The following is a 57,671-nucleotide window of genomic DNA, read 5'->3' as shown; positions in this document are numbered from 1 at the left end:
CTCTAAACTTTGTCTTGCTTCATCATATTCTCTAATTTGCTCTTGTATTTGCTCTTTTCTTGCTTCAAAATACTGCTCGCAATTTTGCTGTGCATTTACAAAATTTAAGAAAATCAATAAAAATATTATTTTTTTCATCATTTATCCTTATTAAAATGTCTTGTTATAGCAAGTTCATCTATAAATTTTTCTTCTTCTTTTTGTAAGGCTTTTTGGATTTTTTTTAATTCTTCATTTTCTAAAACCTTAATTTTTTCAAATTCCAAATGAGCCTTTTTGTATAAATGTTGATGATGTGCAAGTTCTTTTTTAGTTAGGTCTAATTTTTGTTTAATTCTTTGCTTACCCTCTCTTGCAATCTCTTGCATTTTTAAAGACGATCTTAACAAAGCCACCGAACCTTTATCAGCCAAAGTCAAGCTTTCGCATGTTTTTAAAGCTTCTTTAAATTCTTCTTCACACAACAAAAGCTTTTGTCTTGTTCTAGTCAAATTTGCCTCTGCTTTATCAAGCTGTTGTTTTCTAAGCTTAATCACAGAAGAATATTTGCTTTTCATAAAATGATAGTATCTTCTCTTTCAGGACTTGTGGAGATATAACCTACTCTAACGCCACTTAATTCTTCTAAACGTTTAATGTATTTTTTAGCATTTTCAGGTAGCAAATCATAATCTCTAATCCCTGCAACTTTATCCCAACCTTCCATTACTTCATAAATAGGCTTAGCGTTTTCTAAATCACAAGGTACATAGTCTATTTCTTGTCCTTTATATTCATATGCTTTACAGATTTTAACACTTTCAAAACCATCTAATACATCAAGTTTCATTAATGATAAAGTATCTAAGCCATTTAATCTTGCAGTATATCTTACCGCAACTGCATCAAACCAACCACATCTTCTTTTTCTACCTGTACTTACACCGATTTCTTTACCAATAAGTCCTATTTTTTCACCATCTTCGCCTAAATCTTCACTTGGAAAAGCTCCATTTCCCACTCTTGTTGTGTAAGCTTTTACTATGCCTATAACTTTTCCAATTTCTTTTGGATTTAATCCCAAACCACTTAAAGCTCCAGCTGAAATAGTCGTTGAACTAGTTACATAAGGATAAGTTCCATGATCAATATCAAGCATAGAACCTTGCGCACCTTCTAACAATACTTTTTTATCCTCATCTAAAGCTTTCCAAAGCATTCTTGTAGTATCTGTAATATATGGTGCTAGCACTTCTTTAAAGCGTTTTAAATCTTTTAAAATTTCATCATAACTAGGCATTGCAATACCTAAAACATCAAAATAAGTTTTTTTAAGTTCAAAATCTTTCATTAAATTTTCACAAAGTTTTTCAGGCTCTAGCAATTCCCCTACTCTATGTCCATTACGACTTATTTTATCTTCATAGCTTGGCCCTATACCCTTGCCTGTTGTTCCTATAGCTTTATCGCCTTTAAGTCTTTCTCTTGCTTGATCAATCAAAGCATGATGATTTAAATTTAAATGGGCTCTATCGCTTATAAATAATCTTCCTTCTAAATTTTCAAATTGAGCCATTTCACTAATTAATACATCAGGATTAACTACAACTCCATTACCTATAACATTAATACATTGCTTATTTAAAACACCTGATGGCATTAAATGTAAAGCATATCTTATACCATCAACCCATATAGTGTGACCTGCATTATGTCCACCTGCACTTCTGCAAACATAATCATAATTTTCACATAGTTTATCAACTATCTTACCCTTACCCTCATCACCCCATTGGATACCAACGACAATATCTGCTTTACTCATAAAAAAACTCCATTTTGACTTAAATTTGGCGAGAAGGTGAGAGAATCGAACTCCCCAAAAAGTAGTCAACTACCCTTTCATCTGATTTGAAGTCAGTGGCCATCACCAGATAAGCTAACCTTCCAAAAATGATATTATATCTTAATATTTTTAATTGAAACAAAAATTAAACATATGAAATTATAAGCGTGTAAAAATACTTTGAAATATTATATTTTTTAGTTATAATGTTTGTTTTTCAGTGTCAAGTTTTGACAATTACAATTTTTGGATATATCAATGCATTCTTTCAAACAATCTTTTTTTATAAATTTTTGGCATAATTCCAAAGGCATGATTATACTTGGAATTTTAAGTGCTATTTATTTTGGAATTTTTGGTAGTGTTTGGGCTGTTACAGGTGAAATGACACGCTGGGGTGGAGAAATTTTAGAATTTTTTGGTATGGATTTAAGCTCCTACACTTACTACCAAAAGCAAAATTTAAGCGGCAGTCCCTTAACAAGAATTGATGGTATCATGCTCATAGGTATGTTTATAGGATGCTTAATAGCTGCATTTTTAGCAAATAAATTTAAATGGCGTTTACCTGCTAGCAAAATTCGAATTTTTCAAGCTATTATAGGAGGAATTTTATCAGGCTTTGGTGCAAGACTTGCTTTTGGTTGTAATTTAGCAAATTTCTTTACAGGTTTACCTTATTTTTCTTTACATACTTGGGTTTTTACTTTATTTATGATTTTAGGAATTTATCTAGGTGTTAAGGTTTGTAATCTTGCCTTATTTAAGCCAAAAGCAAAGTTACAACGCGTTTGCAAAGAAAATCAAAAATTAAAAACACAAAATAAAATTTCAAAAATATATTTTTACATAGGACTTGGTGTATTTATAATTTTTATAACTTATGTTGTATTTATACTACAAAAACAAAATATTGATATTAAAAACAAAGAAAGTTTTTTTCCTTTAGCGTTAATATTTGGTTTTGTTTTTGGTTTTATCATTTCTAGGGCTCAAATTTGCTTCACTTCTTGCTTTAGAGATTTATTTTTATTTGGTAGAGACAATGCTATAAAAGGCGCTTTAATAGGTATGATCATAGCTTGTTTAATAGCTTTTGCTTTTATATTACAAGGGCATACTAGCAAAGTAATAGAAATATCACCAAACCTTGCTATAGGTGCTTTTTTATTTGGATTTGGAATAGTTTTTGCCGGAGGATGCGAGTGTGGTTGGATGTATAGAGCTTGCGAGGGACAAAGTCATTTTATTATAGTGGGTATTGCCAATATCATCGGTACTATGATCTTAGCTTTAAATTATGATCATTTCCCAAAAATACTAACAAATGGTATAAAAATTCATCTTTTAAATGATTTTGGTTATTTTAATGGCTTATTAATCAATTTAGCTTTGTTTGCTATTTTATTTTTGTTTGTTTTAAAATTTAAAAAATTATTCTTCCAACACAACAAAGGAAAATTATGATTATTCATTATAGTTTAAATTTAGAAGGTGAGGCATGCCCATATCCTGCTATAGCTACCATTGATGCATTAAAAGAATTAAAATCAGGTGAGGTCTTAGAAATTTTATGTGATTGCCCACAAAGTATTAATTCTATACCTCAAGATGCGAAAAATCGCGGATTTGAAATTTTAGAGATAGATCAAGATGGACCAACGCTTAGATTTTTAATTCAAAAACCTTAAAAATTAGATTTGAGTATTTACTCAAATCTTTATATTTATACGATATTTTTCTATTAAATTTTCATCCAATATCACTCCTATACCCACAGCATCATTGACTTCAACTATACCATCTTTGCAAGGGATTAAATTTTTCACCAAATGAGTAAAAAGCACACTTGTTGATTGAGAATACTCTATCAAATTACAATATTTAGTACTTGCTAGAAACTGCACCGTAGCAGCAAGTAAAATTCCTGTAGAAAAACCATGCGGGACTAAATCACAACCATATTTTAAAGATATTTTTTCAATTTCTAACATAGTGTCAAAACCACCGCATCTAGTAATATCAGGTTGCACAATAGAAACTTTTGACTTTTTAATAAAATTTTCAAACTCATTTAGCGTGTAAAAACTCTCTCCACCCGTAATCTTACAAGGTAAGTGTTCGCTAAGTCTTGCATAATCATAAAAATTATTTGCACTAACTGGTTCTTCTATCCACTCTAAGTTATATTCTTCAATTTCCAAAAATCTTTCTCTTGCATAAGAAAAATTTTTCCAAAGCCCTACTAAGTCAATACTAAGTTTAATATCATCACCCACTGCACCTCTAATATTCTTGATAATCTCTTTATCAGCTAATGCATTATTACCAAAGCCTGCACCACCAAATTTTAATAGTTTAAAACCTTCTTCTTTTAAGTATTTTACTCTAGAAATATTTTCTTCCATATTTTCACTCGGAATAAAAGTAGCGTATGCATTTAAAAAGTCTTTTCTTTTTCCACCAAGTATGGTAGCTACACTTACACCATAAATTTTTCCAAGTAAATCATATAAAGCAATATTTATTGCACTTAAAGCACAAATTAATGCTCCGCTAAGTCCATAATACGCACTTCCCTCAATCAAATCATCCATAATCTTCTTAATATTTCTTGGATCTTGTCCTATTAAAATTTCACTTAAATTTCTACAAGATCCATGAGTACTAGGCTGCTCAAACATTATCTTTAAAACTGCTGCAGCACTATCACTTTCCCCTATTCCATAAAGATTATTATCTGTATAAATTCTTAATATAAAGGCATCTTCACCCCACTCACAAGACTCATCAAAAGTTTTTGTCCTTAACCATATAGGTTCAACCTTAGTAATTTTCATTATCCATCCTTTTTATCCATTTAATAAGCCCATAAAAGCTAATAGCAAGTATTACCAAAAAAGGAGCAGCACTCAAAACAACTGCAACTTTTAAGGTATTTAAATCTGCATTTATATAAAGCATTGCTAGAGGAATTAATCCAAGCATAATACACCAAAAAACTTTTAAATATTTACTAGGATTTTCACTATCTATTTTTGTGCTTACACAAGAAATAGTAAATGCAGTAGCATCCATATGAGAAGCCAAAAATACCATCATAAGCAGGAAATAAAAAAGAGCAAAAATAGTACCAAATGGTAGTGTTTTTACCAATGCTACCACTCCAGCTTCTCCAGCATTTGAACTAATAAAATTTGGAACATCTAAGATTCCACTTTGAAAAATATCTATTGCATATGAACTCAAAACTCCAAAGAAAAACCAAGTCCCAATACATCCACCCACAATAAGACCAAAAATTACTTGACGAATGGTCCTTCCTTTAGAAATTTTTGTCACAAAAATACTAACAGCAGGAGTGTAAGTAATCCAATAAAGCCAATAAAAAACTGTCCAATCAGAATTAAAGCTACTTACACCAGCAATATCATTATATAAGCTCATTGAAACATAATTACTAAAAAATACCCCTATACTATTTATTATATTATTTAATATAAATACACTATCTCCTAAAATAAATACCAATATTGCAAACACAAAACACAAGATACAAGATATTTTAGCAAGTTTTGCCATACCACTTGATAATCCAACAAAACTAGAAAAGGTAAAAACAGCTGTAACAATAGCTAAAAGAATAAATTTTAAATAAAAACCATCATTAATATCAAAAATTCCAGAAAGTCCAGCACTAATTGTAATTATAGAAAGGGTTGTAGTAAGCACAAGTCCACCAAAAGTACTAAATAAAAACACAACATCGATGATTTTATCAAGCACTATATTTTGATTAATATGCAAGATATTTGCTATTAAACTTGAAATTTTTAAATTTTTATTTTTAAAAATATAAAAATGAAAACACATTGCAATAGAACTTAAAGCATATACAGCCCAAGGCGTAATACCCCAATGCAAATACACAAAAGAAGTTGCACTTCTTAAAGCTTCTGTAGATTTTGGAGTAATATTTAACCCAGGTGCTAAATAATAATATGCCCATTCCATAAATGCCCAATACATAGTAGCAGATCCAAGTCCTGCACAAATAAACATAAAAATCCAAGCAGTATTTGAATAAGGATTTATCCCATCGCCTAATTTAATATTACCTATTTTAGAAAAAGCCAAGTAGAAAATAAAAACTACACAAATAAACTCAAAAAGTTGAACAAATGAGCCAAATATGTGTAAGCTTACTAAAAAGAAAATTTGCTACTTCTAAAGCTTTACTAGGATTTATAAGTAAAATTACAATCACCATAAAAACCGCCAAGATAGATGTCACTATCAAAAATAAATCATAAGTTTTTTGATTATTTTTTTGCATAAATCTCCTTTTTGTTTCAAGTAGTAAATATATAGTATTTTCTTATTTTAAAATAAAACTTAAAGAAACTTTTATCATAAATGCATTAAAAGCCATACCTCAGTATTTTCAAATATTTTTTACTATAATAAAAAATTATTTAATCAATAAATTATTGCTACTAAAATACACAAATAAATAATGTTATTTCTCAAAATATAAAAATATTTAAAAAAATATCTTACATTGAAATTAAACACAAAAAAGGAGGAATACATGTGGCAAGGGAGAAATGATGGTGATGAAATTATCCATAAACGATTATTTAAATGTTTAAATCACTCTTCAAATAATAAATTATTAGGCTTTTGTTCATCATTGGGTGTGCAGAGAAATAATGGTAGAATTGGAAGTGAATTAGCACCAAAAATTATAAGAAAGAATATGGCAAATTTTGCTATACATGATGATTTTGATTTTGATGATTTAGGAGATATTGAAAATTTTGATACCCTAGAATTAGGCGATGAACTACTTTATCACAAGTGCTTAGAAATTTTACATAATAATCATTATGGTGTAATTTTAGGAGGTGGACACGAAACATCTTTAGCTTGTATCAAAGCGCTTTTAGATTACAAAAAAAGTGTAGGAGTTATAAATTTTGATGCACATTTTGATGTAAGAATTCAGGAGTTACATACTTCTGGAAATTCTTTTTACAAAGCTTATGAATATGCAAAAGAAAATAATTATAATTTTTCTTATCTTTGCTTGGGTGCAAGTAAATTATCTAACACAAAAGCACTTTTTCAAACTATGGATAATATGAAAGCAAGTTATGTTTTAGATACTGAATTTGAAAAATGTATAGAAGTCATTAAAAACTTCTTAAAACAAAATGAAGTTGTTTATTTAAGTATTGATATGGATGTATTTTCACAAAGCATAGCTCCTGCTGTAAGCGCCCCTGCTGTTTTTGGTATCAATTTAAAAGAAATTTTAACTCCGATAAAAATTATTTTTGAAAGCAAAAAAGTTGCTTTAGCAGATATTTGTGAATTTAATCCTAAATTTGATATAGACAATCACACTGCAAAAATCGCTGCTTATCTAGCATATTTTTTATTAAGTAAAGGAATGATATGAAATTTGATAGTTTAAGTGTATTAGCTATTAGTATCGGGGTTTTATTGTTTGGTATGTTTTTGAAAAAACGTTTTTTAATCTTAGAAAAATTTTGCATTCCCGCACCAGTTATAGGTGGATTTTTAATCAGTATAATCATTTGGATTTTAAGTTTTATTGAGATTAAAGTTGATTTTGATACAAGTTTACAAACTCCTTTAATGGTGGCTTTTTTTACCGTAATAGGATTAAGTGGAAGTTTTAAACTCTTAAAAGTAGGAGGAAAAGTACTTTTAATCTATCTAGGTTGTTGCTGGTTTATGGCTTTAATGCAAAATTTTATCGGCATTTCCATGATGAGTTTATTCGATTTAAATAAACTATATGGAATTTTATGTGGTGCTGTTTCTTTGGAAGGAGGACATGGAAATGCTATAGCTTTTGGAGGTATGGTTGAAGAATTAAGTGGCTTAAATAACGCTAAAGTTTTAGCAGTGGCAGCGGCAACCTTTGGACTGATTTCAGGGTCTTTGCTCGGAGGTCCTGTAGCAAAATATCTTATAAATAAACACAAATTAAAAATCACAACTAATCAAGATATTAAAGATATAGATCCTCTAAAGCATGAAATTCACAATGCAAATTATAAAGATTTTTTAAAATCTTTATTTTTAATATTATGTATTATGTGTATTGGATTTTTTTTAAGTTCCAAATTTACACAATATAGCGGCTATTCTTTGCCTAGTTATGTTGGTGCCATGCTTGTTGCTATTGTTGTAAGAAATATTAATGATTCTTTTAATATTTTCAAGCTAAATCAATATACAATAGATACTATAAGTGAATTAAGCCTTGGTATTTTTTTAACTATGGCTATGATAAATTTAAAAATAAACGAACTAAGTGCTGTTGCTACACCTCTTTTTATTACTTTGATTGTGCAAGTTTTAGCTTTACTATTCTTTACAATTTTTATAGTTTTTAGATTATGCGGAAAAAATTATGATAGTGCGATTATGTGTGCCGGACTTATGGGACATGGTCTAGGTGCAACACCAAATGCAGTAGCAAATATGAATGCAGTTTGTTCTAGATATAATTTAACTTCAAGACAAGCTTTTTTAATAGTACCTTTATGCGGTGCTGTTTTAATTGATATTGTTGCAATACCTTTAAATACTTATTTGATTAATATTTTTTCATAGTTACTCTCGCATATTGCGAGAGTATTAGAGATGTTTTAGCATTGTTTCATAAGCTGCTTTAGTTCCTGGGCGAACTTTAGTTACCATGCTCACTAAAATAATCACAACAGAAGCAGCTAAAAATCCTGGAATGATTTCATAAATAGGAAAATCAAGCCACTCTGCTAAGAAATTTTTATATACTACAACTACAACTGCACCGGTAATCATACCTGCAATAGCAGCATATCTAGTCATTTTTGACCAAAATAACGAAAAGAGCATTACAGAACCAAAACTTGCTCCAAACCCTGCCCAAGCATAAGCTACTATACTTAATACGCTTGAGTTTTTATCAGTAGAAATAATAAAAGCTATCACAGCTACTGCTAAAACACCAAATCTACCCAAAGTCATCACTGTTTTATTGGACGCTTCTTTGTTAAAAATTCTTTTATAAAAATCCTCTGCTATAGTTGAACTTGAAACAAGCAATTGCGAACTTGCTGTGCTCATAATGGCTGCCAAAATAGCACTTAATAAAACACCTGCTATCCAAGGATTGAAAAGCAATTGCGACATTACGATAAAAATCTTTTCAGGATCTTGCAAACTAAGCTCAAATTTACTCACATAAGCTATACCTAAAATACCTATCAAACAAGCTCCAATTAAAGATATAACCATCCAAGAAATTCCTACAAAAGTAGCAGTTGGAATATCTTTAGTTGATCTTATAGACATAAAACGCACCAAAATATGTGGCTGACCAAAATACCCAAGCCCCCAAGAAAGCGCTGAAACTATACCCAAAAAGCTTAATCCTTCCCCCATAGAAAAAGTATTTGGCTTAATTTCTTTGACTATATTAACAGCTTCACTAAAGCCACCCAAATGATAAATCATCACTATAGGTACGATAATCAAGGCACTCATCATTAATAAACCCTGAATCAAATCCGTCCAACAAACTGCCTTATATCCACCCAAAAATGTATAAGCAACTATAATCACAGTTCCTGTAGTAAGTGCATAATCATATTGGATTCCAAAAGTTGCTTCAAAAAGCTTTGCTCCACCTACAAGTCCTGAAGAAACATAAAAAGTAAAGAATATCAAAATAACAATAGCACAAACTATTCTTAATATATGCTTATCATCATCAAATCTTGTTTCAAAATAATCTGGAATTGTAATAGAATTTGCAATCACACTAGTATAAATTCTAAGTCTTTTTGCTACAAAAGCCCAGTTTAAAAATGCTCCTATACTAAGACCTATTGCAATATAGCTTTCAGCTAAACCACTTACATATAAAGCTCCTGGTAAACCCATTAAAAGCCAACCACTCATATCAGAAGCTCCAGCGCTAAGTGCTGAAACTACCGGTCCCATAGAACGACCACCTAAAAAATAATCCTCTGAGTTTTTATTTTGTTTATAAAAATAAAATCCGATAAAAAGCATTAATGCTGAATATGCGACAAACATTATCGCAATTTGAGTATTAATGTGTACAACCTCCATTTTTTCTCCTTTTTATTTTAAAGCACGAATGCCTAAATTTCCATAACGATGGAAAGATATACTTAAAGCTTTTTCATTATGATATAAAAGCAACTCGAAACGTCCGTTCATTAAAGGCTTAGTATTGGCAATGATTTTTGCGCAACTTGCTGCTTTTATGAAAATTTCATCATTAACATCTAATGGAGCAAAATAACGAATTCTTTCATAATCAGCTATTTTGCTAATGAAATTTTCTTTACTTTCTTTAAGGAATAAAGTTTTTGAACTAATTTTTTGATTAATCTTTTGCACAAGATCTATTTTTTCATGCTCATCATAACTTAAAATAAGATCAATATTTAACACACTAGCTGCTAAAATAACTCCTAAAATATCTTTTAAACTATCATCTTTATGTACTCTATAAGCGATATTTTTAACCTTTGTATAAGAGAAAATATTATCCTCGCCTCTTATATTGACATAATCTTTTGCACTTGCAAATTCATGTTTTGCATGATAAGCATAGCTTCTTGCCATAGCTTTAATGACTTCAAAATCAGCTTTATCTTTTTCATTTAAATCCAAGCTTAAAGCATTTAAATTTGATACTAATTCATTATCTAAAACATTTTGATCAGCTTGACTTTGCTCTATATCTAAAAATTGAGTGATGTAATTATAAATTCCAACTTTTCTACCAAAACCAATGGCTGATTTTTTAATACCACCAAAAGGTTGTCTAAGAACTATAGCTCCTGTTGTTGGTTTATTGATGTAAATATTTCCTGCCTCTATGTGAGTGTGGAAGTATTCCCATTCTCTCTCATCTAAACTTTCAAATCCTGCTGTAAGTCCATAACCTGTAGAATTTACTATATCAATAGCTTTTTTTAAATCTTTTGCTTTCATTACAGTTAAAATTGGCGCAAAAAGCTCATTCATGTGTGTAAAATCACCTTTTTTTGTACCATATTTAATCCCTGGAGTTAAAAGATAAGGATTATCATCTACAAATTTAGGCTTTAAAGCCCAACTTTCATATGGAGCTAGCTCATCTAATGCTTTTTGCAGTTTTACATCTGGTTTATCTGCTAAAGCTCCAAGTTTATTTTTAAATACAAATGGATTTCCAACCGCCATAGAACTAGCAGCATCTACTAAGGTCTTTTTAAATTCCTCATCTTCATAAACTTCTTCTTCCAAAACAAGTAAAGAAGTAGCAGAGCATTTTTGACCTGAATTTGAAAATGCTGAATGAATGATATTTTTAATCGCACTATCACGATCAGCAAATTTAGAAACAATAGTTGCATTTTTACCGCCTGTTTCAGCACTTAAAAGTAAGGTTGGATTAGCTTTGAGCATTGCATAAGCAGTTTCTTCTCCACCGGTTAATACTGAAAATTTCACACTTTGATCAACAAGCAAGTATTTTGATATATCACTACCTTTAGCAGGTAAGAAAATCAAAGCATCTTTTGGAATTCCCGCATCCCAAAAGCATTTACAAAGCATATAACCTGTTAGCATGGATAAAGATGATGGCTTATATATTACTTTATTACCTGCAGCCAAAGGTGCTGCTATGGTTCCTACTGAAATACCTACTGGAAAATTCCATGGTGCAATTACCACACCTATGCCTTTTGCTTTAAAAGTAGTATTTGGATTTTGCTCTTTTAGTTTTTCCAAAGAATGTGGGTAAAATTCTAAAAAGTCTATAGCCTCACTAACTTCAGGATCAATCTCTAAGAAAGTTTTTCCTACTTCTAAAGCTGCTATACCTATTAAATCTCCTCTACGATCTCTAACAAGTTGAGCAGTTTTTGCTAAAATTTTATAAATTTCATCATGACTTAAATCACTAAAATTTGAGCTCTTAGCTACATCTAAAGCATATTTAATCTCTTTTTGGCCTGCTAAATGTGCTTTACCTATAGTGCGATTTTTGATTTTATCTTTAACTTCTATTACTTGTAAATTTTCATTTTTAATTTCTTCTTTTGCAACCGGATACACATCATAATTTTCTAAATTTTCATATTTAGTTCTTATATTTTTAGCCCATTCTCTATTTGCTTTTAAGATAAAATCTGTATCAGGTTCGTTTTTAAATTCTTTACTCTCATAAGAACTAATAGCCTTTGTTTCATTATTTCTATCTTGAGTTCTATGGGTAGAATTATCCAAACTAGCAACGCCTTCTAAAGATTTTATAAATAATTCTTTTTGCATTTGCCAATTTTTATCATTAATTTTAAGGTTGAAAAAATATCTCATGAAATTATCTTCACTAGTATTTTCATCAAGTCTTCTTACTAAGTAAGCAATGGCATTATTAAAATGTGCTTCATCACACACCGGTGCATAAAGTATAAGATCATGCATTTTAGAAAGCTCATAAGAGCATTGCAAGCTCATACCTTCAAGCATTTCAAAAGTAAAAGATGATAAAGCTCCTGCTTGTGAAATTCTAGTATAAGCATAAGCAATTTCAAATAAATTGTGACTCGCAATACCTACATTAATATATTTATAATTATCACCCTCTAAGACAAAATCAAGCATTTTCTTATAATTACTATCTGTGTCAATTTTTTTATAAAAAGTAGGTAGAGCCCAACCTCTTTGCGAAGCTATAGTTTCTTCACTTTCCATATTCGCTCCTTTAACAAAGCGAATTTTTATAGGCTTCATACCTTTTAAAACTCTTTCTTTTGAAAAAGCAAAAAGTTTTTTCAAATATTCATAAGAATCAGGAAGATAAGCTTGTAAAACGATACCTGCTTTAATATTATACTTTGCAATACTTTCCATAAAAGCTTCAACGGTTAATTCTAAATCTCTAAATTCCTCCATATCAAGATTGATAAATTTAGACACACCTTGCTTTTTTTCTTCTTCTAAAGCAAGAGCATATAATTTATCCAATCTTTTTACCACTTCATCTTTAGAGTATTCAAAATCAATGATATTAATTTGAGAAAAAATGGTAGTGATTTTAATTGAAATATAAGTAATATAGCTTGTTTTTAATGCTTCTTCATATTTTTTTACTCTATAAGCACTCTCAGCCTCACCCAAAACCTCTTCACCAATTAAATTTACATTTAAGGTAATTTTATCTTCATCTTTTCTTTTACGCATATGAGGCTCTAAAACACTAGGGTTTGCATCTAAAACCATAGCTTTAGTATCTTCTCTTAAATGCTTAATGAAAAATGGCACACTAAGAGTTGGTGCAAATTTTCCAAAATTTAAAAATGAAAAAAGCAAAAATTTTTCAAAAGCACTGAAAAAATCTGCTATACCATATTTGTTTAAAGTATGCTCTATAAGCTCAAAACTCGCACTTTTATCTTTACATCTAAAAGAGCGATCTAAAAGTTCAATCAACATCACTTTATTTTTAGGATTGTTTAAAAGTTTTTGCATTTTGGCATGAAATTCTTTTTCGCTTTGAGAGATATTACTTTCTATTTTTCTTTGTAATTCTTCAGCTAATTGCAAAGCTTTTTGTATCATTTCTTCCTCCATTTAGTAATTAATATCTTTTATGATACAAAAATAGCCACAAAAATCAACATATATTTATTTATAATTTATTTTTTTATGTAAAAAAGTAACAAATATAAACATATATTTTTAATTGTAAATAAAATATTAGCGTAATAATAAATAATTATGAGTATTTCTTACACATCTAGCAATAATCTTTGCCTCTATATTGTAATCTTTCAAAATTTTCAAAGCCTCATTTGCATCTTTTTCACTCATTGCAGCTAAAAGTCCACCTGAAGTTTGAGGATCAAAATACACTATATCTTCATCTTTTTCATTTAAATTATCAACCCAAATTTTTAGGCTATCTTTATTTTTATAAGCTCCTGCTGGGATTATCCCCATATTAGCCATTGATAAAACTCCATCCATTAAAGGAATTTCATTTTTATACACTTCTATCATAAGCTCTTTATTTAACATTTCTTTTAAATGTCCCAAAAGACCAAAACCGGTAACATCACTTAAAGCACTAAGACTTTTAAACCTCTTTAAAATACGACTTGCATAAAGATTTAAAAAACCCATTTGTTCTACTGCTTTTAAAATCTTTGCTTTTTCTAGCAAACCAGCCTTGATAGCAGTACTAATAATACCACTACCTATAGGCTTAGTAAGTAAAATCACATCGCCATCTTTTGCGCTATTATTAGCTATAAATTTCTTAGGATGAACTACACCTGTTACACTAAGACCAAAAATAAATTCATCATTTTCTATAGTATGTCCACCTACTAGCACAGCGCCAGCTTCTTCAACCTTAACTCTAGCACCTTCTAACACTTCAAGTAAAATTTCATTGTTAAAATGACAAGTATCAAAGCCTACAATATTTAAAGCATTAATCGCCTCAGCGCCCATAGCAAATACATCACTTAAAGCATTTGCAGCAGCTATAGCGCCAAAATGATACGCACTATCAACCACGGGTGTAATAAAATCAAGAGTTTGCACCAAAGCTAAATCTTCATTTAGCTTATAAACACTTGCATCTTCATTATTATTAATACCACTTAAAATGTTTTCATGCGGTTTTAAAATGCCAAGAATTTTGTCAAGACCCACCGAGTCTAATTTGGCAGCTCAACCCGCAGCTTTTACATATTGGGTTAGTTTTTGATCTTTATATATCATAAAGAAATAATCTTTGCCTTTCCAAAAAGTTCATTTAAAATTTCATAAGCATTACCTATTTTACCTATTTTAAGCTCTTTGCTTTTGCCAAAAAATTCCAAACATGCCCCGCAACTATAAATTTCAACTCCTAAATTTTCAAGTTCTTTCATAGCTTCAAAAGCAATATGAGAGCAATCAGTATTCATCAAAACACTATCATTAACACAAAGGATTTTTGCAGGTTTATTAGATAAATCTTTTAGGGTTTTTAAAAAACCTAGCATTAGATTTTTTCCAAGTTCTCCCTCGCCCACTCTATCGCTTTTTAAAAATAACACATTGTATTCTTGTAAATTTTGTTCTTGAATTTGAACTATATCACCATCTTTTATAATACTAATAATACTTTCATCATTTACATCTTTCACACTAAAGTTCAAATTTAAAGATTTTAAAAACCTCATTACATTTTCTTTAGAAGCTTGAGAATTTAAAAGAATTTCTAAATTTTCATTTTCTTTTAACTCTTCTAAAGCCTTTTTTGTCTCTATCACAGGACGCGGACAAGCTAAATCTCTACAATCAATTTTCATTTTTTACCTTTTTTACTTAATGATATATTTTTATAACTTGTATTCAAATTAAGTTTTATCTTTTTCTTGATTTTTCTTGAAAAATAATTCTTTAAAGCGCTTATTAGTGTATTCTTCTACATCTTGTTGTAAAATTTTAAAATTTTGAATTAGCTCATAAGCTCTAGGAGTAAGCTTACTACCTGATTGACTTCCTCTTCCTTTTTTAGCAATGAGCAATTCTTCTTTCATATTTTTTTCTAAATCCTGTATATAAAGCCAAGCTTTTTTATAATTCATCCCTAGTTGTTTAGCCGCTTGGGAAATACTTCCGCATTCTCCAACTAATTCTAAAATATCTGTTTTCCCTTTACCAAAAAGTAATTCTCCATCAGGATTTTCTACCCAAATTTTGCTTTTTATATGAAATTTTTTACCTTTTTTTTCTTCAAAACAACCAAGTTCGCAGTATTTAACATCAATTTTATAAGTTTTAAGCGTAGCTCTCATATCAGCCATATTAAAGTTTTTAGCACATTCTAAAGCATCTTTACATGATATGCGACGCTTAGAATCTAGTTTTGTTTCTAATTTTTCTAAAATTTCACTTTTTGCTATATTTTTATTTAACTTTCCAAATTGACCTAACTCGCAATCTGAAATTTTTACATCCATTTTTTTTATACTAGCTTGAAAATCTTCTTTGGAGTATTGTTTTAAAAGCTCTAGTGCTTTTTTACAAGTAAGTTTATTATTTTCATCAAGATTTTTTTGAATTTGCAAATTTAATTCTTCCATGAATTAACCTTGGATTATAAGTAGTAAAAAAGGGTGCCTGTAAACACCCTTTGGGTTATTTTGCATCAAGTCCTAAATTTTGGCCCTTAAGCAAAACTCTTTTTCTATACATTGCACTAACTTCAGCTGCATCACCAACCAAAAGTGCATTTGTAGAACAAACCGCAGCACACATAGGCACTTTACCTTCTGCAATACGATTTTGTCCATAAAGTTCTCTTTCTTCATGAGAGTTAGTAGGTTCAGGACCACCTGCACACATAGTACATTTATCCATTTGACCTTTAATACCAAAAGTACCATCTCTTGGAAATTGTGGAGCACCAAAAGGACATGCATAAAGACAATACCCACAACCTATACAAGTTTTTTTATCATGTAAAACAATACCATCAGCTCTAATATAAAAGCATTTTACAGGACAAACTTGCTCACATGGAGCATCTGTGCAGTGTTGGCAGGCAAGAGTTGTTGAAAACTCTTTTCCTTCTATGCCTTCATTTAAAGTGATTACCTTTCTTCTATTAATCCCCACTGGCACTTCGTGCGCACTTGAACAAGCCACTTGACAAGCAAAGCAAGAAATACAGCGATTATTATCTACATAAAATTTCATTCTAGCCATAACTTACCCCTTAAGCCTTTTCAAGTCTGCAAAGTCCTGCATTAAATTCAGAAATTTGCGTATTTATATCAAAACCATAGTTAGTAACCGTGTTAGAACTTTCACCTATAGTATAAGGTCTAGTGCCTTCAGGATAATTATAACTTAAATCCACTCCTTGCATAATACCCGCAAAGTTATAAGGCAAGCAAATTCTATCCGGTGTAACAGAATGATTATGCACACATTTTACTTTAATCTTAGTACCTTGCGGTGAATGAATCCACATCATATCTCCATCATTTATACCATATTTTAAGGCAAGTTCAGGGTGAACATTAGCAAACATTTCAGGTGTGATTGCAGCAAGATATTTACTAGTTCTCTCAAGCATACCTGCACCACTTAAATTTACTAAACGCATACTTGAAATGATAGTTGGAAACTCTTTGCTCCAATCTTTCTTTTGTTGCTCGCTGATAAATTTACTCTCAACTCTGAAGTTTTTCTCTTGATCGCCCCAAGTAGGATATTTTTTAACCAAATCCCAACGAGGTGAGTGAATAGGCTCTCTATGTAACGGAATAGGATCTGCAAATTCCCAAACTTTCATTCTAGCTCTTGCATTACCTAAACAGCAAGCACTCTTTTCTCTACATTTTTCTAAAATAATACCTGAAATATCTGTACTCCAGCTAGCGCCCATTAATTCTTTTTCGCTATCACTTAGTTTGATATTAAATACTTTTTCAATATTTGCCTTAGTGATTTGTGGGTAACCACCTTTAACTTTACATCCTTTTGGAGTAAAGGCATCATCTGCTAATTGAGAATGTCCTTCATGCTCTAAACCAAAGCGGTTTCTAAAGCCCATACCGCCTTCTTCATAAGGCACATCAGTATTCCATAATATAGAAGTTCCCGGATGTTGTTCATCCCAACAAGGCCAAGGTAAACCATAGTATTCGCCTTTAACTTTACCACCAATACCTCTTTGAGTATCAGGATCAAAATGTTCCCAATTTTGTTGGTGTTTTCTTAAGCGTTCAGCTGAAATACCTCTTAAGCCTATACTTAAAAGACCATTACTCATTTCTCTTGTAGCATCATCAGGCCATATAAAATTATCATCATTATCATCTCTTGTTTGTACAAGCTTATGATCTTTCAATTCCATTTTCATACCGCGAGTGTATTCTTTATAAAAGCCGAATTTTTTAGCAAAAGCAAACATAATCTCTTGATCTTCTTTGCTTTCATAAATTGGTTTTACTACTTGAGAACGCCATTGCATAGCACGATTAGTCGCAGTGACATAACCTTCTGTTTCAAATTGAGTACAAGCAGGGATAATATAAATACCATCAGAACGATCTGCTAAAACTGCTACTTCATTTACAAAAGGTTCAGCGATTACAATCATATCAAGTTTTTTAAGTGCTTCTTGAATTTTTACCGTATGCGCCATAGAAGTAATACCCGTTCCTTGCACCCAAAGCACACGGATAGGTGAGTTAGAATAAGTTTTTTCTTCATGTAAAACGCCTTGCCACCATTTTGCTAGTGAAAAACCTTTTTCATGCATCCATTCTTTAGAATAAAATCTTGAATTTAAATATTCTCTATCTACATTCCAAAAATTAGCAAAATGATTCCACGCATTATCATCAAGCCCATAATAAGCTGGTAAAGTATCAGCCAAACAGCCCATATCAGTAGCACCTTGAACATTATCATGACCTCTAATGATGTTTGTTCCTGCACCTGGTTTGCCTATATTACCAAGAACGAGTTGTAAGATAGCTAGAATTCTTGTGTTGGAGCTACCTACCGAGTGTTGAGTAATACCTAAAGCCCAAAATAGCGTAGCAGGTTTGATTGTAGCTAACATTCTTGTGATTTTTTCAAGTTGAGCAGCTGGAACACCTGTTACATCTTCTACAACTTCAGGAGTCCATTTAACAGCCTCCGCTTTTATTTCTTCAACCCCATAAGTTCTAGTTTTGATTAATTCTTTATCTTCCCAACCGTTTTTGAAGATCAAATGAAGCATACCATAAACTAAAGCTATATCTGTACCTGGACGAATTCTTACATATTCATCAGCATGTACTGCAGTTTTTGTAAATACAGGATCTACAACTACCAATTTAGCATTATTACGATCTTTTGCTTGTAATAAGTGTTTAAATCCGATAGGATTTGCCACAGCAGTATTTGCACCAAAAATAATCATCATTTTTGAGTGTTTAGTCACATCACCAAAATGATTTGTCATAGCGCCATAACCCCATGTATTCGCCACACCGGCGACTGTTGCGCTGTGTCAAATTCTAGCAACGTGGTCTATATTGTTAGTACCCCAAAATGCTGCAAATTTTCTAAAATAATAAGCTTGTTGGTTATTAAATTTAGCCGAACCTAAAAACATAACACTATCAGGTCCATTTTCTTTACGGATTTCAAGCATTTTATCGCCAATTTCATTGATAGCTTGCTCCCAAGTTAAACGTACCCATTTGCCATTTTCTTTTTTCATAGGATATTTAATACGCTGCTTTGATTTAGTAAGATCGATTTGATCTATCCCTTTACAGCAGTGTGATCCTTGAGAAATAGGATGTTCTATAGCGTTTTCTTGACGCACCCAAACTCCATCTTGCACTTCTGCTTTAATTCCACAGCCTGCACTACAGATACTACAGATTGTTCTAACAATCTTAGAATCTGGATAAGGATTTGCTACTTCTTGTTCACTTGCAGCTCTAATAGCTTTGTTTTCACTACCAAAAGCCGCACTTCCAAGACCAGCAATACCAGCAAGCTTAAGAAAATTTCTTCTTGCTAATGCCATCTTCTTCCTTTCTTAATTAATAAGCTATTTTGTAGTATTTTTCCCAATGCATAGTTTTTTTATAAAGCACTTCTTTTTTAGTACTTTTTCCTAAAACTACGGTATTTTGCTCTTGGTAATCATCTTTAGCTAAAGCATTCACGCTTGCCCCAGCTACTACCCCTAAAGCACCAATTTTCAAAGATTTTTTTAAAAAATCCCTTCTTTGATTGGCCTCCATGTTCTCTCCTTTGAAATAAAAGTAAAGAATAACTATAAATACTTATTTTCAAAGTATTTATACACTTAACAAAATAAATTTTGCATATTTTCACTTAAGATTTTATTTAATTTCTATTTTCATAAAAAGATGATTTTGATAATATGTATTTTGGTAACAAAATACATATTAATTTTTATAATTTACTAAGTTCTTCTATATTTGTTTTGCTAAATTTAGTAGGAAGTCTTGGCTCATAAGGAAGTCTTTGTAAAGCCTCATCTGCTACACTTTTACCTTCTTTTTTTATAGGTGCTTGTACTTCCAAATAAGCTCTTTCATTTGCAAAAAAGACTTTCATAATATTGGCAATAGCAATGTAAAAATTTGAGTTTTTGTGGATTTGTAATTTTTCTATAAACTCATCTATTACAGGGTTTATCACAAAACGAAATAATTGCTGTGCAACTTTTAAATCATGCTCAATAATACTTGCCATAAAAGCAAACAAAAAGCCAAATTCATCTTCACTTTGCCTGCAATCTTCTTTTTTTCTAAATTTGGTTTTTCTAATAATTTCACAGGCTTGAAGCTTCATTTTACCATCATCCCTACCCTCATCATAAAAAGAAGCACTAATAGGCACATTCACATAAGAAAAATCAAAAAACACTCCATTTTGTTCTTCTTTAAAACTTGCAAAATCACATACACTAAGTTTTTCAAAATCAAATTTTAAACTATCATCTAAAGGACTTTGAGCTAAAACTAAAACCTGCTCATGCCAAATTTTAAACTCATTTTCATCGATAAAATTAAAAGCTTTTGAAAAAAATTCATAAAAATATTTACGCGAAAGATCAATATCTTGTATCATTAATTTTCCTTGTTATTTTTATTTGATTATAACAAGGAAAATTTAAAAAAATCAAGTGAGATTTTAAAATTTTGTTTTAGAATCGTAAGTAAACGATGGATTGATTTGTTTTTTATCGCTTAATTCTTTATACCAATAAGAATGTAAAATATAAACTTCTTCTTCTTCTTTATAACCACTAATCATAGAATGGATACTTCCTTTAATAGCAAATACGGCCATATAAATATGAATAGCAAAAAATACTGCACATAAAATACCCAAAATATTATGGATGATAGCTGAAGCTCTTAAAATATCTATATGAGAAATTCCAAAAATAGATTGCAAAGAAGTAGAATTAAAATCAAGGAAAAACATAAACGCACCAGTGATTATCATCAAAAAGCCACCAAAAACAGCTATATAATACCAAGATTTTTGACCAAAGTTAAACTTACCCGCAGGCACAGGTTTTTTCTCTTTGCTTAAATATCCACCTACTATCATCATCCATCTTAAATCATAACTCGCAGGAAGCATTCTTTTAATCCAACACAAAAGCATAGGAATGATGGAAATGATAAATAAAATAGTAGCAATACCATGTAAGTTTTTACACATTCTTACAAAAAATCCACCGCCAAAATACGATCCAAAAATCATAATAAGTCCGGTTGGCACAAGGATAATCCAAGAGATTGCTGCTACAAAATGAAACAATCTTTCAAATACTGAAAAAGCGTAAATTTTCTTACCATCATGAGAAAATTTCTTTGGACCTATGACCATATAATGCAAAGCAAAAGCTGAAATTACGACTATAAGTATAATCAAAACAGCACTTGCAATATACTCACCTTGCAGTTTAGTCCACAAAGCACCAAAATTTTGATAACTTTCTATATTCATCACTCTTTGCACATCCCAAATTTGAGTATTTTTAACTTCAAAATTTTCTTGAGCAAATAGAAAGTTAAAACAGGCTAAAAGAGCTAGTATAACTCTATGCATAAATTACTCCTAAACATTACACGCTAGAAAAAGCTTAGCATTGTAGTTTTGTTAATTTTCAGTTTCCATTTTTATTTTAAAAAAAGTTTTATTTAAAAAACATAAATTTGCAAAAAACTACAAAAAAACTCAATTTTTAGTTTCTTTTTGAATAATTTTCATAACAAAACTCTCTTATCATAGATAAATTTTCATTCTTATCTAAGAACATTAAATTTGGAAGTCTTACTCCATTAAAAGTAGTGTTTTTAACTATGGAATAATGAATTTGATCTAAAAATACTATTTTTTGTCCTATTTTTAACTCTTGATTAAAAGCATACTCACCCATGATATCCCCTGCTAAGCAAGTATTGCCACCAAGTAAATAAGCAAATTCATTTTCTTTTAACTCGCTGTAATTTTGTCCATCACGACTTGATAAAATTCTAGCATTTAAAACCTCGCTTGTATAAGGCATAATGATAGTATCTGGCATATGAGCTTCGCTTGAAGTATCTAAAATAGCTATTTTTTTCTCATTTTCTACTATATCTATTACACTTGCAACTAAAGTCCCGCACTGCCAACCCACAGCCTCACCTGGCTCAAGATACACTTGTACTCCATATTTATCGCTAAATTTTTTACAAAGATCAATTAGTTTTTGCGTGTCATAACCTTCTTTAGTAATATGATGACCTCCACCAAAATTAACCCATTTTATATTTTTAATAAATTTTGAAAATTTAGCTTCAAAAGCATTTAACACAAGCTCTAAAGAATACGCACTTTCTTCACATAAAGCATGAAAATGAAGCCCACTTAAAGCACTTAAATCTTCATTTTCAAAATCAATCGCACGAATTCCTAATCTTGAAAATCTACCACAAGGATTATAAAGTTCTTTTGGAGCCACTGAAAGCTCTGGATTACAACGCAAACCAAGAGACTTGTGGCTTGCTTTATCTTTAAATTTTTTAAACTGATTAAAAGAATTAAATACTATATGGTGTGAAAGATCTATGATTTCATCTATTTCATCATCTTTAAAAGCAGGTGAAAAAGTATGAATTTCTTTGTTCATATATTCTTTTGCAAATTTAGCTTCCCAAAGCCCACTGCAAGTACAACCTGATAGATACTCACCCACTATATCCATAGCACCTGAAAAAGCAAAACCCTTTAGAGCAAGCAAGACTTTTGCTCCACTTTGCTCACTCACTTTAGCCAAAAGCTCACAATTTTTTCTAAGCTTGTCTTCTTCTAAAATATAAGCAGGAGTTTGAAAGTCTTTATCTAAATGATTTTTAATTAGCATTATTTGTCCTTAATTTTTTAATTTAAAACCACTTGTATAACAAATCATATTAAAATTATATCTTGTTTTTATAATTTACAATCATTAATCAAACAATAGCTATAATCAAAATCCAAATCAAAATTAATTTAGGAGTAAAAATTTAATGGATAGAAGGTTATTTTTAAAATTTAATGCTTTAGGTTTAGCAAGTATTAGCAGTGCTTATGCAATGGGGGATCATTCTCATCATAATATGCACTCAAAACATACACAAAAAGATACAAAAGAAATCGATACTTCTTTTATCAAACTAGAAAATCCAAACATTAAACTACTCGATGAAAAAGACTTTCCTAGCGGACAAACATTAGCAAATTTAAAACTTCTAAAAAACACAAGCACAAAGAAAAATTTCTTTAGATCAAGTATAGAAATCAAAGAAAGTCAAATAGAGCTTGTTAAAGGTAAAAAAACAAAATGCTTTACTTACAATGGCTCTATACCTGGACCTAAAATAGAAGTTTATGAAGGTGATACGGTTGAAATTTTGGTAAAAAATAGTTTAAAAGAACCAACTACAATCCACTGGCATGGACTTGACATACCACCTGAGCAAGATGGCAACCCACACGATCCTATCATGCCTGGTAGAGAAAGAATTTATCGCTTTAAACTTGGAGAAAATTCAGCAGGAACTTACTGGTATCATCCACACCCACACTACACCACAGCAAAGCAAGTTTATAAAGGCTTAGCAGGGGTATTTGTAGTAAAAGCTAGAAAAGATGCGTTGTCGCATTTACAAGAACAAGATTGGGTGATTAGTGATTTGCGTTTAGATGAAAACGCACAAATTCCTGATAATAATTTATTTGATTGGCTAAATGGTAGAGAAGGAAATTTAGTTCTTATCAATGGACAATTAAAACCAAAAATAACACTTGACAAAGCTCAAAGAATTCGTATTTATAATTTTTGTGCGGCAAGATATTTAATTTTACGCATTAAAGGTGCTAAATTTATTTTAGTAGGAACTGATGGAGGGCTTATAGAAAAAGGTGTTGAATTAGATGAGTTATTTTTAAGTCCTGCTTCAAGAGTAGAAGTGCTAATCAAAGCAAGCAAGGGTGAATTTAAACTTGAAAGTACTTATTATGACCGCGATAAAATGCTTGTTAAAGAAGAACCTTACACTCTTATGTTAGCTGATCTTAAAGTAGAAAAAACTATAGAAAACATACCTGAAAAATTACGCGATTTTCCACCTTTAAAAGAAGCTACAAGCTTTAAAGAAGTGATTATGAGTGAAGATCATATGCAAATGCATGGTATTAGTAAAAAAAGTGAAGAAGAAATCAAAAAAAGCCTTGCCTCTATGTTTTTAATCAATGGTAAAACATTTGATATGAATAGAACGGATTTAACCTCAAAATTAAATGAAGTAGAAGAATGGGTAGTAAAAAACAAATCGCATATGGATCATCCTTTCCATATACATGGAACACAATTTGAACTCATATCTTCTAAATTTAAGGGTAAAATAACAAAAGCAAAATTCAGAGCATTGCAAGATACGATTAATGTAAGACCTGGAGAAGAATTAAGACTTAGAATGAGTCAAAAATTTACCGGTATTAGAATGTTTCACTGCCATATTTTAGAGCATGAAGATCTTGGAATGATGGGAATTTTAGAAATAAAAGAATAAAGGTAAAAAATGGTAAAAGTTGAATTTCTAGGGCCAATTAACAAAGAAAGCTTAGAACTAAATGTAAGCAATCTTAAAGAATTAAAAGCAATTTTAGGACAAGATGAAAGCTTAAAAGAATGGCTTGAACTTTGTGCAGTTGCTTTAAATGATGAAATGGTTTTTGATGATGAAACTACCTTAAAAGATGGGGATAAAATTTATTTATTACCACCGGTTTGTGGAGGATGAGTTATGTTTGAATTACACCAAGGAGCCTTAGAAATTCCTAGCATTTATGCTAGATGGTATGAATATGCTAAAGATAAAAACTGCGGAGCTTTGATCACATTTTGCGGTATAGTGAGGGCTGAAGATGAGATTGAGGCTTTGAGTTTTGATATATATGAGCCTTTATTAAAAACTTGGTTTGAAAAATGGTGCCAAAAACTTGCAAATGAAAATGTAAGCTTGATGTTTGCTCACTCTATCGGCGAGGTTAAGGTGCATGAGAGTTCTTATTTTGCTGGGGTTTTAAGCAAGCAAAGAAAATTAGGACTTAAGTTAATTAATGATTTTGTAGAAGATTTTAAAGCAAGCGCACCTATATGGAAATATGATATCATTAATGGCGAAAAAATTTATGCCAAAGAACGCTCTTTGAAACTTCAAGGAGCAGGAATTTTAAGCACTAAGGACTAAAATGCTAACTTCTTATAGCCAAAGTTTAGACATACTTCATTCACACATACAAGCGTATGAAAAGATAGAAAACATCGCTTTAACACAGTGCTTAGATAGAATTTTAGCCATAGATATCAAAGCTTCCACTAACAACCCTCAATTTCCTACTGCTTCTATGGATGGCTATGCGATTAAATTTAGCGAACAAGATGAGCCTTTGTCTATCATAGGCGAAGTACCTGCTGGAATTTTCCCAAGCTTTAAAATACAAAATAAAGAATGTGTTAAAACCTTTACAGGCTCTTTGATGAGTGAAGGTTGTGATACCTTAGTACCTGTGGAAAAAGTTGAAGTTAAAAATGGTGTGATTTATATAAAAGAAAAAGTTCCACAAGGCTTTGCTGTGAGAAAGGTGGGCGAGAGCTACACTAAAGGTGAAATTTTACTCACAAAAGGCACAAAGCTAAGCTATAGCGAGATAGCACTTTTAGCTGAGCTTGGATATTTTCACATTAGTGTTTTTGCCAAACCTATCATAGGCGTGCTAAGTAGTGGAAGTGAGATCAAAGACTTGGGCGAAAGCTTAGAGCACCCTGCACAAATTCGCTCATCAAACCATATAGCCATAGCTAATATGGCGAAAAAACTTGGTGCTGAAGCTAGAATTTTTCCACTTTTAAAAGATGATATGCAAAAAACCCCAAGTGTTTTAAAACAAGCACTTAATGCATGTGATATTTTAGTTACCACTGGTGGAGTTTCCATGGGGGATTTTGACTTTTTAAAACAAGCTGTTAAAGAGTATGAAATCATCTTAGACAAAGTCGATGTAAAACCTGGAAAACATATCAAAATAGCCAAATTTGAAGATAAATTCATCTTTGCCCTGCCGGGTTTTCCATACTCGGCTATGGTAATGTTTAATTTATATGTAAGAGAACTTTTAAATATTTGGCTTTTACAAGAAAAAGACTATATATTTAAAGCATTTGCAAATACTGACTATAAGAAAAAAAGTTCGCATTTAGAATTTGTAGCTTGTAATATAGAATTTAAAGATGGAAAAATTTATGCCAATTTAAAAGGTAAAAAACAAGGCTCAAGTGCTATCATCAACAACCTTAACCACAAGGCTGCACTTATGATAGCAAATGATGATATAAAAGAAAATGATTTGGTTGATATAATTTTTATGCCTTGATTTACGCTGGATGAGAGCTTATGCGTTGTCCTTTTTCATCATAAGTTACAATCCAACTACCTTCTTTTATACTAACACTAGAACCTGTAAATCCTATCAAAGTATCACCTTTGTTTGTATTTACTGGCTTACTATAAAGCCTCCTATTTCCATCATAAACTTCTACCCATGAACCACTAACTTTAGCCAAAGTAATAGCCATTTTTTCTCCTTTAATTAAAATCGAAGGACGATAATATCAAAAAAAAAAAAAAAAAACGCAAGAGCCGATTAGTCATTTTTAAAAATTGATGATTTAAGGCAAAATTTAACAAGGATATAAAATAGATAAAAAATTAAATGATTTTTTTAAATTAAGAAAAGAATTTTATACTTTCTTTGATGAACACATACCAAAAATGGAAAAAGTTGATATTTTTGATTTTTCTAAAGCAAAAACTATGGGATGTAAAGGAAGTTTATAATCATTTTATAAATCGACTATGCTATAAAAAAATGCTCGCTTGATATTTATAGAGCTTTTGATATTAGCTATAACAAAGATATAAAAAAGATTTTTAATGACAAGGTATAAATTTTTAACTTTTATTAAATTTTAAAAAAGATTTTTTAATCTTGATTTTTAATAAATTCGCTTTTATTAAATTCTTTAAAATTATACCAAGCTAAGACATTATAAACAAATCCTATAACAAAAAATACAAATCCTATTAAAATAGGCAATGTTAAAAAACCATAAAAATACATTTTACAAACTTTTATAAAATAAAACTGATTAGCTACTCTAGCTATCTCATAAAAAATTCTTTTTAAGAATTTAAAATATAGCAAACAAAATAAAATATGTATAGCCAACAAAAACGGAGTAAAAAACATTAATAAAAAATATTCTTCATTTAAAAAAACATAATAAAAAAATAAAATCATAAAATAAAGTAAAATAAAATAAAAAAATAAAATAAAAAGTGTTATAAAATAATTCTTGAACAAATTCTTAGCACTAGTATAAGTTTTTAATGATATAAAACTATCATATATAATGTCGCGCTAATTACACTTAAAAAACCCATATAAGGCATAAAAGAACATAAATAAAAAGTTAAAGAAAAAAGGGCTATAACCCTCACATTTTTAGATTTCTTTTTTATATCTATCATTTATTACCTCTTAAACTAGCTTGAATTTTTTCAAAAAGCATTTTTGCTTGTTTTTGATTTTGCTCTAACTCGCTTAAAATTTCCTCTATTTCACGCAAAGTTTTTTCTTCTTTTGTATTTGGATTTTTAGCACTTAAATCATAATTTCTTTCTTCAAGTTCTTTTTTACTTACCAAATAAGAATTAGCCGTGATTTTTCTTTCTTTATAACATTTTAAAAATTCTTGCAAATGCGTGTATTCTAAAGGTTTATTTTTAGTCAATTTAAAAGGTGGTACAAGCTCATAGTAATACACACTTTCATCATTTTCACCACAAATGCTTCTTTGCCCTTTAGAGAAAAAAAGCACATTAGTTTTTACCGCACTATAAGGTAAAAATATCCCACTTGGCAAGCTTAAAACACATTCAAGATTAAAATTTTCTAGCAAGTCTTTTTTTACACTCACAAAGGCATTTGAATTTTGAAAAAGCACTCCTTCAGGCACTACTATGGCACATCTTCCATTGTTTTTCAAAGACTTTAAAATATGTTGTAAAAACAAAAGCTCAGTAGCGTTTGATTTTACAGGAAAGTTATTTTGAATTTGATCTTTTTCTTTGCCGCCAAAAGGAGGATTTGCCAAAATCACTTCGTATTTTTCATTTTCAGTTATGTCTGTGATTTTTTTATTTAGAGTATTGGTTTTGATGATATTTAGGGACTTAACCTCATGTAAGATCATATTCATCACACCCATTGCATAACTAAGTGGAGTTTTTTCTTTACCGAACAAGGCATCATTTTGTAAAAATTCAAGTTCTTCCACACTCAAATTTGCTTTTTTCTTTTTTGCCCTATCTTCATAGAGAATATGCAAAAAACTCTCTACTAAAAATCCACAACTCCCACACGCAGGATCGTAAATTCTCTCTTTTGCTTTAGGGTCTAGCACCTCCACCATAGCTCTAACCAAAGGTCTTGGGGTATAAAACTCCCCGCTATTTCCCCCATCACTTCCCATGTCTTTTAAAAGCTTCTCATAAACCTCACCCAAAGCAAATACATCACTTTCTTTGCTAAAACTTAGCTCATCAACTAAATTTATAACCTCTCTTAAAGTATGGCCATTAGCTATGCGGTTGTCTATAAATTCAAAAATTCCGCCTATCTTATACTCTATACTTTTGAAATTTTCATTATCTTTGAAACTTTTTAGGTATGGAAAAAGCTCATCATTCACAAAGCTTAGCAAATCACTTCCACTTAAAGCGTTTTTTACATCAAGCTTTCCTTCACTTGTTTTAGGTGCTGCCCAAGCCCTCCAACTAAATTTTTCTTGCAAAATAGCCCTATAAGGCTTTTCATCTAGCTCAGCTTCTAGCTTTAACTCTTCTTCATAATCATCTAAAAATTTCAAAAAAAGCACCCAGCTAATCTGCTCACTATAATGCATAGCACCACTTATGCCATCATCTCTTCTTAGAATATCTGTGATTTTATCGATTTTACTTTGCATTTTTATCCTTTAAAGCTTTTAAAATAACCTTATCAAAATCTGACTTATAGTTTTTATCTTGAATAACTCTAAATTTATAAAATTCTTCCTTAGCAAAATCATCTGCTAATTTCTTACTTATTTTGCCATTATCTTTTAAAATTTCTCTTTCATTGAATTCTAAAAAAATATCTAATCTATCTTTCCAATCTTGCATAGTCATAGCTATGTTTTTCTTTGCTCTATCTTCAGCATAGTCAAGATACATACCAACTATACGATTTAACTCCAAAAGTTCATCTTGACTAAGATAATTTTTAGCAATCACCACATCGCTTTGCAAAATTTTTCCTTCAGGAGCATTTTTCCATGAATAAAGTCCCATATTTTCTTTTTTATGATCTGCTCTTTGTTTTATAAGCTCTGCTGCAGTGTGTCCATGTGTAGCAAAATGGAGTTTATTTTGCACACTAGCAAAAAATTCTTTAGTCAATTCATCATTTTTGTCATAATCAATCGCTGTTGTATAAATATCAGTTATCTTTTGATAAAACAACCTCTCACTAGCTCTTATTTCTCTGATTTCTTCTAAAAGCTCATCAAAATAGTTTTTATTTATCACACTACCATTTTTCAGACGCTCTTTATCTAATACATATCCTTTAATGCTAAATTGTTTTAAGATTGTTGTAGCCCATTGTCTAAACTTTGTGGCTTTATAAGAATTTATTCTATACCCTACACTTATAATAACATCAAGATTATAAAATGCTATCTTCCTTTTAACTTCTCTTTTTCCTTCTTTTTGAACTACCGAGAATTCCTCGGAAGTTGAATTTTTATCAAGTTCATTTTCTTTATAGATATTACTAAGGTGTAGATAAATATTATCACTAGAACATTCAAATAACTTAGCCATTAAAGCTACGCTAAGCCATATATCATCATCTTTATAAATCACTTCTAAAAAATCTTCTTGATTTTCTAAACTAAAACTTAAAAAATCCATAGAAAGATTTCGTTTTATATTTTTTTGCATTTTTATCCTTCAAAAAATATGCTAAAAAAATCAAAATTTTTTAGCATATTTAGTCCATATGTTAAAATTTGATAAAAATTTTAACATTTACAATCTTCCTTGAAAAGCTTTATCTAGCAAGGACTTTTTAAGCTCTTGTAGATTTTTTATCTGCATTTGATAGTTTTGTTTTAAATTTTTTACATTAGAAGAAAGCTCATCTAAATAAGAAGCGATTTTCTTTTGCTCTTTGAATGGGGGAAGTGCAATAGGACATTTTTCTAAAATATTTAAATTTAATTTTGCAGTATGCGTTCCACCACCAACTTTATTATTATCAATCCATCCTTCAATAAAACAAGAATTTAAAAAATAAACCAAATAGTCACTTATAATTTTAACTTTTGGTTTTAAAAGCCCTAAGCTAACGAAAATACTAAATTCAAATTCTAAAGAAATTTTTATAGCTTTTCCCAAAGTTCCAATACGACAAATTAAAATATCTCCAAATTCAGGCTCAGCTCTTTTTATAAGCTTGTTATGCTCTTCTAGTGAAATGTATTTGACATCGCTTAAATCAAAAAAACCTTTAGAGATATTTTTAACAGATAAAAAAGGAATCCCTGTTTTTATATAATTAGGTGTTTTGTGTGTTCCATCTGTAATAAAACATATTTCCCCTAAACTTTTCCATTCCCAACCTTGTGGGAGTTTGTAGTTTTCCTTAGCATTATCTTTTAAGGGGTTAAAAGCTTTTTGCAAGGCACTTTGCATTAACTCATCTAAATTTAGCAAATCTTGCTCTAAAATTTTAATACTCTCATCTATCTTTGCAAAACTCTCATCTAAAATCCCCACTATCCTTTCTTGCTCTTGTAAAGGTGGTAAGGGAATTTTAGTTTCTTTAATTGTTTTAGTACTAATAGCTTTAAAAGTCGAACCTGTTGAATTATCATTAAAATATTTTTTTAAAGTTAACAAATAAAAAAACAAAAATTCATTATTTATCTTAATGCCATTTAAAGAACACAATCCGCGTCCTATTGCTATATCTTCAGAAGCAATATTCACTTCACCAACAGGTGCTCTCACAGACAATACAACAAAATTCTTTTTTGCAATTTTTCTGATGTCTGAAGTAACAAAATCGGATTTATTTATATATTTATCAGAAAAAGCTATTTTTCCTTGATGAAATTCAATTAAATCTTTATTTTTATCTTTATTGAAAATACAATTTCCGCTTGGAGATTGTCCCATAACTACTTCACAAATTTCACCTAAGCTTTTCCATTCCCAACCCTGCGGTAAATTTGTCATTTTATTTTGCATTATCATTTTCTTCTATATCAAGGCTTTTTAATAGTGCCTCAAATTGTTCTTTGTCTTTATTTTTAATATTTTCAATAATAATATTAATAACTTTATGTATTTCTAATAAATCTAAAGGCATTTTAGCTCTTTCAATATTTTCTAAATGAGAAAATTCGTTAATTACTCTATTAATTAAAATAGCGTTCTCTTCTCCAAAAAAAATATAATATTTTGTCATTAGATTATCATTATTTGGATATTTAAAATACATATAAGTATCTAAAAATTTTCTAATATTATTTGCCAGACTATAATATGAATCTATAGTAATATTTGTGTTGTTATAGTTTTTAAAAATTTGCTCAAATAGATAATTAAATTCAGTTACATACTTACGAATATAATCAGGTAAAATTTTAATATCACTATTGTTTGTTTTTTCTATCAAATACATAAAACTTTTTTTATCATTTTTATCGTATCCTGTTAAACTTTTTAGGTATCTTAGAAAATCTAAATTATGCGTTGATATAAAAAGTTGAGAATATTTGTTACCTTTAATCTTTTTTGCGATTTTAGTTTCTATTAAAGAGAAGATAAAAAATATATGATTGTTATCTAGGCTAGATATAGGGTCGTCTATCCATATTATAGGATTTTTATCTTTAGTTTTTGCATCTTCCAAACTTGCCACAAAATAGCAAAAGGCTACCAAACTACACTCACCCTCACTTAAATTCTTAGCTTGTTTGCCATTTCTTAAAATCTCAAATTCTCCATTTAATTGTCCTTTGTCATCTTTTTTTGCTTTTAACTCTAGCATATTATGTCCAAAATATGATTTTAAATATTTGTTTATATTGCTTGTAGAGGTTTCTAGATTACTAAGTTTTTCTTTATATTTTTCTATTCTACTTTCTAAAAGATCTATTTTGTTATTTTGTGTTGCAATACTTTTCTCCAAAGTATTTATATTTTGTTTTAAATTTTGAATTTCATCTTGTATAGCAAAACAATCACTATCTTTAGCAAATTTTGCTACTTCATTCAGTCTTAATTTTTCTCTTGCTTCATCTTGATTTGTTGATAATTTATTTATGTATTTATCATTTTCTTTACATAAATTTTCAATTTTGTTTAATATTAAAAATATCTCATCTGAAAAATCATTTATGTTTTCTAATTTTATAGGAGTAAAAACATCTTTTTGTTTTTGCTTTAATTTTTCTTCTATTTTTAATAACTCTTCGTTGTATTTTTCAATACTTACTCCTAGCTGTTCTCTCAAGTCAATAAAACTATCTTTATAGTTAGAATAAAAATTTTCATATTCAATACCTAGCAATAAATTTTTTGATTCTAGTTTATAACTTTCAAAATTATCTAGTAAATCTTTTAATTCTTCTTCAATTTGTTCTTTTTCTCCACTATCATCTTTTATGTTATTTTCAATCCAAGCTATTCTTTCTAGTGTTAAAGGGTTATTACAAAATTTACATTGCCGTGTAGATGAATGCTCTTTGTGAAATTCCAAACCCTCTTCTAGCCATTTTCTCAATTCGCTTGTTAAATTTTCTTTAATGATAACTTCTTTTTCAAGAATCCCTAATGAGCGTTTTAAAATACCTTGAAAATTATCTTTATTAAAAGTATTGTTGAAATTTATATTTTGTTTTTCTTTATCTTCTAAGATTTTGATAAATTGATTTTGTTCTTCATTGTTAAGAATATAATCGTCTTCATTATTTTTAATTATATTTAAATCTTTTTTTAATGCTGTCTTGTTGTATCTATATCCTTTCAAATAATTTGGATTTGTCGCTATCAAGCTAGCTTTTTCTGTAAATTTTTGTTCTAATTTTGTTTCTCTATCATCATTCAAAAACTCTTTTTTATCATTCTCTAATTTTTGCAATTTTTCATTTCTTGTTTTTAAAATTTTCTCTCTTTTTTCAATTATTTCTTTTATATTTTTTTGCTCTACACCTATACTTTTAAAACCTTTTATATTCCCTTTTTTATCATATAAATAATTTAAGTTTTCCTTTGCAAAATCGCTATTATAAACCCTAATGTCTAAATTAGAATTTATTACATCATCTTGATTTAGAAAGCTACCATTTTCTAACTCTATTTTAAATTTTCCTTCTAAAAAATCTTCATTCTTTTTTTTAAGCTCAAAACTTCTAGCTATCCTTGAAAGTGTAGTTTTACCTGAATAATTTCTACCATAAAAAATATTAATTGTTTTAAATTCTTCAAGATTATTACCCCATTTAAAATTTTTATAAGAGCCAAAATTTATTTCATCAAATTTTAAAATTTTCATTTTTTACCTCGCATAAATCTCCCTTTGTAAATCATCAATACATTGTTTTAAATTTTCCATACCTTCAAATTCACCCACTAGCTCTTTTACACTACCTAAAGAGCTAAGATCTATAAGTGTTTTTAACCCGCTATCAAAGTCTTTTATGCCATACTCTTGATACCTATTTAGTAAAAATTCCACAAGCTTTAAGGCTTTTTCTTTTTGGAAGCGTTTTAAAAATGCACTATTTTTTACATTTAGCACGCGTTCATGGCGTGTTTTTATCTCGCTGTTAAAACTTAAGTGTGCTAGCACATCATACACATCGCAGTCTTTTTGCTCAAAAATAGCTGTCAATTCTTCCAAAACCTGCTCGCTTATGCGGTCTTTTTCAAGTTTTTGTAAAAATTCTTTCCTGCTTGCTTGGTTACTCCAAATCTCGCGTAATTTTGTCTCATCGTTATAAAATTCTGCTAGCTTTCCTACTAAAAATTCCAAAAATTCTTTTGTACTAAGTGGCTTGTCGCTATCTCCTATGTAGCTTGTCGTTATATCAAGCACTTTTAGCTTTGTGCCTTTTAAATGCACGGTGACTTCTTTTTGCTTGGTTGCTTCTTTAGGGTTGCTTTGCTCTCTTTTGTTTTGTATAATTTTTACTTCGGTTTTTTCTTCATCTTTGATCTGCTCGCCATCCCATTTAGGATCATAAAAAAGTCTTGTTACTCCGGTAAAATCTAGTATAGTAAAAAAGTCTTTTCCCTCATACACCCTAGTGCCTCTTCCGATGATTTGCTTAAATTCTATGATAGAACCTATATTTGCCAAAAGCACTATGTTGCGGACATTTCTAGCATCTACTCCTGTGGTTAGCATTTTAGAACTAGTGAGTATCACAGGATAGCTTTTGTCATTATCTTGAAACTGCTTTAAGTACTCAAGCCCTATTTTGCCCTCATCGCTTGTAACCCTCACGCAGTAGTCATCTCTTTTTGCACTTTTAAATTTATCAATGGCTCTTTTTACTTCACTTGCATGAGCTTGGTTAGCACAAAAGATGATGGTTTTATCCATAGGGTTGATGAGCTTTAAAATTTCTTTAGCTAGAAAGTCGTTGTATTGAGGTAAGTGAATATTTCTTTCAAATTCATTGATCTTATAAAAGCCTTTTTCTAACTCACCTTCTATGATATCATCAGGGTTATACACATAGCCTTCACTAAGCGTAGTCGTAACACGCTTAACTTTATAAGGAGTTAAAAAGCCATCTTCTATGCCATCTTTAAGACTATACTCATATATACTCTCACCAAAATATCTATAAGTATCTACATTATCGCTTTTTTTAGGCGTAGCAGTAAGTCCTAAATGCGTAGCCGATGAAAAGTACTCTAGCACCCCTGCCCAACTACCTTCTTCATTCGCTCCACCTCTGTGGCATTCATCGATGATGATAAGATCAAAAAAGTCTTTGGGGTATTGTAAGTAGAATTTGCTTTCTTGTTCTTCATTAACATTTTCTTGTTCTTTTGAATTTGAAGCTAGACTTTGATAAATTCCAAAAAACACATTTGCACTTGTAGGCACTCTGCCATTATTTTTTCTCAACTCTTGCGCACTCACTGCCACGCAATCTCCCTCTATAGGATTAAACTCTCCTAAAGCTTGATCTCTTAAACTCACCCTATCACATAAAAATAATATCTTAGGTTTTTTGTCTTGATTTGTTTTATTCCACCTAGCTTCAAGCAAACGATAACACAAAGCAAAGGCTATAGTGGTTTTACCTGTGCCTGTAGCAAGAGTGAGTAAAATTCTATTTTTACCGTTAATCAAAGCTTCTATGACTTTATCAACTGCGATCTTTTGATAATATCTTAATTCTTTTTGGGGTATGTATAATTCTCGCTGTGATAAAAGCTTGTATTGCCATTCTTTTAAATTTCCATAAATCCTAGCAAAAAGCTCATTTGGGGTTGGAAATTTTTCTATATACTCACCGCTTGAAGTTTTTAGGTTGTATTCATAAATTTTATCGCCATTAGTGCTATATACAAATGCTACATTTAAAATTTTAGCATATTCTATGCCTTGAGACAAGCCATCTAAAGGATCTTTGCTTTGTTTTTTAGCTTCTATGATAGCAAGATTATTGTTTTGAAATTTCAACAAATAATCTGCAAATTTTCTTTCGCCTCTTTTATTTCCTATAAGCTTACGCCCATCGGTAAAATAATAATTTCTTATGATATTTTCTTCACTCCAAGAGCTAGCGTGAAGTTTTACATCTATGAGTTTAACTCTAGTATCATCTTCTGAAAAATGCTTAAGTTCCATGGCTTCCTTATGGATAAAAAATTTAAATAATTATACCATAAAAATCAAACCAAAACCCACAAACGCACCTTTAGTATAGTATCTTACTTTATTTTCCCTATTGCAATAAAAACCTAGCTTTATTATAATTTCAAAAACCACAAAGGAGAGAAAATGGACTCAAAAATCTTTTTAGAAAATGGTCGTGTTAAGAGCAAAGGTTATGCTATGCTTAGCAAGGATTCTAAATTTACACCTTTTGAATTTACACGCCATAAAGTAGGCAAAAACGACATCTTAATCGCTATCAAGTACGCAGGAATTTGCCATAGCGACATACACACTGCAAGAAGCGAATGGGGCGAAGCAACCTATCCTTGCATACCTGGCCATGAAATAGCAGGAGAAGTTATCGCGGTGGGTGAAAATGTGAGTAAATTTAAAGTAGGTGATTTTGCTGGGGTTGGGTGCATGGTAAACTCATGCGGAGAGTGCGAAGCATGCAAAAAATCTCAAGAGCAATTTTGCGAAAATGGTAAAACCATCTACACTTATAACTGCAAAGATGTATTTCATGATAATGAAAACACCTATGGAGGCTACTCAAATAACATCGTAGTAAGTGAAAAATTTGCTATCAATGTACCAAAAAATGCACCACTTGAAAAGATAGCACCTTTACTTTGTGCGGGTATTACTACCTATTCACCGCTTAAATTTTCAAACATCAAAGAAGGCTCAAGTGTAGCCGTAGCAGGATTTGGTGGACTTGGTATGATGGCAGTAAAATATGCTGTGAAAATGGGTGCAAAAGTAAGTGTTTTTGCAAGAAATGAAAACAAAAAAGCACAAGCTCTAGCTATGGGTGTGAGTAATTTTTATACTAGTACAGATAAAAGTGCGGTAAAAGAAAGATTTGACCTCATCATTTCCACCATACCAACCCCTTATGATCCGCTAGCTTATATGGATTTATTAAAATTTGGTGGTGAGATGGCTATAGTAGGATTACCTCCACATGAAGTAAGTCCTAGCATTAACATCATTCATTTTGTACATAAAGCCGGTAAAAAAGTATATGGCTCGCTTATTGGGGGCATTAAAGAAACTCAAGAAATGCTTGATTTTTCTTTAGAACATGGAATTTATCCTGAAATTGAACTCATCAAACCAAGCGAGATTGACAAAGCTTATGAAAACCTCACTTCAGGAAAAGCCAAATTCCGCTATGTAATCGATATGAGTGCAGAAAATTAATACTCATCAAAAATCACATCGCTAGTATCAAAACCTCTTTGCTTGGCTATTTCAAGCAAAGAGTTTATTTGCTCTTTTACTAAAATCTCTCTTGATAAAATCCATAAATATTTTTTATCAGGACTACCTACGATAGAAACTTGATAATTTGTATCAATGTAAATAATCTCATAATTTGGTTTGTTAAAAACATTCATAAAAATACTAAATTTAACCGCTAAAGATCTTGGTGATTTTACCCTAGCTTTGCCATTTGCTTGAGAGATTTCTCCATTTTCTTTAGTGCATATATTTTTGACTTTGATTATAGGCGTAGAGCCTTCATACTCTAGCTCATATTCTGCCTTAGCACTTTTGCAAGTTTTTTGAAAAAACGCAGGTTTTCTAGCCATTTCTAACCATGTACCCATGTATTTTTCTAAATTTATACCATCTAATAATTCTATCATTTTTCTTCCTTTTGATTTGCCTCGCCCCAATCACACATCGCTTGTAAAATAGGAATTAAACTTTGACCTTTTTTAGCAAGGCGGTATTCTACTTTTGGAGGGATTTGTGGGTATTCTTTACGCGTGATTAAATCATCATTTTCAAGCTCTCTTAAAGTATGTGTTAAAGTCTTAAAAGAAATATTACCAAGATATCTTTTAAGTTCATTATATCTTACTACTTCATAACGAAATAAACAATATAAAACACTCATCTTATACTTTCCCGAAATCAAAGATAAAGTATAATTAAATCCGCATTCCGTAAAATCGCACTTTTCTTCCATATACTTTCCTTTTATATAGCATCTTACATAAATTTCAGTATTGAAATAAAATTATAGTTAAATTATAATTTTAAAAAACATAAAAAGGAAAAATATGCAAAAAGTATTATTATTAAATGGTGCAAAAGAATTTGGACACTCCAAAGGAAGATTAAACACAAGCTTGCATGAGCTTGCACTTAAGACTTTACAAGAGCTTGATTTACAAACTCAACAAACACACATAGATCAAGGCTATAACACAAACGATGAGGTAGAAAAAATTCTAAATGCTGATGTTTTGATTTGGCAAATGCCTGGTTGGTGGATGGGAGAGCCTTGGATAGTGAAAAAATACATTGACGATGTTTTCACAGCAGGGCATGGAGTGTTTTATAAAAACGATGGTAGAAGTCATAATGAACCTACTAAAAATTATGGCACAGGTGGGCTTTTAAAAAATAAAAAATACATGCTTTCGCTAACTTGGAACGCTCCAATACAAGCTTTTGATGATGAGAATGAATTCTTTAATGGAGCCGGAGTTGATGGAGTGTATTTACACTTTCACAAAGCACATGAGTTTTTAGGGATGAGCGCTTTGCCTACTTTTATAGCCAATGATGTAATCAAAAATCCTCAAGTGCAAGAATATTTCACAAACTATAAAGCACACTTAGAAAAAATTTTTAAAGCTTAGAAATTTGGGATTTGATGCTAGAAATCATTGATTTTTTAGCCTCAAATTCACTTTTTAAATTCAAAATAATCTGTCTTTTAGCCTCAATAAAATCAACAAAACTTTGCATATAATTTTTATAAATTTTTAAAACCACAGGCTTATTTAAAAACAAATCTTCAAATTCATATACATTAAGCTCGGTTAATACTCTTTGATGTACTTCACTTGCTTTTGGATGATACAAGCTAAACTCGGTACTATCAAGCTCGTAAAATTCTTTACTTGCATTCATTTTAGTGCTAAAAAATCCTAAAGTAAGCTTAGTAGCACTCTCATAATTTGCCAAAGCTTTTAGATTAAGCTTTTCTAAAAATAGATCAAGTTCAAGTTGGCTTTTAAACAATAATTGTTTAAAATCTTTTAAAAAAAGTTCTTCACTAGCACTAGCAAAGCTTCTAAAACTAGCAAATTCTTTTTCACTTTCTAAGGCATTTTCTTTTTGTAAATTTGAAAATTGAGCCTTAAAAAGCAAAATTTGCTCTTCTAAATGAGTAAAAAATAAGGAAAAATCATCTTTAATTTGACTAAATTCTAAAGCGATTTCATTTTTTAATCTTTTAAATTCCTTATTCATTGCTTCAGAATTATAAAACATAGCCAAAAACGCATCATCACTTGAAAGATATGGTGCTTTATAAGCAACTTTTTCATAAAGATTTTTCTTAAATAAACCCTTAGCTTCTTTATAATAACTACTATCTTTTTCTTTGATAAATTTTAAAATTTCTTGAGCAATTTTTTCTCCAACAAGTTTTAATTTATCCAAACAATTATGATTTAGAATTTTGATTTTTTGCTCTAGCTTGCTTGCTTTGAAAATTTGCAAAATAGCATTAAATTTAAGCTCTAATTGCTCTAGTGCATTTTGAAACAAATCATATTGATTTAACAAAAGCTCGCATAAATTACTAAGTTTTTCTTTAATAAAATCTTTTTTAATGCACTCATAATCAAGTTCTTTTAAATACTCATAAAGTAAAGGTAAATTTGACTTTTGCAAATCAAATTTTGCTTCTTTGCATGAAATTGCGATGATTTTTTCAAAATACTTATCAAAAACTAAATGTGCATAATTTAAAACATTTTCTAACTCATCTTGACTTAACTTATCTTTTTGATTAAGTACACAAATTCCACCACGCTCTAAAAGCTTAGCATTTGCCTTTATAGCATCTTCTTCACTTTTTTTGCCTGCATTATCAATCAAACTAAGCCAAATAGCACTATGCATAAAAGAAAGCTCTTTAAAAGTAGTTAGCGTATCGGTGATATTTGCATTTAAACCTGGGGTATCTATAAGTGTGATATCTTTTAAAAGCTCAATAGGTGCAAAAAGGTGCAAACTTTTAGTTTCTTTTAGCTCATTTCTTTGATCGCTAAATTTAGCAAGCTCGTCTATATCTACAATCTCATCACTGCCATCTTCATATTCAACTCTTAAAAAATACTCCTTAGCATAGCGTAAAAAAGTGGGCTTAAAAGTCACTGGCACCACGCCTGTTGGCAGGCATTCTTTTTGTAAAATCAAATTTAAAAGCGTGGATTTACCGCTGGAAAATTGCCCTATAATGGCCACATTAATGGCTCTTTTATAGCTAGCTATAATCATTTCAAGATCTTTTAAAAACACATCATTTAAATGCAAACTCGGTTCTAAAAATGTATTTTTGATTGCTAAGATTTTTCCTTCAAAACTATCATCAAAGCTTTTACAATAAGCATTTTCATAAGCTTTTAAAAAATCATTAATCAAATCATTTTGCATTTAAAAGCTCCATTTTTAAAGTCTTTAAACTTTGTAATTTTGTATTGTTTTTTTCTAAAAACTCTTTGGAATTTTGCTCGTTTTGTTCTATTTGTAAAATCAAGTCTTTTAAGTCTTTGATTTGCTCTTCTTGTTCTTTTTCGTATAAATTTAAACTAAGCTCTAAATTAGTAAAAAATTCTTGATTATTTTTTAAATCTAGGGCGATTTTTTCTATATTGAATGTTTGTAATTTTTCTAAAATTTGATTTTCTAAAGAGCTTTCTAGTTTATAAATATCTTGCGTGGATTCTAAATTTTTTAAAAGCTCCGCTTTTAATGTCATAAAAAGATCATTGGTAAAAATGCTTTCTATTTTTGCTTCAACCTTGCTTTTAAAATCATCACAATTTTGCTCTAAAATAGCTTTTAAAAAATCATATTTCACACTTAGAGTGTTTTTAAGCTCATTAATTTTATACTCACTTTGCTGTTTTAGCTCTCTTAAAAGATCAAAAATTCCATCTTTTAAAGTCGTATCAATGATAATATTTAATCTTTGAGTGTTGTTTTTGATTTTATTATTTTGATTATATTTTAACTCATCTATAAGTTTTTCTTTTAATTTTTTAGCTAGTAAATGCAAAAGTGTTAAAATTTCTTGAGTATTTTCATCTTTTGTGTTAAAAATAGCACTTAGTTCTGCTTTTACTTGCATTAATTTTTCTTTTTTTGCTTTAAAATCGTTGATAATAGTTTGATTTTGCTTATCAAGCTCAAAGCTTTCATAATTTAGCATTTTATTAGAAAATTTAATTTTTTCTTCTATTTTTTCTAAATGTAATAATAATTCTTTTTTATAAGCACTTAGAGCAATTTTGTTTTTATCATATAAGCTTTTAGCTATAAGTTCTTCTAGTGTTAAAATATTACTTTGTTCTAAATTCCCACCTTTTTTTTGATAAAAATCATTAGCTAATTTTGAAGAAATACACACAAAATCTAAATTATCTAATAATTCTTGGCTAAGCTGCTTTTGTGCTAAATTTTCTTTGAGTTTATTTTTAGTATAGCTAATTACTTCTTGCAAGTCTTTTTGACTAAGCAAGTCAGCCTTAGTAAGCACAATCAAAAGCTTACTTACCCTTGAAGTTAGCAAACATTCTATAATAAAATCACAATCTTTTTGACTAAGACTTTGAGAAGCATTCATAAGGTGGATTAAAAAGTCGGCCTTGCTTATATACGCTTTTGTTAAAAGCTCTCTTTGGATAATAACATCATCAAGTCCTGGAGTATCAACTATACAAACATTATCTTTTAAAAAATCAAGCGATGAAAAAAGCTCTATTTTTTTAATAAGTGCTGAGATTTTGTTTTTTGCGCTAGTGTAATTTTTTAATTCTTCAATTTTTATTTCTACATTTTTATTTTCTTTTTCAAGATATTCATTTAGATTAAAATTTTGCTCTAATTGTTTTATAAGTTCTTGCATGTCTTGATTATCTTTAGAGCTTTTTAAAATATCCTGCCATTCTTCATCACTCCAAAAATATATCTTAGCTTTTTGGTCTTTGCCGTATTTTAAAACACTCAAATTTGCAGTTTCAGGTACATTAGATACACCTAAAAAATCTTTTTTTAAAAGCGCATTTAGCATGCTTGATTTACCTGCATTTACCACACCCGTTACCGCAATAGAAAAATCAATATTACTAAATTTAACCAAAGCTTCTTGTAAAAGTTTTTGAGCTTTTTCATCTTCGCAAAGTTCTTGTAAGTTTTGATTAATGAGATCTAGTGTTTGATATGAGTTTTTAACTTCTTGCTTGTAATCTTTTTGAATAACTTTTTGTTTAGAGACAAAAGCAAATATTAAAGTATTATCAGTGATTTTTTGAAGTTTTTCTAAAGCTTTTAAAAGCTCATTTTTGTCTAAAATTCCTAAATTTAAAGCATTAATAAAACAAACCTGCGCATACTGAATACCATAAAGATCTAAGCGTAAATTTAAACTTTTCATCAAACTTTTAAATTCATTTAAAGCGCTAAATCTTTCATAATTATCAAGATTAGTACTTAAAACAATTGCTGCTTTTTGAGTATCAATTAAACTTTCATCAAAAAGTGTATTTGTGTCAAGATAAACACTATGATTTTGCCAAATTTGTTTTAGTAAGGTTTTAAGTGCCCCCTTTTCTTGGGGGCTAGGATTATTTGTTTCTTTGAGCGACAAGCTGTCTTCTCATATAAGCGATTTTGCTTTGTAAAGGTAGTTCTTTTGGACAATTATCTTCACATGCAAGTAAAGACATACATCCAAATACACCATCATCATCGCCCACTAATTCATAAAAATCTTCTATGGTTCTGTGATCATGTGGATCTTGTAAATATCTAGCTGTTCTTAAAAGTCCAGTAGCTGCGATAAAGTCAGGTCTCATTAGCTTAGTCGCACAAGAAGCAACACAAATTCCACACTCTATACAACGATCAAGTTCAAAAGTCTCATCAGCAACTTCTGGCTCAATACGCTCTTCAAGTTTAGAAATATCTGTTTCTTTTTCATTATGCACCCAGCTTTCAACGCGTTTACACATACCATCAAACCACTCACCTGTATTAACACTTAAATCTTTTATGTGTCTAAATGCAGGTAAAGGCATAAGTTCTATAACGCCATCTGGATAGTCTTTTGTCAATGTTTTACAAGCAAGTTTTGGCTTACCGTTAATCATCATAGCACAGCTTCCGCAAATCCCTGCTCTACATACAAAGTCAAAACTCAAATCCGCATCCATTTTTTCTCTGATTTGAGTTAAGCACACAAAAATCGTCATAAATGGAGTTTCTTCAAGCTCATAAGTAACAAAATGAGGCTTAGAAATTTTACTTAATGGATTATATTTAAATGCTCTTATTGTTAATTTTCTACTCATAATCAACTCCTATTCTTTGATTTGGTGCTTTAAATTTAGCTTGTAATTCATAAGGCATTAAAGCATGTTGAATTTCATATCTACCTTTGCCTTCTGCTTCCATTTTTTCACGGATCGCATCAACTTCAGCTTGACGTTTTTCGCTTAATGGATTTTCAATAATATTTCCTTTAGCACCATAACCTCTAAATGCAGGTGGAATTTCCATTTTCATAATATCAAGATCTTCATACTCAACTCTAGGCATACTTTCACCTTCTACCCAGTAAGTATTTGTTCTTTTCATCCAATTTAAGTCATCTCTTTTTGGATAATCTTCTCTATAATGAGCCCCACGGCTTTCTGTTCTTAAAAGTGCACCATAAGCAACACATAAAGCAATTTTTAGCATTCTTGGAACTCTATAAGCTTCTTCAAGCTCTGGGTTTGCACATTTTAATTCTTTATCATGTACTTTTAAATCAAGTGATTTATGATATAACTCTTCAAGCTCTTTAACCGCTTCTTCAAGACCTTGACCTGTTCTAAAGATAGCTACTTTTTCCCACATAATGTCTTTCATTCTATTTTTGATTTCAAATACATCATGTTTTCCTTCTTTACTTACAAGAGATTTTAAGTAATCATACTCCTTAGAAAGGAAAGATTTAACGATATTTGTATCAATATCATTACCATTTTCTTTACAATATTGTGCAAAATAATCCCCTACAATCATACCTGCAACAACAGTTTCTGAACATGAATTTCCGCCTAAACGGTTAAATCCGTGCATATCCCAGCAAGCTGCTTCACCACATGCAAAAAGACCATTTAACCATTGGCTTTCGCCAGTTGGTTTAGTTCTAATACCACCCATTGAGTAATGTTGCATAGGTAAAACTGGTGCCCAACCTTTTGGACCCTCATCAGCAGGATCAATACCATTAAATGTCTTACAAATATCTTGAACATCACGAAGATTTTTTTCAACATGAGCACGACCAAGGATAGAAATATCAAGCCATAAATGATCTCCATAAGGGCTTTTTACACCTTTTCCTTTTCTAATGTGCTCCATCATTCTACGACTTACAACATCCCTACTTGCAAGTTCTTTTTTCTCAGGCTCATAATCAGGCATAAAGCGGTAACCATCAACATCTCTTAAGATACCACCATCACCTCTACAACCTTCAGTTAGTAAGATACCACTTGGTACGATTGGAGTTGGGTGAAATTGTACTGCTTCCATATTTGAAAGTCTGCAAAGTCCAGTCTCAAGTGCGATAGCAGCTCCTGTACCTTCGCAAATTACTGCATTTGTAGTTTGTTTATAAATTCTACCATAACCACCTGTTGCAATCATAGTTCCTCTAGCAACATAAGCAATTAATTCTCCATTGGTTAAATCTCTAGCGATAGCCCCTAGACATTTTTTACCATCATGGATAATTCTTACTGCTTCCATTCTATCGATGATTTTAACTTGATGTTTAATCGCTTCATTTGCCACACCATATAACATACAATGTCCTGTTGCATCAGCGATATAACATGTTCTCCATTTTTTAGTACCACCAAAGTCTCTTGCATTTATAAGACCATGTGCTTCTTCTTTTTCTTCAATGGTAGTTTTTTGAGCATTGATAACAACAGTTCTAGGTCCTTTTGTAACCCTAGTCCAAGGTACACCCCAAGCAGCAAGCTCACGAACCGCTTTTGGAGCAGTTTGTGCAAACATTCTTGCAACTTCTTGATCACAGCCCCAGTCAGACCCTTTTACTGTATCAGCAAAATGCACATCTTCATTATCTCCCTCACCTTTAACACTATTTCCTAAACTCGCTTGCATACCACCTTGTACAGCAGCTGAGTGAGATCTTTTAACCGGACAAATACTTAATAAAGTTACACTTTGACCACTTTTTGCAACTTCAATAGCAGCTCTTAAACCTGCAAGACCACCACCGATAACTAAAGCATCACTATATTGTATGTTCATATTTAGCTCCATCATAAGTTTTTACTATTTGTGCCACAGAGTTGTTTTGGTAATTATTAAAGCCTATTTTTGCAAAAGCAGCCAAGCTTAATACACCTAAAACTAAGAAGAAAATACTAATAAACCATTTTGCTTTTTTAAGTTTTTTACGACTTTCTTTTGCATCTTTACCTTCAAACCAACCCCATTTTACACATAATCTATATAAACCAATACTTCCATGCAACTCAACACAGATTAATAAGGCAATATAAAATAACCACATAAAATGACTTACCACTCTATCGCCTGACATATCAGCACTGATTTTATCTGCATTAGTTATAACAAAAATCAAATGCGCTGAACCTAGGAAAAACATTACAAAACCAGTTGCAGCTTGAACCCACCATAAAGAAGAATCACCATGATTCATATATTTTAAGTGTGTTCTACAAAGTTGATATTGTCTAAAATTGATAGGAAATTTTCTCATTGCAAGACCTGCATGCACAAAGAAAATCACTAAAACACAGGCGGCTAAAAAAGAAGTGATGTAGCTCATCATAGGGCTATCAATGATAAATTTTAGTTCCAAAAAGTGAACTACTGAATCAAAAAAATCATCACTAACCAAAATGGTAGAAACGAAAAACATATGTGCCCACATAAACAAGCCTAAAATCAAGCCTGTTGCACTTTGAATATAGTCAAGTTTTGCTGGCATTTTGCTTTTTTTGCCATCAACACTCTTGCCTAAAAAACCTTCAATGAGTTGGCTCATATTTACTCCTTTAAAAAGTTGATAATTTATAATATCGGAGCAATTATAGAACTTTTATTCTTAAAAAAAATAAAAATTTATAAATTTTTTTTAATATTTCTTAAATAAAAAGATAAAATTAGTCCTAATAAAAACATTATAATACTTAAAATTTGACCCATACTCATACCAAAAACAACAAAGCCTATACCAAAGTCAGGCTCTCTATAAAACTCACAAACAAAACGCGCTAAAGCATAAAAAATTGTATAATAAGCAATAAGCTCTCCATTGTATTTTTTATATTTTTTTATCAATAATAAAATGATAAAAACTATAAAACCTTCTAAAAATGCTTCATAAAGTTGCGAAGGATGACGCAATACCCCATCTACATAAATACCCCAAGGTACATCCGTAGCTCTACCAAATAGCTCTTGATTTAAAAAATTTCCAATACGCCCAAAAATATAACCACATGGCACACTAATAGCAACCAAATCTAAATATTTCCATAAATTTTGTTTATTTTTTTTACAAAAAGCATAAGTTGCTATTAAAAATCCTATAACAGCACCATGGTAACTCATACCTCTAATTCCTACAAATTCTCCATTATAAAAAGGATTAAAAATTTGCCAAGGATGCGTAAGATACCATAAAGTATTTGCATCATAAATTAAAATATAACCCAATCTTGCACCTAAAATTACACCAATTTCCACCCATATAAAATAACTATCAAGCATAGCTTTTGAAATTCCCATATTGTCTTTAATAGCATAGTATTTTGCAACCATTAAAGCAACAAGTAAGGCTAATACATACATAATACCATACCAATGCACTTTTAAACCAAAAATTTCAAAAGCCACTACATCAAAATTTGCATAAATATTTTGCCAAAATTCCATAAAAAAGCCTTTATAATAAAACACATAATATAGCAAAAAATTGTATAATTATAAAAATAACAAGGAGAGATAATGAAAAAAATATTATTATTTTTTAGCATAATTTTATTTTTAAGTGCTTGCACTGGTAATCAAAAAACTTATTATATTTCTATGCCAAGTTTTAAAAGTTCTTTTGAAGAACATAATAATACAAAAGAAAATAGCCCAAAAATTAAAATCAATGAAATAGAAATTATTAAAAATACTTTTTATAGTTCTTATTTTGAACAATCTACCCTAAATCAAAGAATCAATAAAAGCCTAGAATTACTAAAAAAACAGCTATCTAAAGATAGTAAAGCACTATTAGAAAGTAAAGGATATACAATAGATAATGAAAATCCTGATTATGCTTTTAATATTACCATCAGTACTAACTTATATGAGGATAAAGTTACAAGAAATTCAAGTCTTGGAGGCGATAGTGTAGAATCTTCTTTTATGATTATTTTAGAAGCTCAAAGTCATTTAAATAATTTGTATCAAGAAGATACTTTCCAAAGCACAACGAGTTCAGCAAAATTAAATGATCCTATTATTTTAAACTATCCTATAAAAGGTCAAGCAAGTATAGAAAGTTTTAGACAAGTTTATAGTGCTGTCCCAACCCAAGTAAATGAAAGTCTTGCAGCTAGTGCTTTGGAAATTGATAAAGTTTTTGTTGCTTTTTACAAAGAAATCACTTCTAGTTTAAAAACCAATATAAAAGAAATCAAGGAAGAATCAAAAGTACAAGAAAATTTAGAAGCTCAAGATATAAAACAAGATAGTAAAAAGGAAGAAAAAATCTCTCCTTATCAAAATAATGAAGTAATTATTTTTGAATAGCTAAAGCATGAAACACTTTGATTCTAAATTTAAGATCAATGTGTTTTTCTTCTGATTTAAATTCAACAGGCGTACTTATTTCTATTAAATTTTTATATCTTTGTAAATCATTTAAAAAAGAATAAAAAGCTTGTGGATTTTTCATCTTTACGCTAACTCCAAATTGATATTTTAAATATTCTTGTCTTTTTTTAATAGGAATAAGATTTATTTTGACATCATCAAAATAATTTTTCATAAAATCCATTAATTCTTTTTGAGAAAATTCTGCATTGATTTGAGCTAAATTTTGCGCGTTTGTGCTTTGAAAATCTCTAATAACCTTTTCCAAAGCTTGTAATTCATTTAATGCTTTGGTGTTTTGAATTTGTTGAGCAGCTAATCTGGAATGTTCGATTTTATAATCCTTCAAAAAAGGTACAATTAAGAATAAAATCAATATTGCACAAAGTGCAACAAATGAAAAAGAATAAATCAATATCTTTAATATATCAGCTTCTTCTAAGCTCTTATCTTTTTTGTTCATACATTTCCTCTGGTATAGTAATATTTACACTAACAAAGCGATACCACCCATTTTCTAATTGATAATAGCTTGTTTGAGAATTTGAAAAAATACTTCTTAATGGGGCTTCCAACAACAAGGCAAACATTTCTTTAGTAGGTGTAATACCTCTTAAAATAAGCGACCTATCTTCCATTAAAACCTCATCTAAAGATATATTTTTAGGCACTAAAGTAAAAAGATTTTGAATACTTTTTAATAAAACTTTATTTTTACCATTCTCTCGTTCTTGTTCTAAATCCCCTAAAATCATTTCTGCTTTATTATTTTGTTTTACTAATTCTTGATATTTAAGTTTATTGGAATTAATTTGAGCTATGATTTGAGCCAATTCTTTTTTCTTATCATCAAGTTGCACAGATGCATAGTAGCTTTTAAAAACAACAACAATAAACACCACAAAAATCAAAGACACACTAATACTAGTAAAATAAATCCAAATTCTAGTAAAAAGATTAAAAACTGGTTTTATCTTAGGCTTTATTAAACTATATCTCATAGCTTCAAATCCTTAACTACAAGCTCATTCATCAAATTTAAAGTATCTATAAGCTCTACTTTTGGTTTTATAAAAAGCTCATTTTCTAAATAATCTAGCGAGGTTGCACTAAAACTTTCCTCATCAAAAATTACAATTTCTTCTAAAAAACTATTATCATACAAAGGATTATGATAAAATTCTTTTACACTTGAAATGATGTATTCTATCATTTTCATATCTGAACTAAAATTTTCTAAAGATTCCATAGGAAGCTGTTCTTCATTCTCATCTAAATCTTCAAGCTTATCAAGTTCTTTACTCATCTCTTCTAAACTTTTTAAATCATAATTTTGTTCATTTTCTTCTTCTTGGCTTTCATCATCAATTTGCAAATCAAATTCGTCTTTAATGTCATCAAAAAAATCAACTTCGTCATAATTTTGACTAGCTATATTAAAATAACTTCCAAATAATATAATCTCATTTTTACAAATTAACATCGCAACAAAATCATGATATCTATACACATAAAGGCCTATTTTTTCTTCAAAACCTCTATTTGCTATACAATGATAAAGCAAAGAAAAAGGTGAGTAAAGCAAATCTAAACCACCAAAAGCTTCATAATCTTCTTTGCAAGAACTCAAAGATTGATTGGAAACATACAACAAAGCATTATTAAAAGGAATACATTTAACATTATTTGCTTCTACTCCAAAATTAGAAAGCTCTTTGAAATTTGAACTTGGCACTACACCTTGAGCAATAGGTGTAAAAAAGGTACAAATATAATAAATTTGAAAGTCTTTACTTAAATTTTTAACATATTCTATTGCTTTTTCTTTATCTTCAAAACTTTTTTCAAAAGTATCAACTGGTTGAGATTTTTTCCAAGTATGACATCTTATAATGTATTGTTTTTCATCATAACAAATACAAATTAAAAGCTGTAAAATATACTTTCTAAAAAAAGATAACATGGTGTTTATCCTTTATCTATTTGACTTATCATATCAAATTTTTCTTTTATCAATACTTTAGCTTCTTCTAAATTCAAATTTTGTATTTTGATTTCTTCACTTAATCTATAAGTAATCTTAGAAAAAGGCTTAGGTAAAATCATTTTATCCCAACTTTTAAATTCCCAAAAAGAACTTGCTTCATAATTTAGCAAAAAAAGTGGAGCATTTTTTTTTAAAGCTATCATCACAGAACCATCTGAAACATTATGATAAGGTCCTCTTGGCCCATCTGGAGTGATAATCACATCATCGCCTTGATCTAAAATTTTAAAAGATTGTTTTAATAAAGCCAAAGCACCTTTGCTTGTGCTACCTCTTAAAGTATCTAAACCAAAAAAAGCAATATTTCTAGCAATAATCTCCCCATCTTTATGGTGTGAAATCATAACATAAGCTTTTTTTCCTTTAATACCCATTTTACGATAAGCAAAAGGCATTAGAGCAAGACGCCCATGCCAAAAAAGTATCACACATGATCTTTTTGGAAGCTTTTGCCCTAAATAAACCTTTCTACAAGTTAAAAAAATTAGCCATTGTAATAAAAAAATTCCAAAGGCTAAAAGATTAATCTTAAAGGATTTCGCCATTTAACACCATACGCCTAGGATTGGTGATTTTTACTTTTTTCATTTGTCCTAATAGCTCTTCACTGCCTTTAACTTGAATCAAAAAATTATTATCACTTCTACCTGCTACAAAACCTTCACTTCTTAATTCTTCAAATAAAACTTCAAATTCTTTATCTTTTTGTTTTACAACAATTTCATCTAAAATTTCTGTATGTCTTGCTTGTAAAACACTCAAGCGTTTTGAAGCTATATCATCAGGAATTTGATTTGGCATAGTTGCAGCTTTAGTTAATGGTCTTTTAGAGTATTTAAAAGAAAACATTTGCTCAAATCGCACTTTTTCAAGCACATCCATGGTATCTTCAAAGTCTTTATCACTCTCACCTGGAAAAGCCACAATCACATCAGTAGAAATACTCACATCTTTACACATAGAACGAAGTTTTAATGCTCTATCTAAATACCACTCTTTAGTATATCCGCGTTTCATAGCCTTTAAAATTTCACTTGAACCACTTTGCAAAGGCATATGCATAGACTTACAAACTTTAGGATTTTTAGAAAAAACCTCTAAAAATCTATCGTCCATATGCAATGGATGTGGGCTTGTAAAGCGGATACGCTCCAAACCTTCAATTTCACTTAGCTTTTCCAAAAGATCTGAAAAATTAATCTTTTCATGAGCATTAGAAAATCTTTTGCCGTAATTATTAACATTTTGTCCTAGTAAAAAAATCTCTTTAGCACCCTTAGAAACAGCTTTCAATGCTTCATTTTTAATAATCTCAAAAGGTATAGAAATCTCATCTCCTCTTGTGTGAGGCACTATACAATAAGTACAATGCTTATCACAACCTATGGAGATATTAATATAGGTCTTATAAAGGCTATTTCTAAAATCTGCAAAAGCATAATTACTCTCATCAAAATCTATATCATTACCTAAAAATTTTGGAGTATTTACGGCCTTTGTGATTTTGGAAACATTTCTAGCACCCAAAACAAAATCCACACTAGGAGCACGCTTAAAAATCTCATCTCCCAAATGTGAAGCAGTGCAACCACAAACTCCTATTTTAGCGCCATTTTTTTTGATTTTTTCAAAACTTCCAACTTCTGAAAAAAGCTTATGTACAGGCTTTTCACGCACCGAGCAAGTATTGATTAAAATCAAATCTGCTTCTTTTGCATCTTGAGTTAATTCATAATTTTCTTTTTCTTTAAGTTCAGCTATCATGTGCTCTGAATCACGCACATTCATAGCACAACCTAAAGTTTGTATAAAAAGTTTTTTACTCAAAGAATATGTACCTCATACATAAAATCTGCATCATCTAAACCATATTTGATTGTTCTATGATAAACACATTTTCCTTTTTTTTCAAAATGCTCCACTAAAGCGATTAATTGCTTATGTGCATTGTCTTTATCAAAATAGAAAAATTTTTGACCTTCTTTATCCACAGCCTTTTCAATACTTTCTAAACTTATACTTTTTGGCTTTTCATCAACAGAGGTTCTTGCTATTTTTAAGTCCATATCATCATCCTCAAGTTTTTTTAATCTGAAATTATAGCAAATTTTACTTTTAATTAAACTTATTAAAGATATAATTTTATTCTTCAAACTTTTAAAATCCAAAATTAAGGTTGTATTGTCATTATGGAAAAAATCACAGATATAATTGAATCCATTGCTAATGAGAAAAATTTACAAATAGAAGATGTAAGAGAAAGAGTTAAAAAAGCACTTATTAATACTGCTAAGAAAATTTATGGCGATAAATATGAATTTTTTGTTGATTCAGGTAAAAATTTGCAACTTTATCAAAAAATCATCGTAGTAGCTGATAATGATGAAAGATTAGAAAATAAAAATGAGCATTTTATCGCTTTAAGTAAAGCAAGGGCTGAAGCTAAAGATGTAGAAATTGGCGATGAGCTAACTTATGAATGTTCTTTGGAAAATTTAGGCCGTACTGCTGTAAATATCTTACATAAAGAATTAGAATATAACATTCAAAAACTCTTAGAAGAAAAAATCTATGAAAAATACCAAAAAATGGTAGGACATATGGTTTTTGGTAGCGTAGTAAGAGTAGATAGTGAAGAAAATACCTATGTAGAAATTGATGAGTTTCGTGCATATTTGCCTAGAAAAAATCGTATCAAAGGTGAAAAATTTAAAGTAGGCGATGTGATTAAAGCTGTTATTAGACATGTATATATTGATAAATCGGGTATGAGAATGGAGCTTAGTAGAACTAGCCCTAAATTTTTAGAAGCTTTATTAAAAGCTGAAGTTCCTGAAATCAAAGATGGTCTTATAAATATTTATGCAAGTGCAAGAATTCCAGGCGAGAGAGCAAAAATCATCTTGCAAGCTAATAGCCCGAGTGTTGATGCAGTAGGAGCAACTGTGGGTATAAAAGGAGTTAGAATCAATGCTGTAAGCAAAGAATTAAAAAATGAAAATATTGACTGCATTGAGTATTCTAACGAAATGGCAATTTTAATCACTAGAAGCTTAGCTCCAGCCATTATAAACTCAGTTAGCATTGAAGATAAAAAGGCTATTGTAACGCTAAATAGCGAACAAAAAAGCAAAGCCATAGGAAAAAGTGGTATCAATATACGCCTAGCTAGCATGCTTCTTGGATATGAGATAGAACTTAATGAAGTAAATAATGAAGATAAAACTAACAACCAAGAAGAAGCGTTTAAAAACCTTAAAGCTTTATTTGGAGAAAACTAAAGCTGCTTACCGACAGTTTGTTCGGTAAGCTTTCTTTCTAAAACTAAATCCACTATAGGTTGCTCTCTTTTATTTGCCTTTTGGCAGTGATTTTTATCAAAAAAATCTGTGATTTTAATAACTATTTTAGCCCATCTTTTATCACGCTCTCTCCAAGCATGAGACGATAAAGACTCCCAAGCATAACCATTAAACAAAGTAGCATTGACAAAATGATCAAGCGCTCTCACACCTTGTCTAACCCTAGCAGGATTACCAAAAGTACCCACTATAACAATAAAAAGATAACTAATCACCGCTAAAGGAACGATAGCGCAAAGTAGTATAGTTCCTGCTAATTTTTCTTTCATTTTTGCCTTTTTATAAATCTTATATTCATACCATTTGCCGATCTTATAGTAAGTCTTCCTACTATATCAGGTACAAAATTTTCTTCTAATTCTAACTTATAAGTCCTTAAAATATTAGCTAAAATCAAAACAGCCTCTTGCATAGCAAAACCCTGCCCTATACACACACGCTCTCCCATACCAAAAGGCATATAAGTGTCTTTTTTAATCTTGCTTTTATCTTCATGGCGACTTGGATCAAACTCATGTGGATTTTCCCAAAAACTATCATGTCTATGAATAAGCCATGGAGCTACCACTACACCTGAACCTTTTTTAATAAGCTTATCTCTCATTTTGTTATCATTTCTTGCTTCTCTAGCAAAAAAGCCAACTGGTGGATAAAGTCTTAAACTTTCTTTAAACACATTTGTAAGATATTTCATCGCTCTAATATGTTCTATTTTAAACTCCTCATCACCCGCAATTTGCATGATTTCTTCATAAGCTTTTTGTTGCTCATTTGGAGAAATACTTAAAATATATAGTGTCCAAGTTAGCGAACTTGCAGTGGTTTCATGGCCTGCTAAGAAAAGCATAGCAACTTGGTCTAAAATTTCATTAAAAGAAAATCTCTCATTAGTATCTGCATCTACCACCATAAGCAATGATGATAAAATATCTTCATATTTTCCTTGATCATTTAGGGCATTATCATATCTTGGCTTTATAATATCTGATAAAACCTTGCGTATAACTCCACCTGCTTTAAGTCTTTTTTTCTCACCTAAAAGATTTGAAAGCCAAGTTGGAAAGCGAAACATTCTTCGCATAGCTGTTTTAACTGTTTCTTCTTGCACAGTTACAAAAGCATCTAAAACAAGTTTACCTTTTTGCTCATCAAGTTTTGATGACATAATAGTTCTAAAAATCACATCTGCAGTCACAAAAGTCATAGCTTCATCTACTTCTACAATCGCTTTATCTTCATACCTTGCAAATCTTGCCATCATATCAGAAGCTGCTTCACTCATCAAATTAAAAACCTTAGAAATCCTTGTCATTTCAAAAGAAGGTCTTAAAAGTTCTCTTTGCTTTTCCCATACTCTATCATTAGTTGTAAAAATACTTATACCTAAAAGTGGCTCCAAAAGCTCATGTAAAAGTTGGCTTTTTGGATATTCTCTAACCTCATCTACCATAATGCGTCTAACTTCTTTTGGATCATTTACTACATATAGATCAAATCCAGGCATTTTTACTCTACCCATCATCATTTTATAGCTTCGCTCATAAAGTCCATCAAGCCAAGATCTTCTTTTTAGTAAAAAAGTAGTTAATGTAGAAGCTTTATTTTTATAAGGCTTTGGATGAAAAGGACACTGACCCATTTTTTCCTCCTATTTGATTTTTTCTTCTAATTTATTTTTACCTATGACAAATTCAAAAAAGTTATATACTCCTTGAATTTGTGTGGCAAATAAATATAAAAAATGTGCTTTATATTTGTCTTTTTTGATTTTTTTATAATCTTTGTTTTTATATAAGGTATGAAATTTAGCTGAAAGATATTTTGGACTAAATTGTGCTTTCACTCCGCTTGTGCGTATAAAATCAACTTGTGCAAAACAAGCCCCATCAATAATAGAAGTAAAATCATACCATATTAAATTCTTACTTCCCAAATACTCTAAGTCTTTTCTAAACTCAAAAGATCTTTTTTGATAGCTTACCAAAGGTATACACTCGCCTAAAGTTAAAACTTTTAAATTTTCAAAAGAAATATTTTCTTTTTCACATTTTCTAAGTACTTTTGCTAAAACATTTATACAAAGCACCGTTCCTACGCTATGTGCGCTTAAGATGAGCTCATAGTTTTTATCATTTGCATTTTCTTTTAGTTTTTCAAAAATAACTCTAGCAAAATCATCCATTCTTAACTCAAGTTCACCTTGAGAATTTTTCTCCCAGTTTGCACAAAAAGAACAAATTCTAGCTATCCAAAAAACAGCTAATTTCTTGCCTAATTTATAAAGCATTTTTGGTAAAAACACTAACGATAAAACAAAAGCTAAAATTCCTAAAATAATATGAAAATTTTGCAAATAAAATAAACTTCCAAAAGCACAAAATAAAGTAAAAATCAAACTTAAAAGCACATAAAAAAATGGATAATAACCTGTGATAAGTTGGTGCGGGGATTCTTTACCAAATTTTAAAAAAAGTCCTGTAATAGTATAAATTCTAAAAAAACTATAACAATCACTCAAGGCATCTTTTATACCCTCTGACCAGTTTTTTTTAACTATATCATTCCAGCTTAAAAAGGTGTAAGAAGTACTTGTATATGGGGTTTGAATTTGCCAAAAAGCATATGCATTAACTTGAGCTTTTGATAAAGTATAATCATAATTTAAAAGTGTATTTTGCTCGGCTAAATTTTTTTTAAACATAGCATAATAATGCCTATATCCTCTAGGATCATAACCAGCTATATAAAAAACATCTCTTTTTTGGCATATTTTTTCCATCAACATCCTAAGTAAATTTAATACTGAATTTAAAAATATAGCTAAAGTTGTTATCTTTGTCAAATACCTATTTAAAGATAAAATGAGGGGTTTTTACTCTGAAATTATTTATTAAAAAATATCTTATAAAATAAATAAAAATTAAAAAAATCAAGAAAGAACTTATGGATGTAATCTTACTAGGTGGTAGCAATAGTGTAGTTAAAAATGGTCTTAGGATAGGTCTTGAAAATAAAGACATTACATTACATAATTACGCTTTAGGGCTTAGTACTTCTTTACAAAATCTTTATGAGTTAATACGCCATGAAAATACTATAAATAAAAGTGATTTTCTCATCAGTGAATCAAATATCAATGATTATTTAAGCCCTATGAGTTTAAATATTATACTTAGAAATATTGATTATTTTTACGAAGAACTTTACAAAGCAAACAAAATTATCATAGTGCTTATACTCCCCATACCAGCTTGTAATGATAAATCAAAAGCTATCAATGAAGCTCATAGGAAAAATTGTGCTTATTATGGTTTTAATCTAATCGATGTAGATCTTTACTACCAAAAAAATAATCTTTATGATTTTGATCAAAACTATAAATTCCACCCTATGCCACTAGCTATGCAAGAGCTTGGTAAAAACATCATTAAAAATTTACACAGGTTTAAAAAATCTAAAGAAAATATCATTTGCTCAAAAAGAAAATTTCATATCTTTACGCCCTCAAATTCAACTAAAATAGAGCATAAAAACTCATTTTTTTGCGAAAAAACTACAAAGATCAAAGCTAATGAAAAAATCATTTTTCCAAAAGAGTTAAAAAACTATCAAATCTTAGGCATACACACTTGGAATCACGCCAGTTTATCAACCCATGCTATATCATCTATAAGCATTGAAAACTCATCTTTTAAATTAGTAAAAAATTTTGGACTTATCAATACTTTTCAAGATATACAAAATGAAAAAGCAATTTGCGATGAGCAAACCTTTTTGTATGTTAATACACAAATTATCAAGCAAAGTGAGGAAAGTTCGGGCTTAAGCATAGCAAATGAAAAAACACCAAGACTTGATTATGTGGACTTAATAGGAATTTTACTTTTAGAAAAAGATGATGATAAAAAAATTGAATGTAAAATTCAACTTATAAATGCTTATGAGCTTTTGATACCACCTATAGCATTTTACAAAGAATTAGCACTAGAATACCATGAACTAAAAAAACTTGATATACAAACATTTTTACAAAGTCAAAATCATAATCTTTTGCGTTTTTTAAATCATAAAGGCTTAAAAAATGAATATGAGATGTTTATCCACCAAAACAATAAACTTTATGGAGCTAGTTTAAGAATAAAAGAAAGATTAAGCTATAAGCTTGGAGAAGCTATCATGAAAAATAGCAAAAGTTATTTGGATTGCTTTAAAATACCCTTTGAACTAAGAAAAGTCAAAAAAGAGCATTTTAAAAATCAAAAAGATC

Annotated in this window: 54 protein-coding genes and 1 tRNA gene (1 of these 55 running past the window's edge); 13 read left to right on the top strand and 42 right to left on the bottom strand. The window is 30.1% G+C overall.

The features are described from left to right. From CAMP5063_RS02920 to CAMP5063_RS02905, 4 genes are all read right to left on the bottom strand, one after another. Positions 1-141, bottom strand: partial view of a MotE family protein gene (locus CAMP5063_RS02920; protein ID WP_263660525.1) — the 5' end (the start) only. 378 nt of this gene lie to the left of the window's left edge; only the first 141 of its 519 coding nucleotides appear in the window; the start codon lies at positions 139-141; the stop codon falls past the left edge of the window. Beyond that, a complete protein-coding gene (locus CAMP5063_RS02915) occupies positions 138-557 on the bottom strand; it encodes a flagellar FliJ family protein (RefSeq protein ID WP_133319401.1) in 420 nt (139 codons plus the stop codon). The genes CAMP5063_RS02920 and CAMP5063_RS02915 overlap by 4 nt, the downstream gene beginning before the upstream one ends. Beyond that, positions 554-1,804 (bottom strand): adenylosuccinate synthase, encoded by a 1,251-nt coding sequence (locus tag CAMP5063_RS02910; protein ID WP_133319402.1) that lies wholly within the window; start codon positions 1,802-1,804, stop codon positions 554-556. The genes CAMP5063_RS02915 and CAMP5063_RS02910 overlap by 4 nt, the downstream gene beginning before the upstream one ends. A gap of 26 nt (positions 1,805-1,830) precedes the next feature. Next, positions 1,831-1,928, bottom strand: a tRNA-Sec gene (locus tag CAMP5063_RS02905). Positions 1,929-2,083: 155 nt separating this feature from the next. Here CAMP5063_RS02905 and yedE point away from each other — a divergent pair. Further along, positions 2,084-3,292, top strand: coding sequence for a selenium metabolism membrane protein YedE/FdhT (gene yedE, locus CAMP5063_RS02900; protein WP_337194791.1), 1,209 nt, complete (start codon positions 2,084-2,086; stop codon positions 3,290-3,292). Beyond that, on the top strand, positions 3,289-3,516 hold the full coding sequence (yedF, locus tag CAMP5063_RS02895) for a sulfurtransferase-like selenium metabolism protein YedF (RefSeq protein ID WP_133319404.1): 228 nt from the start codon (positions 3,289-3,291) through the stop codon (positions 3,514-3,516). The genes yedE and yedF (CAMP5063_RS02895) overlap by 4 nt, the downstream gene beginning before the upstream one ends. A gap of 21 nt (positions 3,517-3,537) precedes the next feature. Here yedF (CAMP5063_RS02895) and CAMP5063_RS02890 read toward each other — a convergent pair whose 3' ends face one another. From CAMP5063_RS02890 to CAMP5063_RS02880, 3 genes are read right to left on the bottom strand one after another with little or no spacing between them, the layout of a single operon-like run. Continuing rightward, the gene (locus CAMP5063_RS02890) at positions 3,538-4,665 is read right to left on the bottom strand and encodes a mandelate racemase/muconate lactonizing enzyme family protein (RefSeq protein WP_133319405.1); all 1,128 of its coding nucleotides are present in this window, start codon (positions 4,663-4,665) and stop codon (positions 3,538-3,540) included. Further along, positions 4,652-5,971, bottom strand: a complete 1,320-nt coding sequence (locus tag CAMP5063_RS02885) for a BCCT family transporter (protein ID WP_337194803.1) — start codon at positions 5,969-5,971, stop codon at positions 4,652-4,654. The genes CAMP5063_RS02890 and CAMP5063_RS02885 overlap by 14 nt, the downstream gene beginning before the upstream one ends. A gap of 19 nt (positions 5,972-5,990) precedes the next feature. Beyond that, positions 5,991-6,161 (bottom strand): hypothetical protein, encoded by a 171-nt coding sequence (locus tag CAMP5063_RS02880; RefSeq protein ID WP_337194790.1) that lies wholly within the window; start codon positions 6,159-6,161, stop codon positions 5,991-5,993. A gap of 255 nt (positions 6,162-6,416) precedes the next feature. Between CAMP5063_RS02880 and CAMP5063_RS02875 the strand changes: the two genes are divergently transcribed. After that, positions 6,417-7,289 carry a formimidoylglutamase gene (locus CAMP5063_RS02875; RefSeq protein ID WP_263661071.1) on the top strand — a complete coding sequence of 291 codons (873 nt, stop codon included), beginning with the start codon at positions 6,417-6,419 and terminating at the stop codon, positions 7,287-7,289. Beyond that, positions 7,286-8,476 (top strand): sodium/glutamate symporter, encoded by a 1,191-nt coding sequence (gene gltS / locus CAMP5063_RS02870; protein ID WP_133319408.1) that lies wholly within the window; start codon positions 7,286-7,288, stop codon positions 8,474-8,476. The genes CAMP5063_RS02875 and gltS overlap by 4 nt, the downstream gene beginning before the upstream one ends. Before the next feature lie 24 nt (positions 8,477-8,500). Here gltS and putP read toward each other — a convergent pair whose 3' ends face one another. From putP to nspC, 11 genes are all read right to left on the bottom strand, one after another. Then, positions 8,501-9,982, bottom strand: coding sequence for a sodium/proline symporter PutP (gene putP, locus CAMP5063_RS02865; RefSeq protein WP_263728581.1), 1,482 nt, complete (start codon positions 9,980-9,982; stop codon positions 8,501-8,503). A gap of 12 nt (positions 9,983-9,994) precedes the next feature. Then, positions 9,995-13,492, bottom strand: coding sequence for a bifunctional proline dehydrogenase/L-glutamate gamma-semialdehyde dehydrogenase (locus CAMP5063_RS02860; RefSeq protein ID WP_337194802.1), 3,498 nt, complete (start codon positions 13,490-13,492; stop codon positions 9,995-9,997). Positions 13,493-13,630: 138 nt separating this feature from the next. Further along, positions 13,631-14,662, bottom strand: coding sequence for a selenide, water dikinase SelD (selD, locus tag CAMP5063_RS02855; RefSeq protein WP_337194789.1), 1,032 nt, complete (start codon positions 14,660-14,662; stop codon positions 13,631-13,633). After that, a complete protein-coding gene (gene yedF / locus CAMP5063_RS02850) occupies positions 14,659-15,237 on the bottom strand; it encodes a sulfurtransferase-like selenium metabolism protein YedF (protein WP_337194788.1) in 579 nt (192 codons plus the stop codon). Before yedF (CAMP5063_RS02850) ends, selD begins: the two co-directional genes overlap by 4 nt. Positions 15,238-15,285: 48 nt before the next feature. Further along, complete coding sequence (locus CAMP5063_RS02845) at positions 15,286-16,014, bottom strand: winged helix-turn-helix domain-containing protein (protein ID WP_133319413.1); 729 nt, start codon at positions 16,012-16,014, stop codon at positions 15,286-15,288. A gap of 55 nt (positions 16,015-16,069) precedes the next feature. Further along, complete coding sequence (gene fdh3B, locus CAMP5063_RS02840) at positions 16,070-16,639, bottom strand: formate dehydrogenase FDH3 subunit beta (protein ID WP_337194787.1); 570 nt, start codon at positions 16,637-16,639, stop codon at positions 16,070-16,072. Between the two features lie 10 nt (positions 16,640-16,649). Next, a complete protein-coding gene (locus CAMP5063_RS02835) occupies positions 16,650-19,472 on the bottom strand; it encodes a formate dehydrogenase subunit alpha (RefSeq protein ID WP_337194786.1) in 2,823 nt (940 codons plus the stop codon). A gap of 16 nt (positions 19,473-19,488) precedes the next feature. Further along, complete coding sequence (locus tag CAMP5063_RS02830) at positions 19,489-19,692, bottom strand: twin-arginine translocation signal domain-containing protein (RefSeq protein ID WP_012661099.1); 204 nt, start codon at positions 19,690-19,692, stop codon at positions 19,489-19,491. Between the two features lie 175 nt (positions 19,693-19,867). Continuing rightward, the gene (locus CAMP5063_RS02825) at positions 19,868-20,548 is read right to left on the bottom strand and encodes a TorD/DmsD family molecular chaperone (protein ID WP_263660536.1); all 681 of its coding nucleotides are present in this window, start codon (positions 20,546-20,548) and stop codon (positions 19,868-19,870) included. Between the two features lie 63 nt (positions 20,549-20,611). Beyond that, complete coding sequence (locus CAMP5063_RS02820; protein ID WP_039627999.1) at positions 20,612-21,541, bottom strand: formate dehydrogenase subunit gamma; 930 nt, start codon at positions 21,539-21,541, stop codon at positions 20,612-20,614. 136 nt (positions 21,542-21,677) lie between these two features. Next, positions 21,678-22,841, bottom strand: coding sequence for a carboxynorspermidine decarboxylase (nspC, locus tag CAMP5063_RS02815; RefSeq protein WP_337194785.1), 1,164 nt, complete (start codon positions 22,839-22,841; stop codon positions 21,678-21,680). A 145-nt stretch (positions 22,842-22,986) separates the two neighbouring features. Here nspC and CAMP5063_RS02810 point away from each other — a divergent pair, with 145 nt between their 5' ends. The 4 genes from CAMP5063_RS02810 to CAMP5063_RS02795 are packed head-to-tail and all read left to right on the top strand — an operon-like array spanning position 22,987 to position 26,395. After that, positions 22,987-24,531, top strand: a complete 1,545-nt coding sequence (locus tag CAMP5063_RS02810; RefSeq protein WP_337194784.1) for a multicopper oxidase family protein — start codon at positions 22,987-22,989, stop codon at positions 24,529-24,531. 9 nt (positions 24,532-24,540) lie between these two features. After that, the gene (locus CAMP5063_RS02805; RefSeq protein WP_337194783.1) at positions 24,541-24,762 is read left to right on the top strand and encodes a MoaD/ThiS family protein; all 222 of its coding nucleotides are present in this window, start codon (positions 24,541-24,543) and stop codon (positions 24,760-24,762) included. Positions 24,763-24,765: 3 nt separating this feature from the next. After that, positions 24,766-25,212: a molybdopterin synthase catalytic subunit gene (locus CAMP5063_RS02800; RefSeq protein ID WP_039627992.1), complete on the top strand. Its 447-nt coding sequence runs from the start codon at positions 24,766-24,768 to the stop codon at positions 25,210-25,212. Between the two features lies 1 nt (position 25,213). Beyond that, complete coding sequence (locus CAMP5063_RS02795; protein WP_337194782.1) at positions 25,214-26,395, top strand: molybdopterin molybdotransferase MoeA; 1,182 nt, start codon at positions 25,214-25,216, stop codon at positions 26,393-26,395. Position 26,396: 1 nt separating this feature from the next. Here CAMP5063_RS02795 and CAMP5063_RS02790 read toward each other — a convergent pair whose 3' ends face one another. From CAMP5063_RS02790 to hsdR, 7 genes are all read right to left on the bottom strand, one after another. Further along, a complete protein-coding gene (locus tag CAMP5063_RS02790) occupies positions 26,397-26,597 on the bottom strand; it encodes a hypothetical protein (protein ID WP_133319423.1) in 201 nt (66 codons plus the stop codon). Between the two features lie 407 nt (positions 26,598-27,004). Then, complete coding sequence (locus CAMP5063_RS02785; protein ID WP_337194781.1) at positions 27,005-27,271, bottom strand: hypothetical protein; 267 nt, start codon at positions 27,269-27,271, stop codon at positions 27,005-27,007. A gap of 277 nt (positions 27,272-27,548) precedes the next feature. Continuing rightward, a complete protein-coding gene (locus CAMP5063_RS02780) occupies positions 27,549-29,051 on the bottom strand; it encodes a class I SAM-dependent DNA methyltransferase (protein WP_337194780.1) in 1,503 nt (500 codons plus the stop codon). After that, positions 29,041-30,069: a virulence RhuM family protein gene (locus tag CAMP5063_RS02775; RefSeq protein ID WP_337194779.1), complete on the bottom strand. Its 1,029-nt coding sequence runs from the start codon at positions 30,067-30,069 to the stop codon at positions 29,041-29,043. Before CAMP5063_RS02775 ends, CAMP5063_RS02780 begins: the two co-directional genes overlap by 11 nt. Before the next feature lie 87 nt (positions 30,070-30,156). After that, the gene (locus tag CAMP5063_RS02770) at positions 30,157-31,386 is read right to left on the bottom strand and encodes a restriction endonuclease subunit S (RefSeq protein WP_337194778.1); all 1,230 of its coding nucleotides are present in this window, start codon (positions 31,384-31,386) and stop codon (positions 30,157-30,159) included. Continuing rightward, positions 31,370-33,691: an AAA family ATPase gene (locus CAMP5063_RS02765; protein WP_337194777.1), complete on the bottom strand. Its 2,322-nt coding sequence runs from the start codon at positions 33,689-33,691 to the stop codon at positions 31,370-31,372. The genes CAMP5063_RS02770 and CAMP5063_RS02765 overlap by 17 nt, the downstream gene beginning before the upstream one ends. A gap of 3 nt (positions 33,692-33,694) precedes the next feature. Then, on the bottom strand, positions 33,695-36,007 hold the full coding sequence (gene hsdR, locus CAMP5063_RS02760) for an EcoAI/FtnUII family type I restriction enzme subunit R (RefSeq protein ID WP_337194776.1): 2,313 nt from the start codon (positions 36,005-36,007) through the stop codon (positions 33,695-33,697). A gap of 153 nt (positions 36,008-36,160) precedes the next feature. On the opposite strand from hsdR, the gene CAMP5063_RS02755 reads away from it, so the two are divergent. After that, positions 36,161-37,243 (top strand): NAD(P)-dependent alcohol dehydrogenase, encoded by a 1,083-nt coding sequence (locus tag CAMP5063_RS02755; protein WP_337194775.1) that lies wholly within the window; start codon positions 36,161-36,163, stop codon positions 37,241-37,243. Here the strand turns inward: CAMP5063_RS02755 and CAMP5063_RS02750 are convergent. Both CAMP5063_RS02750 and rrpA read right to left on the bottom strand, forming a co-directional pair. Next, positions 37,240-37,692: a lipocalin family protein gene (locus CAMP5063_RS02750; protein ID WP_087689501.1), complete on the bottom strand. Its 453-nt coding sequence runs from the start codon at positions 37,690-37,692 to the stop codon at positions 37,240-37,242. The genes CAMP5063_RS02755 and CAMP5063_RS02750 overlap by 4 nt on opposite strands. Then, positions 37,689-38,018, bottom strand: a complete 330-nt coding sequence (rrpA, locus tag CAMP5063_RS02745; RefSeq protein WP_087700365.1) for a MarR family transcription factor RrpA — start codon at positions 38,016-38,018, stop codon at positions 37,689-37,691. Before rrpA ends, CAMP5063_RS02750 begins: the two co-directional genes overlap by 4 nt. A gap of 94 nt (positions 38,019-38,112) precedes the next feature. Here rrpA and CAMP5063_RS02740 point away from each other — a divergent pair, with 94 nt between their 5' ends. Then, positions 38,113-38,697, top strand: a complete 585-nt coding sequence (locus tag CAMP5063_RS02740) for an NAD(P)H-dependent oxidoreductase (RefSeq protein ID WP_263661087.1) — start codon at positions 38,113-38,115, stop codon at positions 38,695-38,697. On the opposite strand, the gene CAMP5063_RS02735 is transcribed toward CAMP5063_RS02740, so the two are convergent. The 6 genes from CAMP5063_RS02735 to lgt all read right to left on the bottom strand — a co-directional run bounded on the left by CAMP5063_RS02735 (position 38,687) and on the right by lgt (position 47,062). Next, positions 38,687-40,504 carry a dynamin family protein gene (locus CAMP5063_RS02735; RefSeq protein WP_337194774.1) on the bottom strand — a complete coding sequence of 606 codons (1,818 nt, stop codon included), beginning with the start codon at positions 40,502-40,504 and terminating at the stop codon, positions 38,687-38,689. The genes CAMP5063_RS02740 and CAMP5063_RS02735 overlap by 11 nt on opposite strands. Further along, positions 40,494-42,719 (bottom strand): dynamin family protein, encoded by a 2,226-nt coding sequence (locus CAMP5063_RS02730; RefSeq protein WP_337194773.1) that lies wholly within the window; start codon positions 42,717-42,719, stop codon positions 40,494-40,496. Before CAMP5063_RS02730 ends, CAMP5063_RS02735 begins: the two co-directional genes overlap by 11 nt. Next, positions 42,697-43,422 carry a fumarate reductase iron-sulfur subunit gene (locus CAMP5063_RS02725; protein WP_012661078.1) on the bottom strand — a complete coding sequence of 242 codons (726 nt, stop codon included), beginning with the start codon at positions 43,420-43,422 and terminating at the stop codon, positions 42,697-42,699. Before CAMP5063_RS02725 ends, CAMP5063_RS02730 begins: the two co-directional genes overlap by 23 nt. Continuing rightward, entirely contained in the window at positions 43,415-45,406 is a 1,992-nt protein-coding gene (locus tag CAMP5063_RS02720) for a fumarate reductase flavoprotein subunit (RefSeq protein ID WP_039617579.1), read from the bottom strand. The genes CAMP5063_RS02725 and CAMP5063_RS02720 overlap by 8 nt, the downstream gene beginning before the upstream one ends. Beyond that, entirely contained in the window at positions 45,390-46,169 is a 780-nt protein-coding gene (locus CAMP5063_RS02715; protein WP_263672189.1) for a fumarate reductase cytochrome b subunit, read from the bottom strand. The genes CAMP5063_RS02720 and CAMP5063_RS02715 overlap by 17 nt, the downstream gene beginning before the upstream one ends. A 77-nt stretch (positions 46,170-46,246) precedes the next feature. Continuing rightward, complete coding sequence (lgt, locus tag CAMP5063_RS02710; RefSeq protein WP_220566270.1) at positions 46,247-47,062, bottom strand: prolipoprotein diacylglyceryl transferase; 816 nt, start codon at positions 47,060-47,062, stop codon at positions 46,247-46,249. Between the two features lie 72 nt (positions 47,063-47,134). Here lgt and CAMP5063_RS02705 point away from each other — a divergent pair, with 72 nt between their 5' ends. Continuing rightward, positions 47,135-47,932, top strand: a complete 798-nt coding sequence (locus CAMP5063_RS02705) for a membrane lipoprotein lipid attachment site-containing protein (protein WP_337194772.1) — start codon at positions 47,135-47,137, stop codon at positions 47,930-47,932. Here the strand turns inward: CAMP5063_RS02705 and CAMP5063_RS02700 are convergent. From CAMP5063_RS02700 to CAMP5063_RS02675, 6 genes are read right to left on the bottom strand one after another with little or no spacing between them, the layout of a single operon-like run. After that, positions 47,919-48,458 (bottom strand): hypothetical protein, encoded by a 540-nt coding sequence (locus CAMP5063_RS02700; RefSeq protein WP_070255897.1) that lies wholly within the window; start codon positions 48,456-48,458, stop codon positions 47,919-47,921. The two genes, CAMP5063_RS02705 and CAMP5063_RS02700, sit on opposite strands and share 14 nt — an antisense overlap. Next, entirely contained in the window at positions 48,442-48,996 is a 555-nt protein-coding gene (locus CAMP5063_RS02695) for a hypothetical protein (RefSeq protein ID WP_133319439.1), read from the bottom strand. The genes CAMP5063_RS02700 and CAMP5063_RS02695 overlap by 17 nt, the downstream gene beginning before the upstream one ends. Further along, positions 48,993-49,958, bottom strand: a complete 966-nt coding sequence (locus CAMP5063_RS02690; RefSeq protein WP_337194771.1) for a hypothetical protein — start codon at positions 49,956-49,958, stop codon at positions 48,993-48,995. The genes CAMP5063_RS02695 and CAMP5063_RS02690 overlap by 4 nt, the downstream gene beginning before the upstream one ends. Positions 49,959-49,963: 5 nt before the next feature. After that, the gene (locus CAMP5063_RS02685) at positions 49,964-50,587 is read right to left on the bottom strand and encodes a lysophospholipid acyltransferase family protein (protein WP_337194770.1); all 624 of its coding nucleotides are present in this window, start codon (positions 50,585-50,587) and stop codon (positions 49,964-49,966) included. Continuing rightward, complete coding sequence (miaB, locus tag CAMP5063_RS02680; RefSeq protein ID WP_220566266.1) at positions 50,571-51,869, bottom strand: tRNA (N6-isopentenyl adenosine(37)-C2)-methylthiotransferase MiaB; 1,299 nt, start codon at positions 51,867-51,869, stop codon at positions 50,571-50,573. Before miaB ends, CAMP5063_RS02685 begins: the two co-directional genes overlap by 17 nt. Then, complete coding sequence (locus CAMP5063_RS02675; RefSeq protein ID WP_070255886.1) at positions 51,866-52,108, bottom strand: HP0268 family nuclease; 243 nt, start codon at positions 52,106-52,108, stop codon at positions 51,866-51,868. Before CAMP5063_RS02675 ends, miaB begins: the two co-directional genes overlap by 4 nt. Before the next feature lie 123 nt (positions 52,109-52,231). Here CAMP5063_RS02675 and nusA point away from each other — a divergent pair, with 123 nt between their 5' ends. Then, complete coding sequence (gene nusA, locus CAMP5063_RS02670) at positions 52,232-53,323, top strand: transcription termination factor NusA (protein WP_220566265.1); 1,092 nt, start codon at positions 52,232-52,234, stop codon at positions 53,321-53,323. On the opposite strand, the gene CAMP5063_RS02665 is transcribed toward nusA, so the two are convergent. The 3 genes from CAMP5063_RS02665 to CAMP5063_RS02655 are packed head-to-tail and all read right to left on the bottom strand — an operon-like array spanning position 53,320 to position 56,183. Further along, entirely contained in the window at positions 53,320-53,673 is a 354-nt protein-coding gene (locus tag CAMP5063_RS02665; RefSeq protein ID WP_039627957.1) for a membrane protein, read from the bottom strand. The genes nusA and CAMP5063_RS02665 overlap by 4 nt on opposite strands. Then, the gene (locus tag CAMP5063_RS02660) at positions 53,670-55,043 is read right to left on the bottom strand and encodes a cytochrome P450 (protein WP_337194769.1); all 1,374 of its coding nucleotides are present in this window, start codon (positions 55,041-55,043) and stop codon (positions 53,670-53,672) included. The genes CAMP5063_RS02665 and CAMP5063_RS02660 overlap by 4 nt, the downstream gene beginning before the upstream one ends. A gap of 9 nt (positions 55,044-55,052) precedes the next feature. Next, entirely contained in the window at positions 55,053-56,183 is a 1,131-nt protein-coding gene (locus CAMP5063_RS02655; protein ID WP_337194768.1) for a DUF829 domain-containing protein, read from the bottom strand. 164 nt (positions 56,184-56,347) lie between these two features. Between CAMP5063_RS02655 and CAMP5063_RS02650 the strand changes: the two genes are divergently transcribed. Continuing rightward, the coding region (locus tag CAMP5063_RS02650) for a hypothetical protein (protein ID WP_337194767.1) at positions 56,348-57,671 on the top strand (1,324 nt) is incomplete at its 3' end.

The sequence above is a fragment of the Campylobacter sp. RM5063 genome, from assembly GCF_024723655.1.
GTDB classification, from domain to species: Bacteria; Campylobacterota; Campylobacteria; order Campylobacterales; family Campylobacteraceae; genus Campylobacter_D; species Campylobacter_D lari_D.
The sequence above is the reverse complement of the archived record's forward strand: the minus strand, read 5'-3'. Positions and strand labels throughout refer to the sequence as shown.

Excerpts from the sequence above, each read along its gene's own strand:
- CAMP5063_RS02915 (WP_133319401.1), bottom strand. The coding sequence starts at position 557 with ATGAAAAGCAAATATTCTTCTGTGATTAAGCTTAGAAAACAACAGCTT.
- CAMP5063_RS02910 (WP_133319402.1), bottom strand. The coding sequence starts at position 1,804 with ATGAGTAAAGCAGATATTGTCGTTGGTATCCAATGGGGTGATGAGGGT.
- yedE (WP_337194791.1), top strand. The coding sequence starts at position 2,084 with ATGCATTCTTTCAAACAATCTTTTTTTATAAATTTTTGGCATAATTCC.
- yedF (WP_133319404.1), top strand. The coding sequence starts at position 3,289 with ATGATTATTCATTATAGTTTAAATTTAGAAGGTGAGGCATGCCCATAT.
- CAMP5063_RS02890 (WP_133319405.1), bottom strand. The coding sequence starts at position 4,665 with ATGAAAATTACTAAGGTTGAACCTATATGGTTAAGGACAAAAACTTTT.
- CAMP5063_RS02880 (WP_337194790.1), bottom strand. The coding sequence starts at position 6,161 with ATGCAAAAAAATAATCAAAAAACTTATGATTTATTTTTGATAGTGACA.
- CAMP5063_RS02875 (WP_263661071.1), top strand. The coding sequence starts at position 6,417 with ATGTGGCAAGGGAGAAATGATGGTGATGAAATTATCCATAAACGATTA.
- gltS (WP_133319408.1), top strand. The coding sequence starts at position 7,286 with ATGAAATTTGATAGTTTAAGTGTATTAGCTATTAGTATCGGGGTTTTA.
- putP (WP_263728581.1), bottom strand. The coding sequence starts at position 9,982 with ATGGAGGTTGTACACATTAATACTCAAATTGCGATAATGTTTGTCGCA.
- CAMP5063_RS02860 (WP_337194802.1), bottom strand. The coding sequence starts at position 13,492 with ATGATACAAAAAGCTTTGCAATTAGCTGAAGAATTACAAAGAAAAATA.
- yedF (WP_337194788.1), bottom strand. The coding sequence starts at position 15,237 with ATGAAAATTGATTGTAGAGATTTAGCTTGTCCGCGTCCTGTGATAGAG.
- CAMP5063_RS02845 (WP_133319413.1), bottom strand. The coding sequence starts at position 16,014 with ATGGAAGAATTAAATTTGCAAATTCAAAAAAATCTTGATGAAAATAAT.
- fdh3B (WP_337194787.1), bottom strand. The coding sequence starts at position 16,639 with ATGGCTAGAATGAAATTTTATGTAGATAATAATCGCTGTATTTCTTGC.
- CAMP5063_RS02830 (WP_012661099.1), bottom strand. The coding sequence starts at position 19,692 with ATGGAGGCCAATCAAAGAAGGGATTTTTTAAAAAAATCTTTGAAAATT.
- CAMP5063_RS02825 (WP_263660536.1), bottom strand. The coding sequence starts at position 20,548 with ATGATACAAGATATTGATCTTTCGCGTAAATATTTTTATGAATTTTTT.
- CAMP5063_RS02820 (WP_039627999.1), bottom strand. The coding sequence starts at position 21,541 with ATGCATAGAGTTATACTAGCTCTTTTAGCCTGTTTTAACTTTCTATTT.
- nspC (WP_337194785.1), bottom strand. The coding sequence starts at position 22,841 with ATGCTAATTAAAAATCATTTAGATAAAGACTTTCAAACTCCTGCTTAT.
- CAMP5063_RS02810 (WP_337194784.1), top strand. The coding sequence starts at position 22,987 with ATGGATAGAAGGTTATTTTTAAAATTTAATGCTTTAGGTTTAGCAAGT.
- CAMP5063_RS02805 (WP_337194783.1), top strand. The coding sequence starts at position 24,541 with ATGGTAAAAGTTGAATTTCTAGGGCCAATTAACAAAGAAAGCTTAGAA.
- CAMP5063_RS02800 (WP_039627992.1), top strand. The coding sequence starts at position 24,766 with ATGTTTGAATTACACCAAGGAGCCTTAGAAATTCCTAGCATTTATGCT.
- CAMP5063_RS02795 (WP_337194782.1), top strand. The coding sequence starts at position 25,214 with ATGCTAACTTCTTATAGCCAAAGTTTAGACATACTTCATTCACACATA.
- CAMP5063_RS02790 (WP_133319423.1), bottom strand. The coding sequence starts at position 26,597 with ATGGCTATTACTTTGGCTAAAGTTAGTGGTTCATGGGTAGAAGTTTAT.
- CAMP5063_RS02785 (WP_337194781.1), bottom strand. The coding sequence starts at position 27,271 with ATGTTTTTTACTCCGTTTTTGTTGGCTATACATATTTTATTTTGTTTG.
- CAMP5063_RS02780 (WP_337194780.1), bottom strand. The coding sequence starts at position 29,051 with ATGCAAAGTAAAATCGATAAAATCACAGATATTCTAAGAAGAGATGAT.
- CAMP5063_RS02775 (WP_337194779.1), bottom strand. The coding sequence starts at position 30,069 with ATGCAAAAAAATATAAAACGAAATCTTTCTATGGATTTTTTAAGTTTT.
- CAMP5063_RS02770 (WP_337194778.1), bottom strand. The coding sequence starts at position 31,386 with ATGATAATGCAAAATAAAATGACAAATTTACCGCAGGGTTGGGAATGG.
- CAMP5063_RS02765 (WP_337194777.1), bottom strand. The coding sequence starts at position 33,691 with ATGAAAATTTTAAAATTTGATGAAATAAATTTTGGCTCTTATAAAAAT.
- hsdR (WP_337194776.1), bottom strand. The coding sequence starts at position 36,007 with ATGGAACTTAAGCATTTTTCAGAAGATGATACTAGAGTTAAACTCATA.
- CAMP5063_RS02755 (WP_337194775.1), top strand. The coding sequence starts at position 36,161 with ATGGACTCAAAAATCTTTTTAGAAAATGGTCGTGTTAAGAGCAAAGGT.
- CAMP5063_RS02750 (WP_087689501.1), bottom strand. The coding sequence starts at position 37,692 with ATGATAGAATTATTAGATGGTATAAATTTAGAAAAATACATGGGTACA.
- rrpA (WP_087700365.1), bottom strand. The coding sequence starts at position 38,018 with ATGGAAGAAAAGTGCGATTTTACGGAATGCGGATTTAATTATACTTTA.
- CAMP5063_RS02740 (WP_263661087.1), top strand. The coding sequence starts at position 38,113 with ATGCAAAAAGTATTATTATTAAATGGTGCAAAAGAATTTGGACACTCC.
- CAMP5063_RS02735 (WP_337194774.1), bottom strand. The coding sequence starts at position 40,504 with ATGCAAAATGATTTGATTAATGATTTTTTAAAAGCTTATGAAAATGCT.
- CAMP5063_RS02725 (WP_012661078.1), bottom strand. The coding sequence starts at position 43,422 with ATGAGTAGAAAATTAACAATAAGAGCATTTAAATATAATCCATTAAGT.
- CAMP5063_RS02720 (WP_039617579.1), bottom strand. The coding sequence starts at position 45,406 with ATGAACATACAATATAGTGATGCTTTAGTTATCGGTGGTGGTCTTGCA.
- CAMP5063_RS02715 (WP_263672189.1), bottom strand. The coding sequence starts at position 46,169 with ATGAGCCAACTCATTGAAGGTTTTTTAGGCAAGAGTGTTGATGGCAAA.
- lgt (WP_220566270.1), bottom strand. The coding sequence starts at position 47,062 with ATGGAATTTTGGCAAAATATTTATGCAAATTTTGATGTAGTGGCTTTT.
- CAMP5063_RS02705 (WP_337194772.1), top strand. The coding sequence starts at position 47,135 with ATGAAAAAAATATTATTATTTTTTAGCATAATTTTATTTTTAAGTGCT.
- CAMP5063_RS02700 (WP_070255897.1), bottom strand. The coding sequence starts at position 48,458 with ATGAACAAAAAAGATAAGAGCTTAGAAGAAGCTGATATATTAAAGATA.
- CAMP5063_RS02695 (WP_133319439.1), bottom strand. The coding sequence starts at position 48,996 with ATGAGATATAGTTTAATAAAGCCTAAGATAAAACCAGTTTTTAATCTT.
- CAMP5063_RS02690 (WP_337194771.1), bottom strand. The coding sequence starts at position 49,958 with ATGTTATCTTTTTTTAGAAAGTATATTTTACAGCTTTTAATTTGTATT.
- CAMP5063_RS02685 (WP_337194770.1), bottom strand. The coding sequence starts at position 50,587 with ATGGCGAAATCCTTTAAGATTAATCTTTTAGCCTTTGGAATTTTTTTA.
- CAMP5063_RS02675 (WP_070255886.1), bottom strand. The coding sequence starts at position 52,108 with ATGGACTTAAAAATAGCAAGAACCTCTGTTGATGAAAAGCCAAAAAGT.
- nusA (WP_220566265.1), top strand. The coding sequence starts at position 52,232 with ATGGAAAAAATCACAGATATAATTGAATCCATTGCTAATGAGAAAAAT.
- CAMP5063_RS02665 (WP_039627957.1), bottom strand. The coding sequence starts at position 53,673 with ATGAAAGAAAAATTAGCAGGAACTATACTACTTTGCGCTATCGTTCCT.
- CAMP5063_RS02660 (WP_337194769.1), bottom strand. The coding sequence starts at position 55,043 with ATGGGTCAGTGTCCTTTTCATCCAAAGCCTTATAAAAATAAAGCTTCT.
- CAMP5063_RS02655 (WP_337194768.1), bottom strand. The coding sequence starts at position 56,183 with ATGGAAAAAATATGCCAAAAAAGAGATGTTTTTTATATAGCTGGTTAT.